This window comes from Acinetobacter lanii (genome assembly GCF_011578285.1).
Classification (GTDB): Bacteria; Pseudomonadota; Gammaproteobacteria; order Pseudomonadales; family Moraxellaceae; genus Acinetobacter; species Acinetobacter lanii.
In genome coordinates, this window is the sequence record NZ_CP049916.1 from 1 (window position 1) to 57,671 (window position 57,671).

At 41.8% G+C, this 57,671-nt stretch carries 42 protein-coding genes, 2 tRNA genes and 3 rRNA genes (1 of these 47 running past the window's edge); 31 read left to right on the forward strand and 16 right to left on the reverse strand.

All coding sequences use genetic code 11. The features are described from left to right. Window positions 1-100 precede the first annotated feature (100 nt). From dnaA to erpA, 8 genes are all read left to right on the forward strand, one after another. Window positions 101-1,492: a chromosomal replication initiator protein DnaA gene (gene dnaA / locus G8D99_RS00005; protein ID WP_166321421.1), complete on the forward strand. Its 1,392-nt coding sequence runs from the start codon at window positions 101-103 to the stop codon at window positions 1,490-1,492. Between the two features lie 106 nt (window positions 1,493-1,598). Further along, window positions 1,599-2,747: a DNA polymerase III subunit beta gene (dnaN, locus tag G8D99_RS00010; protein ID WP_166321423.1), complete on the forward strand. Its 1,149-nt coding sequence runs from the start codon at window positions 1,599-1,601 to the stop codon at window positions 2,745-2,747. Between the two features lie 24 nt (window positions 2,748-2,771). Beyond that, the gene (recF, locus tag G8D99_RS00015) at window positions 2,772-3,854 is read left to right on the forward strand and encodes a DNA replication/repair protein RecF (protein WP_166321425.1); all 1,083 of its coding nucleotides are present in this window, start codon (window positions 2,772-2,774) and stop codon (window positions 3,852-3,854) included. A 51-nt stretch (window positions 3,855-3,905) separates the two neighbouring features. Continuing rightward, the gene (gene gyrB / locus G8D99_RS00020; RefSeq protein ID WP_166321427.1) at window positions 3,906-6,374 is read left to right on the forward strand and encodes a DNA topoisomerase (ATP-hydrolyzing) subunit B; all 2,469 of its coding nucleotides are present in this window, start codon (window positions 3,906-3,908) and stop codon (window positions 6,372-6,374) included. A 283-nt stretch (window positions 6,375-6,657) separates the two neighbouring features. Beyond that, window positions 6,658-7,626: a putative solute-binding protein gene (locus G8D99_RS00025; protein WP_166327412.1), complete on the forward strand. Its 969-nt coding sequence runs from the start codon at window positions 6,658-6,660 to the stop codon at window positions 7,624-7,626. A gap of 169 nt (window positions 7,627-7,795) precedes the next feature. Beyond that, complete coding sequence (locus tag G8D99_RS00030; RefSeq protein WP_166321429.1) at window positions 7,796-8,800, forward strand: putative solute-binding protein; 1,005 nt, start codon at window positions 7,796-7,798, stop codon at window positions 8,798-8,800. Between the two features lie 353 nt (window positions 8,801-9,153). After that, the gene (locus G8D99_RS00035; RefSeq protein WP_166321431.1) at window positions 9,154-10,158 is read left to right on the forward strand and encodes a putative solute-binding protein; all 1,005 of its coding nucleotides are present in this window, start codon (window positions 9,154-9,156) and stop codon (window positions 10,156-10,158) included. Between the two features lie 143 nt (window positions 10,159-10,301). Continuing rightward, window positions 10,302-10,637, forward strand: coding sequence for an iron-sulfur cluster insertion protein ErpA (erpA, locus tag G8D99_RS00040; RefSeq protein WP_166012813.1), 336 nt, complete (start codon window positions 10,302-10,304; stop codon window positions 10,635-10,637). Between the two features lie 110 nt (window positions 10,638-10,747). Here erpA and G8D99_RS00045 read toward each other — a convergent pair whose 3' ends face one another. Further along, window positions 10,748-11,611 (reverse strand): alpha/beta fold hydrolase, encoded by an 864-nt coding sequence (locus G8D99_RS00045; protein ID WP_166321433.1) that lies wholly within the window; start codon window positions 11,609-11,611, stop codon window positions 10,748-10,750. 782 nt (window positions 11,612-12,393) lie between these two features. Further along, window positions 12,394-13,521 carry an anhydro-N-acetylmuramic acid kinase gene (locus G8D99_RS00050; RefSeq protein ID WP_166321435.1) on the reverse strand — a complete coding sequence of 376 codons (1,128 nt, stop codon included), beginning with the start codon at window positions 13,519-13,521 and terminating at the stop codon, window positions 12,394-12,396. 81 nt (window positions 13,522-13,602) lie between these two features. Between G8D99_RS00050 and tyrS the strand changes: the two genes are divergently transcribed. Further along, on the forward strand, window positions 13,603-14,817 hold the full coding sequence (gene tyrS / locus G8D99_RS00055; RefSeq protein WP_166321437.1) for a tyrosine--tRNA ligase: 1,215 nt from the start codon (window positions 13,603-13,605) through the stop codon (window positions 14,815-14,817). Between the two features lie 164 nt (window positions 14,818-14,981). Beyond that, a complete protein-coding gene (locus G8D99_RS00060; RefSeq protein WP_166321439.1) occupies window positions 14,982-16,919 on the forward strand; it encodes an ATP-binding cassette domain-containing protein in 1,938 nt (645 codons plus the stop codon). Between the two features lie 47 nt (window positions 16,920-16,966). On the opposite strand, the gene G8D99_RS00065 is transcribed toward G8D99_RS00060, so the two are convergent. The 3 genes from G8D99_RS00065 to grpE all read right to left on the reverse strand — a co-directional run bounded on the left by G8D99_RS00065 (window position 16,967) and on the right by grpE (window position 20,157). Continuing rightward, window positions 16,967-17,386 (reverse strand): hypothetical protein, encoded by a 420-nt coding sequence (locus G8D99_RS00065; RefSeq protein WP_166321441.1) that lies wholly within the window; start codon window positions 17,384-17,386, stop codon window positions 16,967-16,969. Window positions 17,387-17,499: 113 nt separating this feature from the next. Further along, a complete protein-coding gene (gene dnaK / locus G8D99_RS00070) occupies window positions 17,500-19,443 on the reverse strand; it encodes a molecular chaperone DnaK (RefSeq protein WP_166321443.1) in 1,944 nt (647 codons plus the stop codon). 165 nt (window positions 19,444-19,608) lie between these two features. Beyond that, a complete protein-coding gene (gene grpE / locus G8D99_RS00075; protein ID WP_166321445.1) occupies window positions 19,609-20,157 on the reverse strand; it encodes a nucleotide exchange factor GrpE in 549 nt (182 codons plus the stop codon). 798 nt (window positions 20,158-20,955) lie between these two features. Here grpE and G8D99_RS00080 point away from each other — a divergent pair. Further along, a complete protein-coding gene (locus G8D99_RS00080; protein ID WP_166321447.1) occupies window positions 20,956-21,213 on the forward strand; it encodes a putative periplasmic lipoprotein in 258 nt (85 codons plus the stop codon). Window positions 21,214-21,557: 344 nt separating this feature from the next. Here G8D99_RS00080 and G8D99_RS00085 read toward each other — a convergent pair whose 3' ends face one another. Beyond that, window positions 21,558-22,079 (reverse strand): hypothetical protein, encoded by a 522-nt coding sequence (locus G8D99_RS00085; protein ID WP_166321449.1) that lies wholly within the window; start codon window positions 22,077-22,079, stop codon window positions 21,558-21,560. 200 nt (window positions 22,080-22,279) lie between these two features. On the opposite strand from G8D99_RS00085, the gene G8D99_RS00090 reads away from it, so the two are divergent. The 7 genes from G8D99_RS00090 (at window position 22,280) to rrf (ending at window position 30,079) form a co-directional block, all read left to right on the forward strand. Next, the gene (locus G8D99_RS00090; RefSeq protein WP_166321451.1) at window positions 22,280-23,350 is read left to right on the forward strand and encodes an alpha/beta hydrolase; all 1,071 of its coding nucleotides are present in this window, start codon (window positions 22,280-22,282) and stop codon (window positions 23,348-23,350) included. A 319-nt stretch (window positions 23,351-23,669) separates the two neighbouring features. After that, the gene (locus tag G8D99_RS00095) at window positions 23,670-24,182 is read left to right on the forward strand and encodes a peptidylprolyl isomerase (protein ID WP_406741526.1); all 513 of its coding nucleotides are present in this window, start codon (window positions 23,670-23,672) and stop codon (window positions 24,180-24,182) included. Between the two features lie 425 nt (window positions 24,183-24,607). Further along, window positions 24,608-26,145 (forward strand): 16S ribosomal RNA (locus G8D99_RS00100). A 61-nt stretch (window positions 26,146-26,206) separates the two neighbouring features. Then, window positions 26,207-26,283: transfer RNA gene (locus G8D99_RS00105), tRNA-Ile, on the forward strand. 74 nt (window positions 26,284-26,357) lie between these two features. Next, a tRNA-Ala gene (locus G8D99_RS00110) sits at window positions 26,358-26,433 on the forward strand. A 439-nt stretch (window positions 26,434-26,872) separates the two neighbouring features. Beyond that, window positions 26,873-29,766: ribosomal RNA gene (locus G8D99_RS00115) — 23S ribosomal RNA — on the forward strand. Window positions 29,767-29,964: 198 nt separating this feature from the next. Beyond that, window positions 29,965-30,079 (forward strand): 5S ribosomal RNA (gene rrf, locus G8D99_RS00120). Together the 16S, 23S and 5S rRNA genes with 2 tRNA genes alongside form the textbook arrangement of a ribosomal RNA operon. 357 nt (window positions 30,080-30,436) lie before the next feature. On the opposite strand, the gene G8D99_RS00125 is transcribed toward rrf, so the two are convergent. Genes G8D99_RS00125 through tssH form a run of 6 tightly spaced genes read right to left on the reverse strand, consistent with a single transcriptional unit; the run spans window position 30,437 to window position 38,198 of the window. Next, window positions 30,437-31,357, reverse strand: coding sequence for a M15 family metallopeptidase (locus G8D99_RS00125; protein ID WP_196782905.1), 921 nt, complete (start codon window positions 31,355-31,357; stop codon window positions 30,437-30,439). 58 nt (window positions 31,358-31,415) lie between these two features. Continuing rightward, window positions 31,416-32,150 carry a hypothetical protein gene (locus G8D99_RS00130; protein ID WP_166321457.1) on the reverse strand — a complete coding sequence of 245 codons (735 nt, stop codon included), beginning with the start codon at window positions 32,148-32,150 and terminating at the stop codon, window positions 31,416-31,418. A gap of 11 nt (window positions 32,151-32,161) precedes the next feature. Then, entirely contained in the window at window positions 32,162-32,965 is an 804-nt protein-coding gene (icmH, locus tag G8D99_RS00135) for a type IVB secretion system protein IcmH/DotU (protein WP_166321459.1), read from the reverse strand. Window positions 32,966-32,979: 14 nt separating this feature from the next. Beyond that, complete coding sequence (gene tssK, locus G8D99_RS00140) at window positions 32,980-34,344, reverse strand: type VI secretion system baseplate subunit TssK (protein ID WP_166321461.1); 1,365 nt, start codon at window positions 34,342-34,344, stop codon at window positions 32,980-32,982. Window positions 34,345-34,350: 6 nt separating this feature from the next. Further along, entirely contained in the window at window positions 34,351-35,478 is a 1,128-nt protein-coding gene (gene tssA, locus G8D99_RS00145) for a type VI secretion system protein TssA (RefSeq protein WP_166321463.1), read from the reverse strand. Between the two features lie 38 nt (window positions 35,479-35,516). Continuing rightward, on the reverse strand, window positions 35,517-38,198 hold the full coding sequence (gene tssH / locus G8D99_RS00150; protein WP_166321466.1) for a type VI secretion system ATPase TssH: 2,682 nt from the start codon (window positions 38,196-38,198) through the stop codon (window positions 35,517-35,519). Window positions 38,199-38,625: 427 nt separating this feature from the next. Between tssH and G8D99_RS00155 the strand changes: the two genes are divergently transcribed. The 13 genes from G8D99_RS00155 to G8D99_RS00215 all read left to right on the forward strand — a co-directional run bounded on the left by G8D99_RS00155 (window position 38,626) and on the right by G8D99_RS00215 (window position 53,221). Next, window positions 38,626-39,291 carry a hypothetical protein gene (locus tag G8D99_RS00155; RefSeq protein ID WP_166321468.1) on the forward strand — a complete coding sequence of 222 codons (666 nt, stop codon included), beginning with the start codon at window positions 38,626-38,628 and terminating at the stop codon, window positions 39,289-39,291. Window positions 39,292-39,315: 24 nt separating this feature from the next. Then, window positions 39,316-39,828, forward strand: a complete 513-nt coding sequence (tssB, locus tag G8D99_RS00160; RefSeq protein ID WP_166321470.1) for a type VI secretion system contractile sheath small subunit — start codon at window positions 39,316-39,318, stop codon at window positions 39,826-39,828. Further along, window positions 39,821-41,302, forward strand: a complete 1,482-nt coding sequence (gene tssC / locus G8D99_RS00165) for a type VI secretion system contractile sheath large subunit (RefSeq protein ID WP_166321472.1) — start codon at window positions 39,821-39,823, stop codon at window positions 41,300-41,302. Before tssB ends, tssC begins: the two co-directional genes overlap by 8 nt. A 46-nt stretch (window positions 41,303-41,348) precedes the next feature. Further along, window positions 41,349-41,852: an Hcp family type VI secretion system effector gene (locus G8D99_RS00170; protein WP_166321474.1), complete on the forward strand. Its 504-nt coding sequence runs from the start codon at window positions 41,349-41,351 to the stop codon at window positions 41,850-41,852. A gap of 174 nt (window positions 41,853-42,026) precedes the next feature. Further along, window positions 42,027-42,500 (forward strand): type VI secretion system baseplate subunit TssE, encoded by a 474-nt coding sequence (gene tssE / locus G8D99_RS00175; protein WP_166321476.1) that lies wholly within the window; start codon window positions 42,027-42,029, stop codon window positions 42,498-42,500. Window positions 42,501-42,515: 15 nt separating this feature from the next. Further along, a complete protein-coding gene (gene tssF, locus G8D99_RS00180) occupies window positions 42,516-44,324 on the forward strand; it encodes a type VI secretion system baseplate subunit TssF (protein WP_166321477.1) in 1,809 nt (602 codons plus the stop codon). Further along, window positions 44,288-45,283, forward strand: a complete 996-nt coding sequence (gene tssG, locus G8D99_RS00185) for a type VI secretion system baseplate subunit TssG (protein WP_166321479.1) — start codon at window positions 44,288-44,290, stop codon at window positions 45,281-45,283. The genes tssF and tssG overlap by 37 nt, the downstream gene beginning before the upstream one ends. Further along, window positions 45,280-46,713, forward strand: coding sequence for a hypothetical protein (locus tag G8D99_RS00190; protein WP_166321481.1), 1,434 nt, complete (start codon window positions 45,280-45,282; stop codon window positions 46,711-46,713). Before tssG ends, G8D99_RS00190 begins: the two co-directional genes overlap by 4 nt. Window positions 46,714-46,752: 39 nt before the next feature. Continuing rightward, a complete protein-coding gene (tssM, locus tag G8D99_RS00195; RefSeq protein WP_166321483.1) occupies window positions 46,753-50,598 on the forward strand; it encodes a type VI secretion system membrane subunit TssM in 3,846 nt (1,281 codons plus the stop codon). 35 nt (window positions 50,599-50,633) lie between these two features. Next, on the forward strand, window positions 50,634-51,593 hold the full coding sequence (tagF, locus tag G8D99_RS00200; RefSeq protein ID WP_166321485.1) for a type VI secretion system-associated protein TagF: 960 nt from the start codon (window positions 50,634-50,636) through the stop codon (window positions 51,591-51,593). A gap of 47 nt (window positions 51,594-51,640) precedes the next feature. Then, entirely contained in the window at window positions 51,641-52,363 is a 723-nt protein-coding gene (locus G8D99_RS00205) for an OmpA family protein (protein ID WP_227554269.1), read from the forward strand. 31 nt (window positions 52,364-52,394) lie between these two features. Then, window positions 52,395-52,661: a PAAR domain-containing protein gene (locus G8D99_RS00210; protein WP_166321487.1), complete on the forward strand. Its 267-nt coding sequence runs from the start codon at window positions 52,395-52,397 to the stop codon at window positions 52,659-52,661. Between the two features lie 86 nt (window positions 52,662-52,747). Next, a complete protein-coding gene (locus G8D99_RS00215) occupies window positions 52,748-53,221 on the forward strand; it encodes an NF045616 family extracytoplasmic (lipo)protein (RefSeq protein ID WP_166321489.1) in 474 nt (157 codons plus the stop codon). Window positions 53,222-53,473: 252 nt separating this feature from the next. On the opposite strand, the gene G8D99_RS00220 is transcribed toward G8D99_RS00215, so the two are convergent. The 4 genes from G8D99_RS00220 to ileS all read right to left on the reverse strand — a co-directional run. After that, complete coding sequence (locus tag G8D99_RS00220) at window positions 53,474-54,016, reverse strand: NADPH-dependent FMN reductase (protein ID WP_166321491.1); 543 nt, start codon at window positions 54,014-54,016, stop codon at window positions 53,474-53,476. Window positions 54,017-54,216: 200 nt separating this feature from the next. Continuing rightward, complete coding sequence (locus tag G8D99_RS00225; RefSeq protein ID WP_166321493.1) at window positions 54,217-54,699, reverse strand: FKBP-type peptidyl-prolyl cis-trans isomerase; 483 nt, start codon at window positions 54,697-54,699, stop codon at window positions 54,217-54,219. Further along, a complete protein-coding gene (gene lspA / locus G8D99_RS00230; RefSeq protein WP_166321494.1) occupies window positions 54,692-55,231 on the reverse strand; it encodes a signal peptidase II in 540 nt (179 codons plus the stop codon). The genes G8D99_RS00225 and lspA overlap by 8 nt, the downstream gene beginning before the upstream one ends. After that, window positions 55,224-57,671 carry the 3' portion of an isoleucine--tRNA ligase gene (gene ileS, locus G8D99_RS00235; protein ID WP_166321496.1) on the reverse strand. The gene runs 399 nt beyond the window's last position, so 2,448 of the gene's 2,847 nt are visible here — the last part of the coding sequence; its start codon lies off the right edge, out of view — the gene reads right to left on this strand; the stop codon is at window positions 55,224-55,226. Before ileS ends, lspA begins: the two co-directional genes overlap by 8 nt.

The following is a 57,671-nucleotide window of genomic DNA, read 5'->3' on the forward strand; positions in this document are numbered from 1 at the left end:
AAATTATCATGACAGATGTGGATAACTTGGTTATGATGGCGACCCCCAAGATGAGTGGGGTGACTGGTTTAAATTTAAAATATGGAATAAGGGGTTTCACATGCTGTGGACGGAATGCTTAACTCGCTTGCGACAAGAGCTATCTGATAATGTCTTTGCGATGTGGATTCGTCCTTTGGTCGCGGAAGAGGTTGATGGCGTTTTAAAGCTGTATGCGCCTAATCCGTATTGGACTCGTTATATACAAGAACATCATCTCGAATTAATCACCATTTTGGCTGAACAGTTGTCCGAAGGTCGGGTTCGTAAAGTTGAAATTTTAGTGGACTCACGTCCAGGTGCGATTTTATCGGCGTCAGAACAACCGGCAACCACAACCGCTGCTTTAGAATCCAATCATTACGTTGCACCGCAGCACAAAGTTAAAAAAGACAAAGAACAAGAATTGGTCGCACCAAAAAATGCGAAAAAACGTTTACTCAATCCACTGTTTAATTTTGCATTATTTGTGGAAGGTCGTTCTAACCAAATGGCGGCAGAAACCTGTCGCAAAGTACTGACCCAATTGGGTGAATCACAGCATAATCCGCTGTTTTTGTATGGTCCTACAGGTTTAGGTAAAACCCATTTAATGCAAGCTGTAGGTAATGCATTATTGCAAGCTAAACCCAATGCTCGTGTCATGTACATGACTGCTGAGAGTTTTGTACAGGACTTTGTCAGTTCTTTGCAAAAGGGCAAAGTTGAAGAATTTAAGAAGAATTGTCGTTCACTCGATTTATTATTGGTTGATGACATTCATTTGCTAGCGGGTAAAGAAGCGAGCTTGGTCGAGTTTTTCTATACGTTTAATGCGTTATTGGATGAATCAAAACAGATCATTTTGACTTCTGACCGTTACCCAAAAGAATTGACTGAGCTTGATCCACGTCTAGTGTCTCGTTTTTCATGGGGCTTGTCGGTTGGTGTTGAGCCGCCTGATATTGAAACTCGTATTGAGATTTTGCTGAAAAAAGCGGAAAGCAATGGTATCGATTTACCACGCAACTGTGCGTTGTTTATTGCGCAACAAGTGGTGGCCAATGTTCGGGAATTGGAAGGTGCACTGAACAAAGTCGTGGCGATTTCGCGTTTTAAAGGCACCCCGATTGACTTGGAAGTGGTACGTGAGTCCCTCAAAGATGTCTTGGCCATTCGTGCACGAACCATCAGTACCGAAAATATTCAGCGTGTGGTGAGTGAATATTTCCGTATTCCACTGAAAGAATTGGTAGGTCCAAAACGTACCCGAATTTTTGCACGCCCGCGTCAAATGGCGATGGGTCTAGCCCGTGAACTCACTGGTGATAGCTTCCCAGAAATTGGCATGGCATTCGGTGGACGTGACCACAGTACCGTCATGCATGCTTGTGAAAAAGTACAAAGTTTAAGAGCTGAAGATCCGATTTTTAATGAAGATTACAAGAACTTAATGCGTCTGTTACAAAGCTAAATTTTGATTAAAATCTGGTCTTGCAATGCGGCATAATCTGCCGCATAGTACATGGCTAAACATTATTTTTACCCCTTGTGTTGTTCAGTTTTAGAGGAAATCCACTGTGCGTTTGAAAATCGCGAAAGAAAGCTTAGTTAATGTTTTATCTCATGTTGTGGGGGCTGTAGAGCGTCGCCATACATTAAACATTCTTTCAAACGTTAAAATTCAAGTGACCGAGCAAGCCTTGACCATTACCGGTTCAGACTTGGAAGTTGAATTGGTGGCAAGTACCACATTGGCTGAAGGGGCATGTCTACAGGCAGGAGAAACTACGGTTCCTGCGCGTAAGTTGGTCGATATCTGTAAATCTTTACCGAATGCAGCGTTGATTGATTTACAAATTACTGAAGATCAACGTTGTATTTTAAAATCTGGCAATAGCCGTTTTGTATTAGGCACATTACCTGCTGAAGATTATCCGCTGTTGACCACTGACAGCAGCCAAGGTACGCAAGTTCAAGTCACTGAACGTGAATTAAAACGCTTATTCGAAAAAACCTCTTTTGCGATGGCGGTTCAAGATGTGCGTTTCTATTTGACCGGCACATTGCTTGAAATTGATCAAACTCAACTTCGTGCTGTGACGACAGATGGTCACCGTTTGGCATTGTGTGAAACATTGGCATCTTCAACAGCAACCCAATTGGTTCAAGCGATTGTGCCACGTAAAGCTGTGGGTGAATTACAACGTCTACTCAGCATTGAAGACAAAGCGTTAACTTTGCTCATTGGTCGTGAATTATTAAATGTCACGCTTCAAACTGAAAGCCGTGACAAAGAACAGGGCAATATTACGGTGCGTATTACCACCAAATTGATTGATGGCAAGTTCCCAGATTACCGCCGTGTGATTCCACGTGGTGGCGACAAAATGGTCACGATTGCGCATGATGTATTTAAACAATCATTGCAACGTGTGGCGATTTTAAGTAATGAGAAATTGCGTGGGGTATTCTTAAATTTCAATGAGGATTCTTTGCAACTGCGTGCCAACAACCCTGAACAAGATGAAGCGGTTGAAGATATTGCAATTCAATACAGCAATACCCCAATGGAAATGTCATTCAATGCACAATACATTTTAGAAGTCTTGGGTGTATTGGATGGTGATGATGTATTGATGACGATGACTGAAGCCAATCAATCGGTATTGGTACAAGATCCAGCGCATCAAGATCAAACCTATGTTGTGATGCCAATGCGTGTTTAAGCATGTGTTCACACTAGATTCGCTATGCATATTTCACGTTTAAATATTCAGCGGGTTCGAAATTTAAAAACGGTTGCACTCCATGAGTTGCAGCCGTTTAACGTTTTTTATGGTCAAAATGGTTCAGGTAAAACTTCAATTTTAGAAGCCATTCATGTGCTTGCCACAGGGCGCTCTTTCCGCACCCATATGCCCAAACATTATATTCAAAATGAATGTAATGATGCTGTGGTGTTCGCTCAGTCGGCTACTGAAAAAATCGGGATGCAAAAGCTGATTTCGGGTGAGCAGTTGATTAAGGTCAATGGCGACAGTGTCGCGACGCAAGGTCAGTTGGCTAAGATCTTACCCTTACAACTGATTGATCCACTGAGTACCGATATTATTGATCATGGGGCTAAGCCTAGACGACAATTATTAGATTGGCTCATGTTTCACGTGGAACCCGAGTTTTATCATGCATGGCAGTATTATTCTCGTGCTTTAAGGCAACGCAATAGCCTGCTCAAAACGCAGCGTCATTTAAGCCTGTCAGATTTAGAACCGTGGAACAAAATGCTCAGTCAATATGGTGAGATTTTACATTCTCAGCGGGTCGAAATTGTGGAACAGTGGAAAATCTTTTTGTATGAGCTTCTGCAACAATTGCTGCCTGATCTGAAGATTGAATTGGACTATGTCGCTGGCTTTCATACTGAACAAGGATTAGCTCAGGATCTAATTCAATACCACCAAAAAGATGTGGATCGGCGTTATACCGAGTATGGCCCACACCGCGCAGATTTGCGTTTAAAGACCCCGACAGGGGATGCTGATGTGGTGTTGTCTCGAGGTCAAAAAAAATTACTGATCATGGCGTTAAAACTGTCACAGATTGCGATGCTGCATTCTTGTAATAAGGAAACTGTGGTATTATTAGATGATGTGACAGCAGAATTAGATTTAACTGCACAACGACGTTTAATTGAGCGATTGAGCCAACTTGGTAGTCAAGTTTTTATTACCACACTAGACCATGAATCTGTACAAAAGCATTTGCATGAATTGTCTATTTCCTACCAATTATTCAATGTTGAAAACGGGCAAGTTCAAGTCGTTGCGCAATGATTTTAGATTATTACCCATCTTTGGATAAACCTTTTTCACTAGGGAGAAACCATGAGTTCAGAAGATCAAGCTGCTTCTCAAACAGAACAAACCAATGAAAATACTTATGACTCCTCTAGTATCAAAGTATTACGTGGCTTAGATGCGGTTCGTAAACGCCCAGGCATGTACATTGGGGATACGGACGATGGTTCAGGTCTTCATCACATGGTGTTTGAGGTGGTCGATAACGCAATCGATGAAGCGCTTGCAGGACACTGTGATGAAATCTGTGTGACCATTCATGAAGATGAATCGGTGAGTGTTTCTGACAATGGTCGTGGTATTCCAACCGACATTCACCCTGAAGAAGGTGTGTCAGCAGCAGAAGTAATTTTAACCATTCTGCATGCCGGCGGTAAATTCGATGACAACAGCTACAAAGTGTCAGGTGGTCTACACGGTGTAGGTGTATCGGTTGTTAACGCATTATCTAAAAAATTAGAACTGACCATTCAACGTGCGGGTCATATTCACCAACAAGAATATAAACATGGTGATCCGGTTTATCCGTTGAAAGTGGTCGGTGATACAGACACCACTGGTACAACGGTTCGTTTCTGGCCAAGTGAACTGACTTTCTCGCAAACGATTTTCAATGTCGATATTTTGGCACGTCGTTTACGTGAGCTGTCATTCTTGAATGCAGGTGTTCGTATTGTATTACGTGATGAGCGTATTGCAGCAGAACACGTCTTTGACTATGAAGGCGGTTTGTCTGAGTTCGTCAAATATATTAACCAAGGCAAAACCCATCTGAATGACATTTTCCATTTTACGGTACAAGCCGACAATGGCATTGGCGTTGAAGTGGCGTTGCAGTGGAATGATACTTATCAAGAAAATGTTCGTTGCTTTACCAACAACATTCCTCAAAAAGATGGGGGTACGCATTTAGCCGGTTTCCGTGCAGCCCTAACCCGTGGTTTAAACAACTACATGGACAGCGAAAACTTGCTCAAAAAAGAGAAAGTAGCTGTTTCGGGTGATGACGCACGTGAAGGTTTAACCGCGATTGTTTCGGTAAAAGTGCCTGATCCAAAATTCTCTTCGCAAACCAAAGAAAAATTGGTCTCAAGTGAAGTGAAACCTGCGGTTGAGCAGGCGATGAATAAGTCATTCTCAGAGTACTTATTGGAAAATCCACAAGCAGCAAAATCGATTGCCGGCAAAATTATTGATGCAGCGCGTGCGCGTGATGCAGCACGTAAAGCACGTGAATTGACCCGTCGTAAAAGTGTTTTAGACATTGCAGGTCTGCCAGGTAAATTGGCAGATTGCCAAGAAAAAGATCCAGCATTGTCAGAATTATACTTAGTCGAAGGTGACTCTGCGGGCGGTTCTGCAAAACAGGGTCGTAACCGTAAGATGCAAGCGATTCTTCCATTGAAAGGTAAAATTCTGAATGTGGAACGCGCACGCTTTGACAAAATGATTTCGTCGCAAGAAGTCGGCACGCTGATTACTGCACTCGGTTGTGGTATTGGTCGTGAAGAATATAATCCAGACAAATTGCGTTATCACAAAATCATCATCATGACCGATGCCGACGTCGATGGTTCGCACATTCGTACGCTACTGTTGACGTTCTTCTTCCGTCAAATGCCTGAACTTGTGGAACGTGGTTATATTTATATCGCGCAACCACCGTTGTATAAATTGAAAAAAGGTAAACAAGAGCAGTATTTGAAAGATAATGATGCGCTTGAAACTTACCTGATTTCTAATGCGATTGATGATCTTTCATTACATGTCAGCACACATGCGCCTGCGATTCGTGGTGAATCTTTGGCAAAAGTGATTGCAGATTACCAAGTATCACAAAAGAGTTTGCATCGTTTAACCGTTCGTTATCCTGCAAGTTTGTTGGATGGTTTATTGGGTCTTGAAGCATTCAAACTTGATCAAAATCATGATGAAGCATATGTAGCAGATTGGGCAGAAAAACTTCGTTTATCGATTGCGAAATATCAACCAAGTCTACGTCCTGAAATTCACCTAGAATCGTTTGACAAAGAACATGCAGACGGCACAGTAGTGAAGCATTTCTGGCCTCGCGTGACGGTGTATGTGCATAACTTGCCGCATCAGTATTTACTTGATCAAGGTTTATTGGCTTCGGGCGAATACAAGCGTTTATTGCAAAACTCGAAGAGCTGGTTCACTTTGCTTGAAGAAGGCGCTTACCTACAAAAAGGCGATAAACGTATTAATGTGGTGACTTTTCATGACGCATGGCAACATATTTTGGCCGACTCACGTCGCGGTATGATGATCCAACGTTATAAAGGTTTGGGTGAGATGAATGCGGATCAACTTTGGGAAACCACCATGGATCCTGAAAACCGCAACATGCTCCAAGTGACCATTGATGATGCGATTGAAGCGGATCGTATGTTTGCATGCTTGATGGGCGATGATGTTGAACCACGTCGTGCCTTCATTGAAGAAAATGCGCTGAATGCGGATATCGATGCTTAAGCTGTAAAGCATTTCGATAACGACTCAAAAAAGCATCCTTCGGGATGCTTTCTTTGTCTGTATCACGCTTAAAAAATAGATGCTGAATATTAAATGAAATTAATCACTGAATGAATGTGAACTAAAGAGATTGAAAAACATTCAAAATATGTAAGAATGGGGCATAACTAAAAAACAAATAAAATATGGATTACATGCAATGATTGCACCCTTAGAAAAACCAACCAGCACTTGTTTAAATCAGAAAAAAATTAAACCCCTCATTTTTGCCAGTCTGAGCACTATGCTGTTCTCCACCTCGGTACAGGCGCAACAAAACGTCTGTATTTTTGATTTATTAGGTCGTGCAGGTGAGTCCTATAAACTGATGGAAGAATGGGCTTTGGCGGCCAAAAATTGGGGTGGTGATATTAAATTAATCGCCTATCAAAAAGAGGAACAAGCCGACAAAGATTTTAAAAATGGCAAATGTGACGCCGTCGCCATGACCACCATGCGTTCACGTGAATACAATAAATTTGCAGGTTCAATCGATGCATTGGGCGGTGTTCCAAGCAATGATATTTCCAAACGTGCCATCAGTTATGTGCTGGATGAACGTAATGCCAAACGCATGGTCAGCAGCATTAAAGGTGAAAAATATGAAGTCGCGGCGATCAGTCCTTTAGGCATCGCTTATATTTTTGTGCGTGACAAAAATATGAATACCATTGAAAAAGGCATCGGCAAAAAATTCGCTTATCTGCATTATGACATTGCACAAAAAATGGCAGTGGAACGTGTCGGTGCCGTGGGCGTTCCCTCTGATATCTCAAGCTTTGTGCGTAAATTTAACAATGGTGAAGTCGACTCCATTGCTGCGCCGGGCTATGCCTTTAAACCTTTAGAGATTTATAAAGGCTTGGGTAACAATGGTGCGATGTTTACCTTTCCGGTGGTCAATGTCACGGGGGATCTCATTATTCTTCAAGACAAATTCCCGCCTGATTTTGGTAAAAATTCGCGTGCATGGTCACTCAAACAATTGCCCAAGACCTTTAATGTCATTAAACGCATTGAAGCTGAAATTCCAGCCAAATATAAACTCAATGTCTCAGCTGAAGACAAAATTCGCTATCAAAAACTGCTGCGTGATGGACGAATTGAACTGACGCAACGGGGGATTTACGACCCCGCTATGATGCGTGTATTGAAAAAAGCCCGCTGTACGGTGGAGCGCACCAATTTTGAATGTTCACTCGATGGAGAATAAGATCATCTGTATTTAAGATTTGATAAGTCTGTAATAGGTGATTTAATAAAAGGTTTTTTTGAAACAAAAAAAATAGAGTAATAGCTCTATTTTTTTACAAATATTGTGATTAAAATGATTAAATGGACAACCGAACAATCCATAAAAAAATTGATAAAAGGATTTCGAAATGAAAAAAATGACCCTTGCGCTTATGACAGCCACTGTTGGCTTAGCCACTTCAGCACAAGCAAAAATTGATGTATGCGTATTCGATTTATTGGGTAAATCGGGTGAATCTTTCCAAATGGCGCAAGAATGGGCCTTGGCTGCAAAAGGATGGGGGGCTGATGTCAATTTGGTACCACGTCAAGATGAAGCCGTTGCGGATAATGACTTTAAAGCTGGAAAGTGTGATGCGGTGTTCATGACAGCGATGCGTGCCCGTCAATACAATAAGTTTGTGGGTTCAATTGACTCACTCGGTGGTGCACCAAGCAACGCCATTGCACAAAAAGCCATTACCTTTGCGCTAGATCCACGTAATGCAGCCAAAATGACCTCAAATTTGGGCGGCAAAAAATATGAAATCGGTGGGATTGCACCACTTGGTTCAGCATTTATTTTTGTACGTGATAAAAAAATCGATTCAATTGAAAAAGCAGCGGGTAAAAAGTTTGCTGTACTGAGCTATGACGCTGCGCAAAAAATCATGGTGCAACGCGTTGGTGCGCAAGCCGTACCTTCAGATATTTCAAACTTCGTAGCTAAGTTTAACAATGGTCAGGTGGATATGGTCGGTGCGCCTGCTTATGCCTATAAACCCTTAGAGATTTACAAAGGTTTAGGCACAAACGGTGCAATGTTCAACTTCCCGGTACTGCAAATCACAGCAGATCTAGTTGTACGTCCTGAGAAATTTCCAGCAGGCTTTGGTCAAAAATCTCGTGATTGGTTTGTGAAAAATTTGCCAAAAAGCTTTAGCATGATTGCACGTTTGGAGGGCGGTATTCCTGCCAAGTACAAACTCAATTTAACCCCTGAAGACAAATTGAAATATCAAAAATTATTACGTGAAGGGCGTATGGATCTGACCAAGCAAGGTATCTATGATCCAGCGATGATGTCCGTGTTGAAAAAAGCGCGTTGCTCTGTCGATAAGTCCAATTTTGAGTGTTCGTTGGGCGGTGAATAAGATTGATTTAGTTAAAAAAATCCTAGATTTATTCTAGGATTTTTTTTTGTTTTTTGATGTCAGATATGCCATTGTAGAAGCATAGAAAAAACGTATTCTTAATAAGAAATAAAGAATAAGATTGGCTCAAGTAAATCCTACGATTGGTTAAATTTTAAGATTTGAATCAGGCTACTTAAAAGGCTTGATCACAGTTAAGAATTTTAAAATCTGAACATGAATATACTCGATCTTATTCAATCAACAAAAAATAAAGGATTATGACGGTTGCCACCGAGTATCCGTGATTCTGACTATTGAACCTTTCAATAATTAGAAACCAACAAAACAACAATAGGTAAAAGGAAAGCACAATGAATTGGTCAAAAACACTGTTAATGTCTGCAGGCTTAATGACAGCGGTTTCTGCTGCGCAAGCCAAGCAAGTGATGTGTGTCTTCGATTTGGTCGGTAAAAACGGCGACGTTTACGCCTTAATGAAAGATTATCAGTTGGCTGCAAAACAATGGGGTGCAGATATTGAACTGAAAGTCGGTCAGAACGAAAGCGTGATTGCGGAAGACTTTAAAGCAGGCAAATGTGATGCGGTGAGTATTACCGGTATGCGTGGTCGTCAGTTTAATAACTTCACCGGTTCACTCGATGCGATTGGTGCGATCAGTAACTTAAATCTTGCAGTAAAAGTCATGCAAGGTTTAGCCAGCCCCACCTTTGCCAAATATATGAAAAATGGCAATTACGAAGTGGTGGGTGTGGTACCCGTAGGTGATGCATACTTAATGGTACGCGACCGTAATATTAATACCGTCGCTAAAGCTGCAGGGAAAAAAATTGCTGTTTTAGACTATGACCAAGCACAAAAAATTATGGTTCAGCAAATTGGTGCGCAAGCGGTGAGTGCTGATGTGACCAATTTTGGCAGTAAGTTTAACAATGGTCAGGTGGACATTATTGGTGCGCCGGCTGCGGTTTTCCGTCCTTTAGAATTGCATAAAGGATTGGGCACCACAGGTGCGATTGTGAATTATCCTATTCTACAAGTAACTGGGAATTTGATTATTCGTCCTGATAAATTCCCTGCGGGCTATGGTCAAAAATCACGTGATTGGATCAAAACCCAGTTACCCCGTGCCAATAACATTTTAGGCAAAATGAAAGCCGACATTCCGGCAAAATATTGGATGAACGTGCCTGCGGCAGACAGACCGGGTTATCAAAAGTTAATGCGTGAATCTCGCATTGCCTTGACCAAACAGGGGGTCTACAACAAGCAAATGATGAAATTATTGTGGCAATTCCGCTGTAAAAATGAACCAAGCAACTTCGAATGTAGCTTACAGGACGAGAACTATAAGTAAGTTTTTGAGTGGAAACTGTTGAATTCTGATTAAAACACTCAGAATAAACTTTAAAGTTCGAGTTATGACCATATATTGAGTATGTTATACTTCATATATGGTCTTTTTACTTTGAAGCCAATCTTATTTTTGAGGAATCCATCATGACTGCGCAAGCACTTGAGCTGACTGACAACGCTGCGAATAAAGTTCGCCAACTTCGTGATAGCGAAGGCAATCAGGATCTTATGTTACGTGTTTATGTGACAGGTGGCGGCTGTTCAGGATTTTCATACGGGTTCAACTTTGCAGAAAGCCAAAATGAAGACGATGCTGAGTTCGTAAACGGCGACGTAAAAATGCTAGTCGACTCATTGAGCTATCAATATCTTGTAGGTTCAGTCGTTGATTATGTTGAAGGTTTAGAAGGTTCACGTTTCATCGTGCAAAACCCAAATGCAACCACGACTTGTGGTTGTGGCTCTTCATTCTCAATCTAAACCAGTAATCTAGGTTGATTTGGTACCTTAAGCATCGTGATAGAACGCGTTAATAAGTTATATAATAAGAAGCCCTCATTTGAATGAGGGCTTTTTTATGTCTTCAGCATTTATGCTTTGGTTTGAATATCTTGAATAATGAGTTCAGACAATGCTTTGGCATTTTGGGCCGGAATCCAATGCGTTGCATCAAGATGAATCTCGGTATAAGGCGCATCGACATAGCTATGATTCAATGCGACACTTTTTTGCCCCACGGCTGAATCATGCTTGCCCCAAATAAATAGCGTGGGTACTTTGACTTTTTTAGTTAAATCTCTGTTGCCACTAAAGGGCAGACCACGATACCAGTTTAATGCAGTGCTTATCCGTTTGGCATCGACAATGTCTTTTTGAAAATCATGTAACTGCTGATCGGTCATGCCTGTCGATTTAAGTAGTGATAAACCCAGTTTCGGCAACTTTTCAAAGAGCATTTCTGGAATTATAGGCAGTTGAAAAAGACCCATATAATAAGATTTGAGTAATTGGTTACTGCTCAACATTGATTTTAAGAAAGCGGCTTTATGCGGAACAGAAACCGCGGTGAGATGTTTAATTTTGTCAGGATATTGAATCGCGATATCCCATGCCACGACCGCACCCCAATCATGCCCGATCAGATAGACGGGCTGTTGGATTAGATCCAATAATGCATTGACGTCTGCCACCAGCTCACTGCTTTTGTAGGCTGAACGTGCTGTGGGCTGTGCGCCTAGACTATAGCCGCGTTGATTGATGGCATAGGTTCGATAACCATGTTGATTTAAATATCGTGATGTTTCATCCCAACTGTCGGCTGTTTCTGGAAAGCCATGCAGCAATACCATCGGTTGACCCTCAAGTGGTCCTGAATCAATCACATCAAAATGAAAACCTTGGCGTTGAAATTGCGTTATACGCTGTGTCGTGAATCCTTGGACTTGGCTATTCATTGTTATATTGACCTTAATGTTGAAAACATGGCTTTTGTAAAGTTGGAATATGTTTTTATCTTAAGCTAATCGTATTCAATGAACACAGCATTACAGGTCAGACATCGATGAAATAAGGTCGTAAATTGTTAGACATGAGCGAGGAACAACAAAGCAACGCTTTGTCCGAGCGCAAGGCGAAGCAGGAATGCTGAGCAAAGAGGAACAACAAAGCAACGCTTTGTCCGAGCGCAAGGCGAAGCAGGAATGCTGAGCAAAGAGGAAAAACAAAGCAACGCTTTGTCCGAGCGCAAGGCGAAGCAGAAATGCTGAGCAAAGAGGAACAACAAAGCAACGCTTTGTCCGAGCGCAAGGCGAAGCAAGGATGCTGAGCAAAGAGGAAAAGATAAAACAACGTTTTATCCCGAGCGCAAGGCGAAGCAGGAATGCTGAGTAAAGAGGAACAACAAAGCAACGCTTTGTCCGAGCGCAAGGCGAAGCAGGAATGCTGAGTAAAGAGGAACAACAAAACAAGGTTTTGCCTAAGCGTTGGATAAAAGTGGATAATCTAATTAAAGACTGTTGAAAAGCGCTTAATTGAGTAATTTAATAATGTATGTTATTGTTTTTAAAAATAAAATTATATTGATTTATGTCTTGTATTGACTATTTATTAAACAATAATTTGAGTGTATTTTGATCTAAAATGTCGAAAGTGGATTATAAACGTGATTTATCAACAAAAATAAAAAAGTTATCCACAGCCGACCAAAGAAGAATGAGCGGCTGTATGAAATTTAAGCTTAAACTGCTGTAATTGTGCCAAGAATGCGATGACCTTGTGCACCTGTCACCTCAGGCAAATTACCACTGAGTTGCTCAACAAACCGCATCGCCAGCCATGCAAAAGCAGTACCTTCCACCCATGTTGGATCGAGTCCGAGAGCAGTCGTGGTTTGCACCGACCAGTTGTGTTTGCGTAAACGCCAACGCAATTGTTCAAGCAAATAAGAATTATAGGCACCTCCACCACAGACATAGACTTCGCCTGTATCCATCTCTGAACGATAAATCGCTTTTTTAATGGCACGTGTGGTCAGTTTAAGTAGCGTGGCTTGGACATTTTCAGGGCTGTCCTCAAGCTCATCATATTCTAAATCATTACGCCAATCCGAAATTTGCTCATCCAACCATTCGAGATTGAAGTCTTCACGACCGGTACTTTTGGGTGGTTCTTTCGAGAAAAAGTCATGCTCTTGTAGGCGTTCAAGTAAGGCACGAATCGGTTGACCATAGGCAGCCCAATTACCATTTTCATCATAAGGCTGACCGGTATAACGGTGACACCATGCATCCATTAAAATATTAGCAGGACCAGTATCGAAACCATAGACCCCTTGTGGGTTACCCGCAGGGAGCATGCTGACATTGGCAATACCACCGAGGTTGAGAATCACACGATGAATCGAATCATGTTGGAACAGTGCTTGATGGAAGGCTGGAACAAGTGGTGCACCTTGTCCGCCTGCTGCCATATCACGACGGCGGAAATCAGAGACCACTGGAATTTGTGTGATTTCAGTGATGATGTTCGGATCACCAATTTGTAGTGTGAAGCCATGCTCAGGTCGATGGCGAATGGTTTGACCATGTGAGCCAATCGCACGGATTTGTGCTTTATCTAATCCATTTTCAGCAATCAGTTGATTTATCCCATGACCAATCATTTGTGCCAAAGCCACATCGGCTTTGCCCATGCGATCAATTTCATTGTCATCCGGTAAGGTCAATGCCATGAGTTCATCGCGTAGATCAGGATCAAAAGGAAGACTTAAGGTGGCATGTATTTTTAGTGGATCAAATGAAGCAGCAACAAAATCGACGCCGTCCATGCTGGTTCCAGTCATTACGCCAATATAGATTGTTGTCATGTGAGATAGTTCGCCTGCAATCTGCTGAAAAAATGTTAGTATATCGCACAAATTGAATAACTGACGTATTTGGGTTTTGTGATGTCAAATTTCCTGCCAGCTGAAGAACAACTTGCCCTCATTAAACGAGGCACTCATGAAATTATTTCTGAGGAAGATCTGCTCAAAAAACTGAAAAAAGATCGTCCTTTGAAAATTAAAGCCGGTTTTGACCCGACTGCACCTGACTTGCATTTAGGTCACACGGTTTTGATCAATAAGCTAAAAGTGTTCCAAGACTTAGGTCATGAGGTTTATTTCTTGATTGGTGACTACACCGCAATGATCGGTGACCCAACAGGGAAGAGTGCAACACGTCCACCATTGTCTCGTGAACAAGTATTGGAAAATGCCAAAACTTATCAAGAACAAGTATTCAAAATTTTGGATCCAAACAAAACCAAAGTGGTGTTTAACTCTGAATGGTTTGCACAAAAAACTGCGGCAGATTTGATTCAGTTGGCATCACAGCAAACGGTTGCACGTATGCTCGAGCGTGATGACTTCACCAAGCGTTATAACAACCAACAACCGATTGCGATTCACGAATTTTTATACCCATTGGTACAAGGTTATGACTCTGTTGCGTTAGAAGCCGATGTTGAGTTGGGTGGTACAGACCAAACTTTCAACTTGTTGATGGGTCGTACTTTGCAAGGTCGTTATGATCAAGAAGCGCAAGTGTGTATTACCGTGCCGATTCTTGAAGGTTTAGATGGCGTCAATAAAATGTCTAAATCGTTAGGTAACTACATTGGTGTATTTGATGCTCCGGGTGCGATGTACCAAAAAGTGCTTTCAATGCCAGACAGCTTGATTGAACGTTATTTTGATTTGCTCAGCTTTAAATCAATTGAAGAAATTCAACAATTGTTGAAAGAAATCGAAGAAGGTCGTAACCCACAGGAAGTGAAGAAGATTCTTGCACTTGAGTTGGTTGAACGTTTCCATGGTGCGGAAGCTGCTGCGAATGCACATAAAGGTGCAGGGAACATTATCACTGAAGGTGAGTTGCCTGAAGGTACCCCTGAAGTGACCATTTCACGTGCCGAGTTTGGTGGTGAAATGTTTATTGCGTCAATCGTACGTGCTGCGGGCTTAACTAAAAATGCCGCACAAGCGAAAGATGCTGTTTCACGTGGAGCCGTTAAAGTGGATTGGCAAGTGGTGGATGCATCATTCTCTATCAATGAAAATAAAACGGTAATTGTGCAAGCCGGTAAAAAAGCCATTGCGCAAGTGACGTTCACTGACTAATAGCGCCTGATCCAAATTAGGTTCGAAAAAGCCATCCTTAGCGGATGGCTTTTTTTATTGCGCAAAGTGACATTGATGATTTTTTAATATCTTTGATTATTTTTGGTTGTTGTCATCAGAATCATTTAAAATGCGCCATCCAAGACGCAAACAGTTAAATATTCATGATTCAGTTAGACCAACTTACGATTCGACGCAGTGGACGTATTTTATTTGAAAAAGCATCTATGCAATTGCATCCAGGTTGGAAAATTGGTCTAACCGGGGTCAATGGTGCCGGTAAATCCACACTGTTTTCTGCGCTACTCGGTGGCATGGAATCTGATGGTGGTTCATTGACACGTCCTGCTGTCTGGACTGTGGCACACATGGCGCAAGAAATCAAAGCGCTGGATATGAAAGCGATTGATTTCGTTTTGTCGGGTGATGAAGAGTATTGGGATATTCAGCATAAACTGGATCATCCTGATCAATTGTCGAATGATGAATTAGCACATTTGTATGGTCGTTTTGATGAAATTAATGGCTATTCAGCGGCATCCAAAGCATCACAATTGATGGCCGGTTTGGGTTTCTTTGAGCATCAGTCTGAACTGAGTGTTTCAAGTTTCTCAGGGGGTTGGCGTATGCGTCTGAACTTGGCGCGTACCTTGATGAGCCGTTCAGATCTATTACTCCTCGACGAACCGACCAACCATTTAGACTTAGATGCAATTCTATGGTTAGAAGATTGGCTCAAAGCCTATGAAGGGACATTAGTTCTAATTTCACATGACCGTGATTTCTTAGATGCAATTACCGATCATATTCTCCATATTGAAAATCGTGAATTGACCTTATATACAGGCAACTATTCGACTTTTGAACGCACCCGTAGTGAACGTTTAGCACAGCAACAACAAGCCTATGAAAAGCAATTAGAAACCCGTGCGCATCTACAAAAATATATCGACCGATTCAAAGCACAAGCAACCAAAGCCAAACAAGCACAAAGCCGTATTAAACAGCTTGAGCGTATGCAGGAATTATCTGCTGCACATGTCGATACGCCGTTTACCTTTAGTTTCCGTGAACCAACGAAGATGAGTTCACCATTGCTACAGCTTGAACATGCTGATATTGGCTATGGCGACAAACTGATTGTGACCAATGTAAACCTACAAATTACCCCGACCAGCCGTATTGGTTTACTCGGGATGAATGGTGCAGGTAAATCGACACTGATTAAATCATTGGTGGGTGATTTGGAATTGCTTAAAGGTCAACGCAAAGATTCTGAACTGTTAAATATCGGTTACTTTGCACAGCATCAAATGGATGCTTTGGACGGCAATGCCAGCCCGATGTTGCAGTTAGCCCGTATCGCCGATAAGAAAATCAGTGAAGCAAGTTTACGTTCATTCTTAGGTAGTTTTGGTTTTTCTGGCGAACGTATGGATACCCCAAGTGAGAGCTTCTCAGGTGGTGAACGTGCACGTTTAGCTTTGGCTTTAATCGTATGGCAACGTCCAAACGTTTTGATTCTAGATGAGCCGACCAACCATTTAGACTTGGATATGCGTCATGCACTCACGATGGCCCTTCAAGACTATGAAGGCGCAGTGGTGTTGGTATCGCATGAGCGTCAATTGGTGGCGAGTGTCTGTGATGAATTGATCTTAGTGCATGGTGGTGTGAGCCGTGAGTTTGAAGGTGACTTGGTTGCCTATGCAGACTGGTTACGCCAAGCCCGTATTGAAATGATGAAAAATGGTCAAAAGCCTGCAGCTCCTGTGAGGTCTCAAGTGGTGGATAAACCTGTCGCTTCAAAAGGGGATAAAGAAGCACAGCGTAAAGAAGCTGCACGTCGCCGTGAACTCAGCCGTCCTGTACGTAAGAATATTGAAAAATTGGAAGCTGAAATTTCTAAGATTCAACCTCGCTTAGCGCAGATCGAAGAAGCGTTGGCAGACACAGCTTTATACGATGCTTCACGTAAAGATGATTTGTTGAAACTCATGAATGAACAAACTGAGCTAAAAGGCAAGTTAGAGCAAGCAGAAGAAAAAATGCTTGAACTGATGATGGAACTCGAAGAGTTAGAAAGTTCGTTTGATGAGTAATGAGTGATAAAAAAGTCCAATTTAGATTGGGCTTTTTTTATGCTTTATTATTTTTGATCATTAAACAGCGGTTTATACAATTGAGGCATGATTAAAATCATCAATAACATACCAGAACAGATATAAGCGAGATCATTAAAGAGCGCCGCAGAACTGGTCATATAGAACCACTGCATATAAGGCATAAAATATATAAGAAAAGAGGGAATAATCGTAAAGAGATAAGCTTTTCTTGCCCATTCTTTTCGCAGAAGAAGTCCTATGACAATAATCAAAAGAATCATTCCAACAATCAGCATCACTGATATTTCCCACATCTGCGGTTCAATATAGAGGGTTTCATCAAGCAGTTTTAATTCAGGATGATTGCTCAGCATATCGATGCCACCAGCAATGAAAGGTAAGATAAATTGCAAGATAATCAACGCATAATAAATCGATAAGGGAATAGTGGTTTTGTTATTCATGAGGATGTATTTCTTATCATTCTAAAATACAGATTATAAGATTTTAAGCAAAAAAAACCGCGCTTTCGCGCGGTCTTTTTGTTAACTCTTTTGAGTTGAATTAAAGTGACAAATTATTTTTTGTCATCTTTAACTTCAGTGAACTCAGCATCTACAACGCCATCATCCGCTTTCTTCGCTTGACCCGCATCGCCACCTTGGAATGCATTTGGATCAAAACCTTCAGCACCACCTTGACCTTGAGCAGCTTCGTAAGCACGTTGGCTGATCGGCATGATGATATTTTGAAGCGCTTCAGTTTTCGCTTTGATTGCATCTACATCATTCTCTTTTGTAGAAGCTTCAAGTTCAGAAACTGCAGTTTCAATCGCAGATTTTTCATCAGCAGTCACTTGCTCGCCAAGATCTTTCACTGCTTTATTTGCAGAAGCAACTAAAGCATCCGCTTCGTTACGTGCTTTTGCAAGCTCTTCAAACTTACGATCTTCTTCAGCATTCGCTTCAGCATCTTTAATCATCGCTTCAATTTCAGCATCGCTCAAACCAGAGTTTGCTTTAATTTGAATTGATTGCTCTTTACCCGTGCTCTTGTCTTTTGCAGATACTTTCAAGATACCATCAGCGTTGATGTCGAAAGACACTTCAATTTGTGGCACACCACGTGGAGCAGGTGGGATATCGCCCAATTGGAAGTTACCGAGCAATTTGTTTTGCTGTGCCATTTTACGTTCACCTTGGAACACAGAAATGTCTACAGCAGGTTGGTTGTCCGCAGCAGTTGAGAACACTTGAGATTTCTTCGCAGGAATCGTGGTGTTTTTCTCAATGATTGCTGTTAACACGCCACCCATAGTTTCGATACCAAGAGTAAGCGGAGTAACGTCAAGAAGAAGTACGTCAGTTTTGTCACCTGAAAGTACCGCACCTTGAATCGCAGCACCCATTGCTACAGCTTCGTCTGGGTTCACGTCTTTACGTGGCTCACGACCGAAGAACTCTTGTACTTTTTGTTGTACAAGTGGCATACGAGACTGACCACCCACAAGAATTACGTCAGAGATGTCAGAAGTCGAAAGACCTGCATCTTTAAGTGCAATCTTACATGGCTCAATCGTACGCGCAACCAAGTCAGCAACCAAACCTTCAAGTTTAGAGCGAGTTACGTTGATCACTAAGTGTTTAGGACCAGTCGCATCTGCTGTGATATATGGCAGGTTGATTTCAGTTGCGTTTGAAGAAGAAAGCTCGATTTTTGCTTTTTCAGCCGCTTCTTTTAAACGTTGTAACGCAAGTGGATCTTGTTTCAAGTTTACGCTTTGCTCTTTCTTGAATTCTTCAACTAAGTATTCAATTAAAGCGTTATCGAAGTCTTCACCACCTAGGAATGTATCACCGTTGGTAGACAATACTTCGATTTGTTGGTCGCCATCAAGGTCAGCGATTTCGATGATTGATACGTCGAACGTACCACCACCCAAGTCGTATACAGCAACTTTACGGTCGCCTTCTTTTTTGTCCATACCGAACGCAAGCGCAGCAGCAGTTGGTTCGTTGATGATACGTTTAACTTCTAAACCTGCGATTTTACCCGCATCTTTCGTTGCTTGACGTTGCGCATCGTTGAAGTAAGCAGGAACAGTAATAACAGCTTCTGTTACTGTTTCACCTAAGTAGTCTTCTGCAGTTTTCTTCATCTTTTTCAAGATTTCAGCAGAGATTTGTTGTGGCGCAAGTTTTTTATCGTTTACATCAACCCAAGCATCGCCATTGTCTGCTTTGATGATTTTGTATGGGACAAGACCGATATCTTTTTGAACGGCTTGATCTTGGTACTTACGACCGATCAAACGTTTGATCGCGAACAATGTGTTTTTAGGATTGGTTACTGCTTGACGTTTAGCAGATTGACCCACAAGGATCTCGCCATCTTTGTACGCAATAATAGACGGCGTTGTACGCGCGCCTTCAGCGTTGTCGATTACTTTAACTTTGTCGCCTTCAAGTACTGCTACACAAGAGTTTGTAGTACCTAAGTCAATACCAATGATTTTAGCCATTTGGATGTTTCCTCAAAAATATTTTTGCAATTGTTTATGCTTGTTATCCGATATGAGAGCCAATGATTTTTTTTCAAGTAAAATATTTAAAAAAATTTCACAAACTCTCGAAATACTTACATTTTGAGCCAATTCAGCGCGATTGAATCGCACTCAAACTTTAAATTATTGACCAACCATCACCATGGCAGGGCGGAGTAAACGACCTGCAAGGGTATAACCTTTTTGCAACACCACACCAATTTCACCCGCTTTCGCATCTGGAGAAATACCCACAGCTTGATGAAGGTCTGCGTTAAAACCATTTGCAGTATCGACTGCCACCACACCAAATTTTTCTAAAGTGGTCAGCAATGATTTAAGCGTCAGTTCTACACCTTCAGACAATGGTGTTTTCTCTTCGCCTGCCGCTTGTAGTGCACGTTCCAAATTATCGACAGAATCGAGTAATTCTTTGGCAAATTTCTCTAAAGCAAATTTTTTCGCAGTATCTGCTTCACGTTCTAAACGTTCTTTGGTTTTTTCAGCTTCGTATTTTGCATTGGCAGCAACGGCTTTTTCATATTTAAGACTTTCAGACAAATTCACGATTTGCGCCTGAAGATCTTCAACTGTCACTTCAGCTTGTTCTGTTTCAGCTTGCGCATTTTCGACTTGTGCTTCAGCTTGTTCAGATTGAAGGTCTTGAGTTTGTTCGTTCTGATCATTTGTCATGGAAGATCTCCGTTTAAATGGGTTTTTAAACATGTACAGTCCTTGGGGCGTCAGGGTTAACCGCGTTAATACTGAACTGCCATGAGTGTTTAATTTGTCAATACACAAGAAATGTGGGCGAGCAGAGAAAATTCAAGCTTAAAATCAGTTTATTTCGTCAATTTTAATGAGCTTTTATAAAGCGATACAAAATGACATAAACCAGAGCAACTGTTTTAGTTACATAAAAAAACATAAGGAGTAGAAAAGTGAACGGCATGAAAGTGTGAATTGGTTCTCAAATTGTGGCATAATTACCCTAAGTTATAGATATTTATATAAAAAAAATATTAAATCATATAAATGAAATCTTTCAGTATTATTTTTATCCGCTGTATTATCTTTAACCAGATACTCACGCTGTAGTTTCTATTTATTTTTTAGCTTATGCTTTTTCATAGCTCGTCCAACCTCCTTGGATGAGCTTTTTTTTGTCTTTTTTTCAGTCTAAAGACTCATTTTACATTGTAAATTTATAGTCCATAAATATTACCAATGTTATTTTTAAAGCCATATTTTAACTAAGATATGGCTTGAATTTTCTGATATTTTAAATAAAAAAACCCATAAAAATATAGCCTTAATTTTAAATTTTTAAAAAATATCAGCTTCGAGATCAGTTTTACTAGGTTTTTCAGAACTACAACCTGAACACGTTAAAACCCTAACCAACGACATACGTAGAATTTTAAAAATTTAGGAATGATAGTCACACGAAGTTAAATCTGATTTCGTTATTTCAAATAAAGGAATACCTCTATGAAAAAATTAGGTCTGTTATCACTTATTTTAGCTGGTGCAAGTTTAACAATGGTGGGTTGTGAGTCGACCAAGTCAACTGAGACTGCACAAAGTTCACAACAAGTGGGTCAAGAAAGTGCGATCGCACAATCTGCGACAGTAGATGCCGATGTGCAATCAGGGGCAGCTGTGCAAGCTGATCCAACTTTACAACAAGCAGAACCCGTTCAAGTCAGCCCAGTGACTGATGCACCATCGGCTGAAGCACCTCAATAAGATTTGGTTTTGATCCATTGAATTGAAGATTAAAGAGAGTCGTCTGCTGAGTTGAATACAGTAGTCTCTTAGTACAGAGACATCTCAGAATAGTCAGAATAGACAGTAGCTTGGATGCCGCTACTGTCTATTTTTTTAGATGTACGATGATTTGGTTGTTCAGCGCTCAATCTGCAAACCTCATGCTGACATATACTCGTTTATATTCAGTATGTCAGTCAAAGGTAGATCAATCTGTCATATAGAAGCTATTTTATAGATGTAGTTAAATTATAAAAGTTAAATGCATTAAAAAAGCCTAGACATCGGGCTAGGCTTTTATACTCGACAGAGGAGTGATCGAATTAATCTTTTTTATGATCTCGGTTATCTTTACGACGGTTATCATTTTTTCGATCTTTGTTTTGCTCAAAACGTTTTTGATCACGATTTTCATGCGGTTGCGCACGGTCGCCGTTGTTGTGAATACGGTTGCGGTTTTGATCTTGGCGTTTTTGCAATTCTTGTTTACGACGTTCCAATTGCTGACGTTGATTCTGCGAATGATTGGCTTGATTACGACGAATTTCTTGTAAGCGTCGCTCTTGATCACGACGCGCATCATTCTGACGTTCCGCACGCTGACGGTTTAAGTCACGTTGACGACGTTCATTTTCAAGACGCTGTTGTTGTAAACGTTGTGCACGTTCACGTTCCCAACGCTGACGTTCGTATTGATTGTTACGGTCATAGCGGCGATCATAACGATCATCATAGCCACCATAATAACCACCATTGTTGTAGTAGCCACCATCTTCAGGGAAAGCAACACATCCGACGGCTAAAAATGCGGTTGCCAAGGAGACAAAAATAACTTTAATGGACATAGCGCTCACCTTTCCGATTCGATGATCATCAATTACAAAAAAAATGCTGAGAAATACCTAAATAGTCAATGACAAGACTGCTAGAGTCAGATTAGCGTATCTAAGTTTTGTATTTGTATATCGATTACTAGACTTGTTTAACAATATGGTCAGTCTAAACCTTGATCATGTAGAGAATATGAAGACTGAGGTAGGGAAGCATGGGTGTATTGAATCAAAAGCTACAACAATTATCAGAAAATGGGCAGGGTTCTGCTGGACGTGCATTGGATCGATTGCCGAACTTGGTACAGAATTCATTGGCCAAAGCTTTAGGCTATCCGTATGACTATCCAGCATTGGACAGCTTCACCAAATGTTTAATGGCAGCTCAACTGAAACAAGGCAAATCTGGCTTTATCGGTGCCGATGTAGAACGGTCTCGTCAAGCCTTTGAAACTCAGATTCGATCAATCACACATAAGTCTACCCATGTGCAGCGGGTTGAAGATATTCGACTACCGTTACAAAGTGGCAGTATCTTGGCAAGACATTACCATCCAGCACCTCATAAAAAGTTACCGATGATCGTGTTCTATCATGGTGGCGGCTTTGTGGTGGGCAGTATTGATACCCATGACGAAGTCTGTCGTTTGATTGCGGTGCATGCTAAAGCTCAAGTCATCAGCGTCGAATATCCCTTAGCACCAGAAGTGGCACCACAACAACTGATTCAATCTTGTGAAGATGCCTTGGCATGGGTCTATCAGAACCGTCGCCAATTTAAAATCTTAAAAAATCGAATTGCCGTAGCCGGGGACAGTGCAGGCGGCAATATCAGTGCGGTACTTGCCCAACGTACAGCCAATGCCAATTATGCACCTCAAGCACAATGGTTGATTTATCCTGCTGTAGATTTCAAAAGTCGTCATCCATCTTTCTTTGCCTATAAAGAGGGTTTAGTACTGACCTCAAGCGATATCGATCATGTTACTGACTATTATGTTACCCGCCATCAAATGGCGTTGGATGATCCCTTGATTTCACCGATCAATGGACAGTTTAAAAAACTGGCTCCAGCTTATGTGATTACCGCAGGGCATGATGTATTGCATGATGAAGGTAAAATCTATGCCAACAAATTGCGTCAGCATGGCTCAAAAGTCTATTACCAAGACTATGAAGACCAAACCCATGGGTTTATCAATCTGACTTTGGTATCGAGCAAAGCTAAAAAGAATGTGATTGAAATGAGCAAATCTTTCCGAAAATTTTGGGATAAAGTCAGTTAATCTTTTAATAAGCCAAAGCCAGTATCGATGCTGGCTTTTTTATTGGATTGAAGAAAACACTTTTATACTGATAGAGCGTGTCTTTATATCAGTATAAAAAGCATCAGGATCAACCTAAGCTCGATCAAGAAGATCGACATAAACATCACGAATTAGCTTAATTTCTACATCTATTCAACAGAGTGATCTTTTAAGATCAATACATCTCAATACAATATTGTACTTTGAGTTCCTAAATACTCAATTTCACTGACTTAGGATATAGACAATGAAACACTATGCACTTGGACTGGTTCTCACAGTCGCGGCGGCAAATGTGATGGCAGCCAATACGCAAATGCAGATTCAAACTACTATGGGCAACATCGATATTGAATTGTTTGATGACAAAGCACCGGTATCGGCTAAAAACTTTAAAAGCTATGTCAAAGACAACTTCTATAATGGCACCATCTTTCATCGCGTGATTCCAGGTTTCATGGTTCAAGGCGGTGGCATGGATAGCCGAATGATTGAGAAGCAGACTAAAGCACCTATTATTAATGAAGCCAGCAATGGTTTGAAAAATGATATCGGTACTTTGGCTATGGCACGCACCAATGATCCAAACTCTGCAAGCAGTCAGTTCTTTATTAATGTGGCGAACAATGACTTTTTAAATAAAGCACCGGGTAATCCGGGTTATGCTGTGTTTGGGAAGGTCACAAAAGGTATGGATATCGTGAATAAGATCGTGAAAGTTCCAACAGGAAACTATGGTATGCATCAAAATGTGCCGAATCAGCCGATCAAAATCACCAAAGTGATGATTAAACCAACAACAGCAAAATAAAACTAAGAAATAAAGCAGAAATATTTTATTCATATTTCTGCTTTAATATTATAGGTTTAAGTGAAAAATAACACTAAAATGACCCATTTTGGTGCGCAAAAATAGAACACTCATAAAAACAATCAGTTAAAAGCACTTGCGTCTGTACGAAATTGCCCTATAATGAGCTCATCCCGACGCGATACAGCAAACGAACTTAGCTGAACAGGTTAAGTTGTTAGATGTTTTGCGTTGAACTTGTCTCTGACGAAGAGCAAGAAGATCATTAAGAGATTATGAAGAACAACTTGTGTGGATTTTTACTGGTTGATTGATCGAAATTATTTTCATTGATTGATGGTAGAAATTACTCGAAGTTTATTTGAGAAATATTTGTCAGAAAATTGATGAGCCAAGATTGGTGTCCTTTAGGCACTACTGATTTTAAACTGAAGAGTTTGATCATGGCTCAGATTGAACGCTGGCGGCAGGCTTAACACATGCAAGTCGAGCGGATGAAAGTAGCTTGCTACTGGATTCAGCGGCGGACGGGTGAGTAATGCTTAGGAATCTGCCCATTAATGGGGGACAACAGTTGGAAACGACTGCTAATACCGCATACGCCCTACGGGGGAAAGCAGGGGATCTTCGGACCTTGCGTTAATGGATGAGCCTAAGTCGGATTAGCTAGTTGGTGGGGTAAAGGCCTACCAAGGCGACGATCTGTAGCGGGTCTGAGAGGATGATCCGCCACACTGGGACTGAGACACGGCCCAGACTCCTACGGGAGGCAGCAGTGGGGAATATTGGACAATGGGGGCAACCCTGATCCAGCCATGCCGCGTGTGTGAAGAAGGCCTTTTGGTTGTAAAGCACTTTAAGCGAGGAGGAGGCTACTTTGGTTAATACCCAGAGATAGTGGACGTTACTCGCAGAATAAGCACCGGCTAACTCTGTGCCAGCAGCCGCGGTAATACAGAGGGTGCGAGCGTTAATCGGATTTACTGGGCGTAAAGCGTGCGTAGGTGGCCAATTAAGTCAAATGTGAAATCCCCGAGCTTAACTTGGGAATTGCATTCGATACTGGTTGGCTAGAGTATGGGAGAGGATGGTAGAATTCCAGGTGTAGCGGTGAAATGCGTAGAGATCTGGAGGAATACCGATGGCGAAGGCAGCCATCTGGCCTAATACTGACACTGAGGTACGAAAGCATGGGGAGCAAACAGGATTAGATACCCTGGTAGTCCATGCCGTAAACGATGTCTACTAGCCGTTGGGGTCTTTGAGACTTTAGTGGCGCAGCTAACGCGATAAGTAGACCGCCTGGGGAGTACGGTCGCAAGACTAAAACTCAAATGAATTGACGGGGGCCCGCACAAGCGGTGGAGCATGTGGTTTAATTCGATGCAACGCGAAGAACCTTACCTGGTCTTGACATACAGAGAACTTTCCAGAGATGGATTGGTGCCTTCGGGAACTCTGATACAGGTGCTGCATGGCTGTCGTCAGCTCGTGTCGTGAGATGTTGGGTTAAGTCCCGCAACGAGCGCAACCCTTTTCCTTATTTGCCAGCGGGTTAAGCCGGGAACTTTAAGGATACTGCCAGTGACAAACTGGAGGAAGGCGGGGACGACGTCAAGTCATCATGGCCCTTACGACCAGGGCTACACACGTGCTACAATGGTCGGTACAAAGGGTTGCTACCTAGCGATAGGATGCTAATCTCAAAAAGCCGATCGTAGTCCGGATTGGAGTCTGCAACTCGACTCCATGAAGTCGGAATCGCTAGTAATCGCGGATCAGAATGCCGCGGTGAATACGTTCCCGGGCCTTGTACACACCGCCCGTCACACCATGGGAGTTTGTTGCACCAGAAGTAGGTAGTCTAACCGCAAGGAGGACGCTTACCACGGTGTGGCCGATGACTGGGGTGAAGTCGTAACAAGGTAGCCGTAGGGGAACCTGCGGCTGGATCACCTCCTTAACGAAAGATTGACGATCGGTAAGAATCCACAACAAGTTGTTCTTCATGAAGATGTATCTGAGGGTCTGTAGCTCAGTTGGTTAGAGCACACGCTTGATAAGCGTGGGGTCACAAGTTCAAGTCTTGTCAGACCCACCACTATCTGACTAACGCAGTATGAAAATACTGAAGCGAACAGAACGTAAAGATATATCGAATCTATATGATAAGCTGGGGACTTAGCTTAGTTGGTAGAGCGCCTGCTTTGCACGCAGGAGGTCAGGAGTTCGACTCTCCTAGTCTCCACCAAATTTTAAGATCAGAAAAGCACTGCTTTTCCTTAAAATTTAAGCGAGAAGTTATACTTCGAGCACTGAGTAAGCGATCAGTTGGTTAGATTATAGAAATTAGTAAGAAACTGCGTATAATGCGCGTCTTGTTAACTTCTGTGATTTATCACAGTTGCTACGCTCCGATGAGGACGTAGACAATCATTAACAGAATATATTTGAGTTGAAATTAATTGTTTAACTTATTCCAAAAGCGGAAACAAGAAATCGTAAGATTGATTGTTGAAGTGATTGAAATGAGAACTAGCGAAATTAACTGAATCAAGCGTTTTGGTATATGAATCTAATTGAAGCTGTACAGTGCTTAAATGCACAGACGCCAACTGTATGAGCGTGTTGAAAGACATGTTCTGTTGCTAACCCCGCTTGTAAGGGTTAACGACTGTTTGGGGTTGTATAGTCAAGTAATTAAGTGCATGTGGTGGATGCCTTGGCAGTCAGAGGCGATGAAAGACGTAATAGCCTGCGATAAGCTCCGGGGAGGCGGCAAATATCCTGTGATCCGGAGATTTCTGAATGGGGAAACCCACTTACCATAAGGTAGGTATTGCAACATGAATACATAGTGTTGCAAGGCGAACGAGGGGAAGTGAAACATCTCAGTACCCTTAGGAAAAGAAATCAATTGAGATTCCCTTAGTAGCGGCGAGCGAACGGGGAAAAGCCCATTAAGTCATATCAGTTTTAGTGGAATGCTCTGGGAAGTGCAACCATAGTGGGTGATAGTCCTGTACACGAAAGGGCTGATATGATGATGTCGAGTAGGGCGAGGCACGTGAAACCTTGTCTGAATATGGGGGGACCATCCTCCAAGGCTAAATACTCCTGACTGACCGATAGTGAACCAGTACCGTGAGGGAAAGGCGAAAAGAACCCCTGTGAGGGGAGTGAAATAGATCCTGAAACCGCATGCATACAAGCAGTGGGAGCCGACTTGTTCGGTGACTGCGTACCTTTTGTATAATGGGTCAGCGACTTACATTCAGTAGCAAGGTTAACCGCATAGGGGAGCCGTAGAGAAATCGAGTCTTAATAGGGCGTTTAGTTGCTGGGTGTAGACCCGAAACCAGGCGATCTATCCATGAGCAGGTTGAAGGTTGGGTAACACTAACTGGAGGACCGAACCCACTGTCGTTGAAAAGCCAGGGGATGACTTGTGGATAGGGGTGAAAGGCTAATCAAGCCTGGTGATAGCTGGTTCTCCCCGAAAGCTATTTAGGTAGCGCCTCGGACGAATACCATTGGGGGTAGAGCACTGTTTCGGCTAGGGGGTCATCCCGACTTACCAAACCGATGCAAACTCCGAATACCAATGAGTACTATCCGGGAGACAGACTGCGGGTGCTAACGTCCGTAGTCAAGAGGAAAACAATCCAGACCGCCAGCTAAGGCCCCAAAATTGTAGTTAAGTGGGAAACGATGTGGGAAGGCATAGACAGCTAGGAGGTTGGCTTAGAAGCAGCCACCCTTTAAAGAAAGCGTAATAGCTCACTAGTCGAGTCGGCCTGCGCGGAAGATGTAACGGGGCTAAAACTACATGCCGAAGCTGCGGATTTGCAATTTATTGCAAGTGGTAGGGGAGCGTTCTGTAAGCCGATGAAGGTGGATTGAGAAGTCTGCTGGAGGTATCAGAAGTGCGAATGCTGACGTGAGTAACGACAAAACGAGTGAAAAACTCGTTCGCTGAAAGACCAAGGGTTCCAGTCCAACGTTAATCGGGGCTGGGTGAGTCGACCCCTAAGGCGAGGCCGAAAGGCGTAGTCGATGGGAAATTGGTTAATATTCCAATACTTCTGTGTAATGCGATGAGAGGACGGAGAAGGTTAAGTCAGCCTGGCGTTGGTTGTCCAGGTGAAAGACAGTAGGCATGCATCTTAGGCAAATCCGGGGTGCTCTATGCTGAGAGTTGATAGCAAGCTGTACTTGTACAGCGAAGTGGCTGATACCATACTTCCAGGAAAAGTCTCTAAGCTTCAGTTACACAGGAATCGTACCCGAAACCGACACAGGTGGTCAGGTCGAGTAGACCAAAGCGCTTGAGAGAACTCTGCTGAAGGAACTAGGCAAAATGGTACCGTAACTTCGGGAGAAGGTACGCTGTCGACGGTGATGGAACTTGCTTCCTGAGCTATTGACAGCCACAGAAACCAGGCCCCTGCAACTGTTTATTAAAAACATAGCACTCTGCAAACACGAAAGTGGACGTATAGGGTGTGATGCCTGCCCGGTGCTGGAAGGTTAATTGATGGGGTTAGCGTAAGCGAAGCTCTTGATCGAAGCCCCAGTAAACGGCGGCCGTAACTATAACGGTCCTAAGGTAGCGAAATTCCTTGTCGGGTAAGTTCCGACCTGCACGAATGGCATAATGATGGGGGCGCTGTCTCCAGCAGAGACTCAGTGAAATCGAATTCGCCGTGAAGATGCGGTGTACCCGCGGCTAGACGGAAAGACCCCGTGAACCTTTACTGCAGCTTGACATTGAACTTTGATCTTACTTGTGTAGGATAGGTGGGAGGCTTTGAAACTAGGACGCCAGTTCTAGTGGAGCCAATCTTGAAATACCACCCTGGTAATATTGAGGTTCTAACTCTGCTCCATGATCTGGAGCGAGGACCATGTCTGGTGGGTAGTTTGACTGGGGCGGTCTCCTCCTAAAGAGTAACGGAGGAGTACGAAGGTGCGCTCAGCGTGGTCGGAAATCACGCGTAGAGTATAAAGGCAAAAGCGCGCTTAACTGCGAGACCCACAAGTCGAGCAGGTACGAAAGTAGGTCTTAGTGATCCGGTGGTTCTGTATGGAAGGGCCATCGCTCAACGGATAAAAGGTACTCTGGGGATAACAGGCTGATACCGCCCAAGAGTTCATATCGACGGCGGTGTTTGGCACCTCGATGTCGGCTCATCTCATCCTGGGGCTGAAGCAGGTCCCAAGGGTATGGCTGTTCGCCATTTAAAGAGGTACGCGAGCTGGGTTTAGAACGTCGTGAGACAGTTCGGTCCCTATCTACCGTGGGCGTTGGAAATTTGAGAGGATCTGCTCCTAGTACGAGAGGACCAGAGTGGACGAACCTCTGGTGTACCGGTTGTGACGCCAGTCGCATCGCCGGGTAGCTATGTTCGGAAGGGATAACCGCTGAAAGCATCTAAGCGGGAAGCCTACCTCAAGATTAGATTTCCCTAGGACTATATGTCCTCTAAAGAGCCGTTGAAGACTACAACGTTGATAGGTTGGATGTGGAAGCATAGTGATATGTGAAGCTGACCAATACTAATTACTCGTGAGGCTTGACTATACAACACCCAAACAGTTGTTGTATAAAGCATCAATTGATTCGATATTCTACAAAACACCTTGATTTAGTGATCAAGCTAGTTAAACTAAGCAAACTTAATTCAACTCAAGTACTTCTGTTAATAACTCATTTGGTACAAAGTACGGCAAACACTGCAAAGCAGTTAAATAAGACCCGAACAAGTCCATAAACAGTTGTGCTGGCGACAATAGCAAGAGTGAACCACCTGATCCCTTCCCGAACTCAGAAGTGAAACCTCTTAGCGCTGATGGTAGTGTGGGGTTACCCATGTGAGAGTAAGTCATCGCCAGCTCATTATTCCTAAAAACACCCTAATCAAGCATCAGGGTGTTTTTTTATGCTCGAAAGAAAGCTATAAAAGCTAAAGTTCAGTACATATCCCAGTACAAACCACCAAATATATAGAATACAGTCATTAAAAAAGCCCCAACGTCCTGTTGGGGCTTTTTTATATGGGTTGTTTAGATCTGATTCCTGTCCGATCTCACGTCCTGATGCACAAACTTATGATTGTTGTTTTAGGTTTGGGAAACATCCTGTCTCCTGATAAAGATAGAATAGGGTAATCGCTGAGCATTAAAAAGTCGAAAAAAACGTTGATTGATGTAGGTGAGAGCGTACAAAAATCGCTAACTCTTTGATTTATTCCTTATGGGTTTGCAATATTATTGGCCATTAAGCCTTGACCTTGTGCCTCTGCAATCAAGCGTTCAGCTGATTCTTTATTTTTTCTAAGCCCTGGCATACGGAATTCTGTGTGTCCATAGTCATGAATGCGTGTCCAACGCCCCCCCCAAGTGAGTCCTACTTGTTCTGCGGTTTCTCCATAGAGCTGATAGCCTTTCCATGCCCAAGGATCACGTTCTGAAATCACCACTTTACCATTGCGTTTAAAAGCAACATCAGCGGCTAAACCAAATTGATGGTAACTTTGATAAGCCTTGGCTAAGGTGGTAGCGGTATTGCCAGATAAACGGTTTTGACGCTCAGGACTACGGTAACCCTCTAACAATACCATTTCATAGCCATGACGCTCTTTCATCAGTTTAAACACCATCAATAGACGTTGCTTATAACTTGGATGCATCTTGTCCCATTTACGGTCAATTTGCACCGTTTCATAAGCATGGCTAGAGGTATCATTTTCCTCACCATCATAGGTTTTAGGAATCGGCATACTATTAATGGTAGGTGTTTGATTTACTGCGATTTGCTCTGCCAAAATGGCTTCTTCCACCAATGCTTCTTCCACAGGAGGAGGAGGAGATAAGATATCTCCATTCAATAAATTATAAATTTGAGGATCATTGGCTTTTAAGTAAGCTGCTTCAACTCGAGTAGGTGCTACAGCTTTGGTAAAGGCGAATAACATGATGCTCGACAACAGACAAATGCCGGCAATTAAAATCCACCATTGTTGCAAATGCCAATGGGTTTGAGTCTGTTCATTGGATGCCGCATGATTCATTTGTTGTGCAAAGTGACGTGCAGACATCAGTTGTTTTTTACTACGAGGCGCTAAGCTTTTTAGAAAGAAACGCGTTTTTTCTCTGAGTTCATAGGACATCATCAGTGCTAAAGCAGTAATGAGTAAGATAAAACTCAGAACAATAAAAAAAATCACAAGCTTATTCTTTTACAGAGCGAGTAACTGAAATTTGTACCGTTCCTTTAGGGGTTTCCACCTCCACTTCTTTTTCTTTCGGTTGTGCTTTCTCTGTAGCAGGTTGAGGTTGAGCCTTTGCCGTTTCTACTTTATTTGCATCTTGATTCACCTTTGTTGTTGCTGCATCGACACTTTTTGATGCTTGAGCCTTAAGCACAGAGTTTGTTATTGGCTTTTGAGCTATAACCGTTGCTTTATTAATAGAGTTGTTCGGTTTGGTGATTGCTGCAACAGTTGGTTTTTCTACTTTTGCCTGACTTGAAAGCGCACCAAAAGGATTGTCATTTGATGCTACTTGAGTTTCAGGTTTAACTTGTTCGACTTTTTTATGGGTAAAAATACCATTAATTTCATTGGCTTTAGGTTGCGGAATATTAAAGCCATCATGGGCATTGTTATCGTCATTCTCGTCTAGATTTAAATCTGATTCATTCGCTTGCTGTTGCACACGATCTGCTGAAACTGAATCATTTCTTTGATTATTTTGTACATTTTCAACATGCTTTTGATTCGGTTGCTGCTCTGCAGTTTGCGAAATTTCCACCTTAGCGTCTTGACCGAGTACAGAGAACAGAAGCACTGAGGTAAGTGCAATCCCCAATGTCGCACCTGCGATTCCATAGTAAATCGGTGAAACTTTTTTTGTTTTTTTCGTGGGGGTTAATACCCGAATCACTTTTTGTTTTTCTTGATTCATTTTTTTTATCTTTAAGGTAAATGAATGGTGATGTGGGCTTGTTCAGCAGGTGCACTGATCACATTTTGATATTTGGCCATTGCTGCTTGATCATGTTTATTCAACATATAACGTAAGCCGCTAAAGGCCAACACAGAAAATAATAATAAAAATAAAAGAATCCAAGTAAAGGGAAGTTCACGATGAATAATATTTTTAATTTGATCCGGCAATGCTGAAAAAGGCGAAAATGCGGCTTTTTTACCTTTTAAATAATCAATTTCATCGCCTACACGCGCCACCAAATGATTCAAGCTTTCAATCGATTCAATACGATATTTACCCTGAAAGCCAAGCAGTAAACAGTAATGAAACACTTCTAATGCTGCCAAGCGATCTTTACCGCGGGCGCGAATATGTTCCAAGGTATCAAAGAAACGATAACCGGCAAGTTGGGAACCAAATAAGGTCAACTGCAAAGGGCTAATCAGCCAAGAATTTTGTAAATTAAAATAGCTCGGATCTTGTTGAGTGACAATGGTTTCATCGAGCAATGCACAATAGGCATACTTGGCATCATGGATATCTTCAGCAGAATATTGTAATTTCTTTGCTTGCTGTTCAAACCGATTCAGTTGATCCATGATTTTATTGCGGAATTGTTCAACATTTTCCGGCACATATTGGTTTCTAATTAAAAAGACAATATAGAAACCATCATGCATTAAATCGACTAGATTGGTGGCTTGACTGATTTTAGACTGATGTTGCGGGGTTGAACCCACGCCAATTTGACCATCATCAAACAGGGAAGGAGCACCGTTTGGAATATTCATGACTGTTCTCCTGATTAACCGTTCATGACCGCAATGAGTTCAATGGTGATGTCTTGGAAACCTGCCGGTACATAAATACAAATGGTTTCAGAATCGAGCATCCGTTGATAAAGCTCATGATGCGGTTCGACTTCAAAATAACTCACCCCTGAACGTACAGGGATGGCAGTCGGTACTTGCATCAGATGATGGATTGGAATCGCAGGAAGTGCTGAAACCACACGTTGTTCAACATCCACCGTCGTACCGACTTTAAAGCGTAATGGCACGATTTGAACCAATTCATGCGTTTGCATCATGCTGCTTGAAACTGCGATATACAGTCGAGATTCACGGGTAATTTTGTCCGATTCAAGGCTACCCACCCAATAGGATGGTCGAATTTCTTTCAAACCAATATTGATATAACGACTTGAAATAATTGTATCCAGCAGTTCACGTAAAATCAGATCAAGTTGTGAAAAGCTTTCTTGCAAATTGTTGTGTTTATATTGGGGTAAATGATCCACTTCATAAGCCGTGGAAAAGGTCAGCAATGAACCTGTTAAGCGGAGCAATTCAAAGAACAAACGTTCGGGATGAATCTGCGGATTGAGCAGTAAATGACTCAAAGTGGCATGCGCGGTATTGAGGGCATTCACTAACCAGAAAGACACGATATCGCCAGAACGGAACTCGATCAGTTTTTGTTCATTCTCGCGATTATTGGTTTGAATGGTTTTAATTTTAGCTTTGATGACATTCAAAGTGCGTTTCAGATTCCCGATCAAGGAGTCACAAGCTTCAATGTGTAAAATCGGGGGAATAAATTTAAAATCGAGCTCAAAAGAGCCTGAACTTTGTCGTTTGATTTTGCCAATCGGTAAATATAAAAAACCATCCAAATCATGATTGGGATCAATTTCAGATTCAAGTAGCTTTAGTTCAGCACGACGACGTACAAGGGTAATTTCCGCAGGGGTCGCATCGGTATACAAATCATGCGTTTCGCTTAAATAAGAATGATAGCGACTCGGTTGGGTGGCTTGTTCATAAGCCACGTTTTTCTTATTCGGTTGTAAAATAGAAAGTGCCAAATAAATGGTCATTTCACCCCGAAAATTGAGATCATCAAGTTGTACCGGTTCAGGCAATAAATCGCGAGAAGGCGCTGTATAAATTTCACCATCTTGCCAAATCATTTCCACCTGTTCTAAAGCCAATACATGGGTACTTAATTGGGTTTCATCAAAACGAATTGATTGCACCCCATAGGCAAAAGGAATGGTGGAACGAATGCTGTGGTTCAGACGTTGCTCATGATAAGTATCTTGGATTTGAAAGTGTTGCGGTCGTAAAAATAACCCTTCACCCCAAAGTATTTTTTCCGCTTTAAACATTACCTATTACCATTCATTAGATTCATTGTTATTTTTAACGCCAAGCAGTTCTTGCACTGACTCGAGCGGATTATCATTTTTAATCACTTGTGCTAACCATTCATGCAGTGGCATTTGGCTCCATTTAATGGTTTTTTGCAGCATATAACTCACGGGACTATGTGGTTCATTGGCTTGGAAATAATCGGCAATGTCCTGCAAAACACGCATGGCTTGATCACGATTTTGCAGATGACTCTGGGGTTGTGGCTGAAAAGATTGCTGATGTTGAAGCGGTGATTGCAGCAAGGATGAGCCCGGCTGATAATCTGTCGTTGATTCATGGCTGTGTTCAGCGGAAGATTGTTCAGTGTTTTGCGCAGTATTGATATTTCCCGCATCAAAAGCATCCGCTTTATAAATCTTGCGCAGTGTTTTATGAATGCTGTCAAGTTGCGAATCGATATTGGCGAAACTCGGCGCATCCAATTCCATCAATTGATCCAGCACTTGTTTTAAACTATTCCAATGCGTCAAAATCTCATTGAAGTGCTGATAGTTTTGAAATTGGAAGCTTTTAGAGGTATTAAATAAGGCCTGTTCAAATTGTTCGAGTTCTGAAGAGTCCGGGCTTGCACCCGATTCATCATTATTTTTTAAACGATTATTTTGTTGATGAAGAATCTTCTCATAATCAAATAACGAGTAATAGGGCTGAGTGTTTAACAACGGCACTTGCTTAATTAAGCTAGGCAATTGAGTGGTTAAGCCTTGCAAGAGACCTAAACGTTGATCGAGATCATCATCTTCAATTTCAGGGTGAATATGCAGCCAAAACTCTTCCAACATGCGGTGCGAGAGTTCAAGGCTTTTGGCAATGCCTTCAAAACCATGTAAATGTCCCCATGCTTCACTGAGCCAAGTCAGTAAACGGATGTCCTTGGTTTTATGCATCAACAAATCTGTCGATTTTGCTGCAACAAAAGGCCAATCAGCTTGTTTCGGTTCAGCGACCCAATCGCCAAGATCCAATAAAGGATCATCCTGCGTTTTGGCTTTTTTGATTTCATGAAACTCGTTGGAGAATGAAAGATCATCTCCACACAGTTCATCTGCCGAGATTGGCGCCAATAAAGGTTCGAGTTCTAAGCTCATAATAATTCTTATCTCTTTAAACTGATGCAATCAATCGATTAGGCTTCAGTTTCTTTGGTTTTTTTCGCTGTGCGTTTTTTTGTGGGTTTAGCAACAGGATCTAAAATATACTCAATTTCATTGTCCTTGCTATCAATTTTAATCACTTTTGGTAATTTTTGATCAGCAAGCGCCATCAGAATGTGTGTGGCTAATTCAGGCAGTACCGATGAATTCAGAATGTTATCGACATTACGCGCACCACTATCCACTTCAGTGCATCGACTCAATAACAGCTCGACCAAATCATCAGTGTATTCCACTTGCGTGTCATATTGTTTGGCAATACGTGCTGTGATTTTGCCAATTTTGTGATGAATAATGCGAACCAATAAATCATCATGCAATGGATAATACGGCACAATCCGCATACGACCCAAAAATGCCGGTTTAAATTGTTTATATAAACTTGGTTTTAACTGTTCAATCAATTCTTCAGCACTTGGCCATTCTTCGACAGGATGCGGTAAACATGCCTGCATAATGGCACTTGAGCCGGCATTTGAGGTCAGCAAAATGGTGGTATTTTTAAAGTCGATTAGGCGACCTTCGCCATCTTCCAACATACCTTTATCAAATACTTGGTAAAACAACTCTTGTACGTCTGAATGCGCTTTTTCAATCTCATCAAGCAACACCACACTGTAGGGATTACGACGCACCGCTTCGGTCAATACTCCCCCTTGGCCATAGCCCACATAACCCGGAGGCGCACCTTTTAAAGATGAAACGGTATGCGCTTCTTGGTATTCAGACATATTGATGGTGATCAAATGGGATTCGCCGCCATACAACTCATTGGCCAAAGCCAAAGCCGTTTCTGTTTTACCGACCCCACTTGGTCCCACCAACATAAAGACGCCTTGCGGTTTATTGGGATCTTCAAGTTTGGCTTTAGATGTTTTAATGCCTTGAACGAGCTGATGCAAAGCATAGTCTTGGCCCATGACACGTTGCTCAAGTTTGTCTTCCAGACTTAAAATCTGCTTAATTTCATCATTGACCATTTTCCCAACGGGAATACCGGTCCAATCTGAAATAATTTCATTGATGATTTGCGCGTTGACTCGTTCAAACACTAACGGTGATTGACCTTGGAAGGTAGTCAGTTCATCCCGAACTTTAGCAATCGCATTCTGTTCAATGCTTTCACCATTTTCAGCTTGTGCTTCCAGGGTTTTGAGTTGCTGCACCAATTGAAGCTCATGTTGCCAGCGCGCTTCAGTGGTTTCTATTTCTTTGTTTAAACTCGCAATATTTTCTTTTAAGTTGGCTAAACGATCGTGATGGATCGGGAAATGTTGATGTTCATTTTCCAAAATTTGCAGTTCTAAATTTAAATTATGTTGCTGTGCTTTGAGTTGATCCAATTTCACAGGCTGGGCATTTTGCGTCAGTGCCACACGTGCAGCAGCCGTGTCGAGGACGCTGATGGCTTTATCCGGCAGTTGACGGCCGGTAATATAACGATGTGATGAATGCACCGCAGTCACGATCGCTTCATCGTCAATTTTTAAATTGAAGTGATTCGCCATTACAGGAATCATGGCGCGGAGCATATCAATTGCCACTTCTTCAGTCGGCTCTTCCACTTTGACCACTTGGAAACGACGGCTGAGGGCTGCATCTTTTTCAAAATATTGTTTATATTCCGCCCATGTGGTGGCTGCAATGGTCCTTAACTCACCCCGTGCTAGAGCAGGTTTGAGCAAATTCGCGGCATCATTTTGACCGGCTTGACCACCTGCACCAATCAGCGTATGTGCTTCATCAATAAAGATAATGATCGGGTGGGCTGAACTTTGCACTTCCTTAATCACTTGTTTTAAGCGGTTTTCGAACTCACCTTTGACACTTGCACCGGCTTGCAATAAACCCATATCCAGCACATGCAAATGTACATTTTTCAGTGCATCAGGCACTTCATTATTGGCAATTTTTAAAGCTAAACCTTCAACCACTGCGGTTTTACCGACACCCGGTTCTCCGGTTAAAATCGGATTGTTTTGACGACGACGCATTAAAATATCGAGCATCAAACGAATTTCAAATTCACGACCAATTACCGGGTCAATACCACCTTTTAAGGCTTTTTCCGTTAAATTAATAGTGTATTGATCTAGCGCAGGTGTTTTCGGATTGATGTTTTCTGAAGCAGACTTTTGTTCTGGTGGAGCGTTGCTGTCTTGATCATTTGGTTCAGCTTGCTGTTCAGCACTGTTGACACAGATATCGAGAAATTTGTGTTTCATGGTGTCGATCGGGAACAGGTCAAACAAACTCGAAGCACGTACCGCAATTTGATACAAATCTGGTGCAGTGAGCAATGCCACCAATAAATGACCGCTACGAATCAGCGGTTTTTGTTCAGCTGAGGCCAATAACCAAGCTTGTTCTAATAAACGCACAATCGATTTTGCAAAAATCGGGGTACGGGCATTGCCTTTGGGAAGTTGTGCAATGGTTTCTTTTAAATCGTCAATTAAACCCGCTTTAGAAATTTTGTATTTTTCTAAAAGAAGCATTAGGTCATTTTTGGCATCCTGATGCAGTAATTCATAAAACAAGTGTTCAATTTCAATTTCATAGTTTTGTTGGTTAATACAAAAATTGGCAGATTTTTCTAAAGCTGTTCTTGTTGTTGTAGATAGTTTTGTAATTAAAATTTTCAAATTATTCATTTGATCTCTCGATAATAGGACTTAATTTTTAAGTTTTTTTAACGGACAATACAACAAAGTACTGAAATAATTTTTCTTAAATTTTTATATTAAATATATAAAATACAATGATTTTTTAAAATATATTTAAGGCTACTATCAATTATTCTACAGAATAAAGCAGAATAAAAAAACCATATTTAAGTATCAAACTATAACGAAACGAGATTGTTTTGTAACTAAAAAATGTTAAATCGATCACGAAAATGACACAAATTGCCTTGACTATACAGGCTGTTTTCTAGTTAAATTTTAAACAATTCATACAAAAGTTATAAATATATAAGAATAATCAGCGCATTTTATCTTTGATTGGGTGTCTTTTACATGAATTACTACGTTTACGTTTCATCAAATTCAAAAATTTGATAAAAAAATGAGGTTTATTTTGAACAAAACTATCCTATTCACAACACTTCTAGTCGGTTCAGTGTTTACATCAACAGCTTTTGCAGATGAGTTAAAAAAGAGCTGTGTAAAAGACCATCCGCTTGTGGCGGGTGAATCTGACCCAACCTTAATCCAAATTTATTCGCAAGTCTGTGATAAAAAAAATAAAGACAATAATAATGGTTATTTGGCACAAGCCGCACAGCGTTTTCAACAATTGGGTCGCAATTACAAAGCATTGCAATTGGTCAATGAACTGAATGCCAAACAAGTTCAGCACTCATCATTAACCGATGTAAAATTTTTAGCCAGCGTGGCATTGGCCAATGATGCTTTGACACAAATGCGTGATAAAGAAGTGCGTTATTTATCCGATGATGCCTATACCCCTGCAATTGCATTTTCAGATGCTGTGCGCCGTGCCAAACCTTTGTCGGTAATTGAAACCAAAGTTGAAGAAACGCCAAAACGAACCTATGAACCGAAGCGTTCATATGAAACCAAATCATCTAAACCACGTTCACAGAGCAAAGCTTCTTCGACTAAAACTTCAAAAACAGCAACCAAAACAGTGGCAAAGACTACAAAAACGACAACCCAGAAAACCGCTGCTCCAAGCACTCCAGCGAAGACGCCAGCAAAGAACCCATTTGGAAATTTATAATTAAATACGAGTTAGGATAAGAATATGGCTAAGCGTGAAAGTGTACAAAAAAAATTACAACGCATCCGACCACCCCGTGTGCAGTTGACTTATGACGTTGAAGTTGGGGACGGTAAAGAGATTAAAGAATTACCCTTTGTTGTGGGTGTTTTAGGGGACTTCTCTGCAGCATCTGAACTTGAAAAAACCAAATTAAAAGACAAAAAATTCATCAATGTCGATTTAGAAAATATTGATGAAGTGATGGAATCTCTATCACCACGTGCTGCGTTTCAGGTGGAAAATACCTTAACTGAAGAGGGCGGTCGTATGGCAGTCGATTTAACGTTTAAGTCGATGGAAGATTTCCGCCCTGAAAATGTAGTGCAACAAGTCGATCCGCTACGTAAATTGGTTGAGGCGCGTGAGCGTCTTTCAGATTTGCGTAATAAAATTTCTAACAGTGAACGTCTAGAAGATTTACTCGATGACGTCCTTAAAAATACCGACCAAATTCGCAAAATGAGTGCTGAAGCAGGAGCAGATGATCATGAGTAATCTATACGCTGCAGAAGCAAACCATTTAGCCACTGAAGAAGTCAGTCTACTCGATTCAATCGTAGAACAGAGTCGTATTGCCCGTAATGATGATGAGCATGTTCGTGCAAAAAGTTTGATTGGTGAGTTGGCCAAAGAAGTTATGGCAGGAACCATTACCGTTTCTGAAAACATGACAGTATCGATTGATAAGCGTATTGCTGAAATAGACGCTTTGATTTCTGCTCAATTGAGCAAAATTATGCACAATGAAAATTTTCAAAAAATTGAGTCGACTTGGCGTGGTCTTTACTATTTCTGTCAAGAAACACCGTCTAATCCACTGATTAAAATTCGTATGCTGAATACCACCAAAAAAGAATTGGTGAAAGATTTCCAAGGTGCAACTGACTTTGACCAAAGCACCTTATTTAAAAAAGTCTATGAAGAAGAATATGGTTCATTTGGTGGAGCACCGTATGCAACCCTGATTGGTGACTTTGAATTTGACCGTACCCCATCGGACATGTATCTGCTTGAGCAGATTTCTCATGTGGCAGCGGCTTCTCATGCACCCTTTATTTCCGCAGCAAGTCCATCGATTTTAGGTCTTGAATCGTTTACCGATATCGACCGTCCACGTGATGTTTCGAAAATCTTTGAAACTGCTGAATACGTGCAATGGCGTTCATTCCGTGAAAGTGATGATTCACGCTATGTTGCTTTAACTATGCCACGTGTCTTGGGGCGTTTGCCATATGATCCGAAAGAGGGCTGGGCGACCGATGGTTTTAATTTTGTCGAAGATGTCACCGGTGAAGACCATGACCAATATCTTTGGATGAATGCCGCGTATGGTTTTGGGACACGTTTGACCAATGCCTTTGATATGCATGGTTGGTGTGCTGCGATTCGTGGTGTTGAAGGGGGCGGTTTGGTTGAAGGCTTACCGGTGCATACCTTTAAAACCAATGATGGTGAAGTGGTGTTTAAATGCCCGACTGAAGTGGCCATCACAGATCGCCGTGAAAAAGAGCTGAGTGATTTGGGCTTTATCCCACTAGTGCATTGTAAAAATACAGACTATGCCGCTTTCTTCGGTGCGCAATCGACGCAAAAACCGAAGAAATATGACAGCGATACTGCCAATGCCAATTCAGCATTGTCGAGTCAGATCCAATACATCATGGCGGTATCCCGTATTGCCCATTATTTGAAAGCGATGATGCGTGACAAGGTCGGTAGTTTTGCTTCAGCAGGCAATGTGGAAACTTTCTTAAATGAATGGTTATCACAATATGTATTACTAGATGATGGAGCTTCACAAGAAGCGAAAGCGCAATATCCGCTTCGTGAAGCATCGGTAAAAGTTGTAGAAGATCCTGCTCAACCAGGTCACTACAAGTCGGTCGTTTTTTTAAGACCACACTTCCAGTTGGATGAGTTGTCTGTTTCTCTGCGACTTGTCACTGAGCTACCTCAGTCCTCTACTTAAAATAGGGCAACTTTATAATAATGTTAAATAAAATAGGAAATCTTCAATGAAAGATATATATGTTCAATTTCGAGGAAAATACAAAGTAGACGGCGAATCTCGTGACACTGAGCACAAAGATTGGCTTGAAGTAAATTCTTGGGCGCACAATATCCGTCAGCCTAAGTCTGCAACGTCTTCTAGCGTAGGTGGTCATACCGCTGAACGTGTTGAACATTCTGACATGATTTTCGTGAAAGATTTGGATGCAACCAGTCCAAAACTTTGGGAAGCATGTTCAGCAGGTTACACATTTGATGAAGTGCAGATCGATTACTACCGTGCAAATGGTGATAAACGTATCAAGTACTTACAAATCAAATTGAAACACGTTTTGGTTTCAAGCGTAACACCGACTGTAAATGAAGAGGGTGTTCCAACTGAATCATTCGGTCTTAAATACGCTGCTGTAGAGTGGACCTATAACCAACAAGACATTAACGGTACACAAAAAGGTGCTGTTACTAAGAAATGGTCATTGTCTAACAATACAGCGTCTTACGCTGCATAAGTTTAGATCGTGTCTAAAAGTAGGGGCTAACATCAGTTGGCCTCTATTTCTCATCATTTAATTTAAATACAACAGATTATATAGAACAGCAATCATCATAAAACGCTATGTATGCACCGAATGACATACATCAACAGAGATACATTAACCTTATAAATCGTGCCTAATAATAAAATGAATTTAGATCATTTATATCCATTTGGTTTTCGATCTACCTTGTTTGATCGATTGATTCCAGAACAAGAAGAACAACTCAAAGGTTTATCAATTCAAGAGTTGCGGGAATCTGTGGCTCACGATTTAGAAGACTTACTCAATAGCCGTATGGCGAAATTGGAACAGATTGATGATTTTCCATTGGTGAAAAAATCGATTTTACAGTTTGGGATTATTGATTTTGTTGGGCTATCGACCGCCAATCCGACTGATCGAGACAAAATTTGTCAATCGATTGAGCGTTCAATTGCCGCACATGAACCACGACTGACACAGATTAAAGTCGAGATGTTACTCGATGGACACAACATGGGTTCACTGTGTTTAAGCATACAAGCTTACTTAAATATTCATCCTTTATATGAACCCGTCGTATTCGATGCGCTCCTTAAACCGACGACACAACAATACGTGATATCTGCACGATCTTAAAAAATTGGGGAAACAGTGATAGAAGAACTCTTACCGTATTATGAGAAACAATTACAAGAATTTGGTCAGCAGTCTCGAGAGTTTGCTCAGAAATACCCGAAAATTGCGCAACGTCTGTCTTTAAATCAAGAGCAGATTGATGACCCTCATATTGAACGGTTGATCCAAGCCTTTTCACTGATCGCTGCACGGGTCGATAAAAAACTTGCCGACAGTTATGACGTGTTTACTCGTGCCTTATTTGAGGTGATGTTTCCGCAATACTTGCGTCATTTTCCAAGCTGTACCGTGGTGAGTTTTGAGGACATCAATAAAGTTAAACAACTGACCGATGTGCATCTGATTCCCAAAAACACCAGTTTAAAATCACGTAGTTTTAAGGGCGTGCAATGTGAGTTCACCACCAGTCAAGATGTGCGACTGCTTCCTATTGCCTTAAATAAACTGGAATTTAAAACCAACCCTAGTGCGCATATGCATCTCAATCAAAATGCGACCTTGGTTTTAGGGTTTGAGCTGTTTAATCAGGCGCAGACGTGGTTGGTCAATGAAACAATACCGATTTACCTCGATGCGATTTCTAATTTTCCATTGCAAGTACTCGACAGCATTTTCAAATCAAGTACCGGTTTTTCCATCAAGATCGGTAATCGCAGCCATGAAATTAAAAATCCATTTCAAGTGATGGGTTTTGATGAAAATGAGAGTTTATTGCCGCTCGATCAGCACACCCATCATGCCTATCGCTTATTGATGGAATATTTCTGCTTTCCTGAAAAATATAATTTTTTAAAACTCAATCTCGATGTGCTCAAAGGCAGAATTCAAGAACACAATAGCTTTGAAATACAGATTCATTTTAAGTTGAATTTAAATGACCAAGCGGTGATTCGCAATTATTCAGAACTGAATATTGCCAACTTTAAACTGTTTAGTACACCTGCGGTGAATCTGTTTGAAAAGAGTGCTGAACCGCAAAAGATTAATCATAAAAATTTAGAATATCCTTTACTGACCGATGCACATCATCCTGAGTTTTATCAGGTCTACTCGATTCTCAAGATGAATATGGTGCGTGAAAAGAATAATCAGGATCAAGTATTTCATCCGATTTTACCGTTCTTCGCCATGAGTCATTATCATGATGAACAAGTGCAGTTTTATTACGCTTTGAATTCGGCACAACTACATAATAAATATGTTGAAACAGGCTATTCGATCATCTCGAAAAAATTGATGCCTTATGACACCAAATCGGATTTTATCAGTACGCAATTGTTGTGTTCGAATCGCAATTTACCGCATGAAGCCCTCAGTCAGTCCAACAATATTCTCAATTTAAATGACAGTAGCTTGGCACGCCGTGCCTTGGTGTTAAAGCGTCCGAGTCTGCCACATCAGTTTCAACAAAATCAAAAAGAGCAGTGGCGAATTATTTCCCACTTATCACTCAACACTTTGGCGTTGATGAAAGGGGATGCGGTGAGTCATGTTAAAGAGTTGCTTGAACTGTATAACCTGCCTCGCACCAAAGAAAACCATTTGCTGATTGATGCGATTAAGCAGGTGGAGTTCAGTCTGAGCAATAAATTGGTCGAAGCCAAACCGTTCCCGATGTTTGTGCGTGGTGTAAAAGTCAAACTCCAAATCGATGAGCAGGTATTCCGTGGGCACAGTTTATTTATTTTTAGTCAGTTGCTGAGTCACGTATTTAATTTAAAAGTTCAAATGAACAGTTTTGTTGATGTGGCTATTTATGATGTCAATTCACAACAGGAGTTATACCAATGCGTACAGAACGTTGGTGGCAAGAAGCTTCTGTAGTCGATGAACTGTTTAAAGTTCCGACCGCCTTTGAATTTGTGCAGAGTACACGTTTGTTACGTCATGCACCGTATCAACAAAATTTAAAATATTGGGCAGATGACTTTCAATTTGACGCCTCGATTGAACTGAATTTCCCGAAAAGTGAAATTGAACATTTGCAATTGGACGATGAAAAAGTTCAATTGACCAATCTGATGGTTGGACTGACCGGTATGCAGGGTGCATTGCCCTATACCTATACCAATAAAGTCAAACAGGCGCCACGCAAACAGCGTCATGAAACGATTAAGTTTTTAGGATTGTTTAACCATAAACTTACTGCGCAATATGTCGATGCCTGCCTCAGCTATAACTTGCCTGTGCGTTATGAAATTGAGCAAGAAAACGATTATTTAAAAATTTTACATGCTTTAAATGGTTATATCAGTGAGCAACATCAGCAAATTGAGTTGGATGATTATTTTGCTGAATTTGCAGGACTGATGCAGGGGCAAAACAATACAGCACATGCATTGAAAACCATGCTCAGCAGTATTTTCAAAAATGATGTGCATATCGAAGAATTTATTGAAGAAAAATTTACATTGGCCCCTGAACAACGCACCACATTGGGTGGCACTGTGCCGAGTTTATTGGGCGTGAATACCTTTTGTGGCGAAACCATTAAGCAAATCGACGGCAAAATTGAGATTCAAATCGGTCCTTTAGACCGTAAAACCTATCTTGAGTTTTTACCCAATAAAAAACGCAGTCAGAAATTAAAAAGTTTAATTCAAAGTTGGTGCAGTCCAACGCTGTTGGTCGATGTGCGCTTGATTCTAGATAAAAAAGAAGTTCAGCCGATCTGTTTAAGTTCGGCTCAAACCATGGGTTTAAGTCAGGGCGCATTTTTAATGCCGAATGCACCTGAACATAACCCTGAAACCTGTTATGCATTACTTGGGGTGGCATCATGATCAAGGTGATTTTAGGGGTATTGATCAGTGTCTTTGTCATTGTTTCAACCATTGTGGTGCTGTATTGGCGCGATAGCAACCATGATCCGTCGACCTCAGACTTTCTGATCTTTTTTGGACTGATTCCTGTGGCCATTTCGATGGTGATTGTGATGCCATTTCTGTTAAAAAAATGGATCAAGGACAGCCAAGACAAGAAAAAAATGGAGCAAGAAAAAGCAGAACATCAACAGCTGGTCGAAGAAATTCCGCCGCATCAAATTGAATGGGTCAACTTAAATGTGTTTTCTAGTTCAACTTTAAGTGCACTGGGTGAAAATCAAGCCATTTGGGAAGCGATGCTCGAACATAAAAGCCCTGAGTTGGATGAAAAATTGTTGAATGGGTATGGGCTCCCAATTTTAAGTTATCGTATCGCTGAGGTGGATGAGATGCTCCAGCAAGATTTAGAACAAGATCAGCTACACGATGAATATGTGAATAGCAGTCAACGCCAACAACGTATTGAAGCTTTAATTCAACAGCAACTTGAACAAAATACTGAAACGCTATGGGCAATCGCTGCCCATTTAAAACAATCGGCATTGTTTTATGAAGGTCAGTTGGCACATGAATATCGTATGCATCCGGCTTGGATTAATCCCCATGTAGAAGTTGAGGATGAAGCGCTTTCCCCACACGGTATTGAACAGGTGGCGCGTTTGAATCTGCTGAATATTCATCTGATTTTAGCGGAAGATTTACTCCACCTGTGGGATGAGCAAGCTACTCAAGACAAAATCAGTACTTTCCTTAATGCGCTCGGGATCATTCCGCAGAAGTTTCACGTGGAACTGCATTATTGGGGTAAAGAAACGGCTTATAAAGAGTGGATGAACTTACTGCAACAGATTCAAAAGGAAGAAGATACAGTGAGTTTTGTCATGGCGGTGGATTCAGAAATTGATCAAGAAACCATTGATGAGAAAACTTGGGTTTCAGAGCATTATTTGCCATCTGAATTTATCGGAAGTTGTTGTATTGCAAAACCATCAGTGGTCATCAATGAATTGTCGCCACAAAAAATAATAAAAATAGCTTTGAATGAAACCAAATTATTCAATACTTTAGAACAATTAAAAAGTCATACATTGGCCCAATTCGAACAAGAACAGCCTTTTGTGGTACAGCTCGATGACATCACCGACATTAGAGTGGTGAAACGTTTGGAGAAAAACTTTGCACAAACGCCGATTGAACAACACCATTATTTATATATGAAGCCGAGTGTGGGGCAGACCGAGCATATTGCTAAAATCTTTGGATTTATGCTGGCCTTACAAGCGCCTGAAGACCTTTTAGCAATGGTGTATTGCTGTGATTTACCGCAAACACAGAGCTTGATCCAAGATTATTCAATACCCGAAGATTTAGAACAAGAAACTGTTTAATTCACGAATTTTAAAGTTTAAGAAAAGAATGAGAACATAATGTATATAATTCTAGGCTACTTGTGGCAGTACGTGACCAACCCAAAGGCAATTATTGCATTGTCTTTATTTGTTGCGTTGGTGTCTGCCTATAGCACCATTCCAAAACAATATTTTTGGCCCCTTGCTGCAGCCTATGTGCTCGGCTTGATCGGCTATGGGATCTATTGGTTGATTCAGCGTAAGCGCCATGCTCAGCAAGGGGAAGAGCTGGCAGAAGCAATTGAAAAAGATACGCAAGCTGAATATGGTAAACAAAAAGACAAAGATGAACTTCAGCTTGTTAATCAACAGATGAAAGAATCGATTCAGTTGATTCGTAAGTCAAAACTGGGCGATAAAAAGGGCAATGCTGCACTGTATGAGTTGCCTTGGTATATGGTAATTGGTAACCCTGCGGCAGGTAAAAGTTCCGCGATTTACAATTCAGGGCTGAAATTTCCTTTTGAAGAAACTCATCAAACCGCCGTGTCTTCAGGTTTAAGTGGAACACGTAACTGTGATTGGTTCTTTTCCACCGAAGGGGTGTTACTGGATACCGCTGGGCGTTATTCGGTGTATTCAGAAGATCATTCTGAATGGATTGGCTTCTTAAACCTACTGAAAAAAAATCGTTCTAAAGCGCCGATTAATGGCTTGATCGTGACAGTCAGTATTGCGGAATTGGTGAGTCAAAGTCCTGAAAAATCACTGAAATTGGCCAAAAACTTACGGGCAAGGATTCAAGACTTAACTGAACGTTTAGAAATTTTCGCGCCAGTGTATTTAGTCTTCTCGAAAATGGACTTGATTGCGGGCTTTACCGAGTTCTTTGATTGCTATGATCAAGACGAATTTGATCAGGTCTGGGGTGCGACTTTACCCTATGATCCAGACTCCTCCAATAATGCCGTTGAGCTGTTCGAACAGCACTACAATATTTTGTACGATGGCTTAAAAAGTGTCAGTACCACGCATTTGAGTCGTCGTCATGCTCAGAATATTTCGCCAAGCGTGATGACCTTCCCCTTGGAATTTAAAACCCTGAAACCGGCTTTGAAAACCTTTATTGGCACGCTGTTTGAAGAAAATCCTTATCAGTTTAAACCGGTCTTCCGAGGGTTCTATTTCACCAGTGCATTGCAAGAGGGCACCATTGAAAGCCCAATGACTGAGCAAATTGCCCAAGAATTCAGACTGACCAAAATTCCCAACAGTGAACATGGTATTCCAAAAAATTCAGTTTCACAGAACCATGGTTATTTCTTAAAAGGCCTGTTTTCCGATGTGATTCTCAAAGATAAGAACTTGGTCAAACAGCACATCAATACCGCTAAAAAACGCCAACGTTATTTGAGTTTTATTGCGGCACTTTTGGGGGTGTCGGTCATTTTAGGGCTATGGGTGTGGTCGTATCGCAATAACCAACAATTGATTGCCGATGTTCAAGCGGATTTGAATAAAGTGGTGCAGATGGAGCAAGCCTCTGGGCAGCAACTTTCGACGCAACTCGATTCATTATTGGTGCTGCAACAACGCTTACAACAATTGGACGATTTCAATGAACATCGGCCACTGAAGTTTGGGTTTGGTTTATATCAAGGCAATCAACTGCGTGAAAAGCTCAAAACTGAATATTTACAAGGCGTGAAGCAGATTGTACTTGAGCCATCGCAACAAAATATGGCGCAGTATCTGCAACGTGTCAAAGCCAATGAAGCGACTTTGAGAAGTAATCATGTCAATGTCGAAATTGCGCAAGCCGCTGCACGACCGCAACAAAATTTAACCGAGCCATCGGAAACCAATCCGCAAGATGCTTACAATGCCTTGAAAGCCTATTTGATGATGAGCAATCCAAAGTATATGGAAGCGGGACATTTAAGTGATCAAGTGACTCGTTTCTGGCGTTCGTGGTTAGATTCAAATCGTGGGCAAATGCCACGTGGTGAAATGATTCAAAAAGCGGAACAAGTGCTGAGTTATAGCATGACCTTAGCCAATGATCAGAAGTTCCCCGTGCTCAATTCAGACTCGCAATTGGTCGATCAAAGTCGTCAAGTGTTGTTATCTGTGATGAAAGGCATGGCGGCACGTGACCGGGTTTATAACGAAATCAAAATGCGAGGCGCTGTGCGTTTCCCTGCTTTAACCACAGCACAAATTGTGGGTGAAGCAAATCGTTCAGTGGTATTAGGTTCTTATGCTTTACCGGGCATTTTTACCGAGAAAGCATGGTCTGAATATGTTGAAAAAGCCATTGATACCGCAGCCAACAGTCCGACTGAAACTCGTGACTGGGTACTCAATGCCAATCAATCGGATGATCTGACCTTTAGTGGCAGTCCGGATCAAATTCGTAAACAACTTACTGACCTATATAAAAAAGAATATATCGCGGAATGGCGTAAGTTCTTGGGCAGCATTTACTATGCAAAAAACAATGCCTTTGCACAGCAACGTAAATCCATTGATTTATTGGGTGAACCACAGAATTCACCGATTCGTATTTTGATGGAACGAACAGCCAAAGAAACCAGTTGGGACAATCCTGTGGTACAAGCAGAGTTGGCTGCGCCTAAAACCGGATTTGTGGCATGGTTTAAACGCAAAGTGCTCAGACAAGATGCCGACAATGCAGCCGAGCGTGCTGCAACGCAAGCACAAGGACCGATTTCGAAAGAATTTAATGTGTTCTATCAGTTGGTGCGTAAACGTGATGATCAACAAAACAAATCACTATTAGATGAATACTTGGACAGTCTGGCTCAAGTGCGAAGTAAGTTTAATGACTTAAACAATGCCGGTGATGTGGGTCCAAATGCAATGGCATTGGTGAAACAAACCATCAATGAGCAAACGTCTGTGTTTAACACCACACAGAAATTGGTCGATGAAAAATTGTCTGTTGGGCTGAATGAAGCAGACAACAAGATGGTACAAAAAATGTTGATCAGTCCACTGACGCAAGCCTTTGAAAGTTTGATTATCCCAACACAGGATGAAATCAATAAGCTCTGGACCATGCAGGCCTATCAACCTTTTACCCAGACTTTGGCGCAAAAAGTACCATTTAATACTTCAGCGTCGATTCAAGCCACCAGTGCTGAAATTGGTCAGATTTTTGGAGAGGGCGGTAGTATTGCTAGTTTCGTTAAAGAAACACTTGATCCTTTTGTGATTCGTCGTGGCTATACCTTAACGTCTAAAACGTGGAAAGACCAAGGCATTATTTTAAACCCGCAATTTGTGATGAATTTCCAACGCTATGTGACGCCGTTAAATGGGACGGCGACGGGTAATTTAGCGGGTGGTGCAGCGCCTGTACCGGCGGCCAATCAATCTAATTTCCAGTTCTATCCATTACCGAATCCACAATTGTTGTCGTATACCATCGATATCGATGGTCAGCGTTTGGTATTTGAAAATGGCATTCAGCAATGGGTCAATTTCGTTTGGCCGAATGCAGGCGCTATTCCGGGTGCACGCATTACAGCGGTAGATTTAGAAGGCAAAACCCATACCATTTTTGATGCACCGGGTGAGTACGGGATTAACCGTCTGATCGATTCATCACAGCGCCGTGAGCAAAATGGCGTAGTGGAAATGACCTGGGCAAGCGCGCAGCAACCATCCGTTGCTGTAAAAGTCAATTTCCGTTTAATCAGTGGTAATTCAGGACAAGGGGGTAATCCAAGCGTGGGTTCAAACCGAGATCTGAATGGTGTGCAGTTGGTGGATAAAGTCACCACCAATAAAGCCACGGTACGTGTTGTTTCAGCACAACAAGCCCCTGCATCGGCAGCTGTCGCAAATCCTGCAACAGCCAATGCCTTACAACAAGCATCTCGAGGAGCAACACCATGATCAGTCAAGGATATGACCTACAGGGAGTCGTCTAGATGCAGCTGATTAAAACCACACCGCTGTATTACGGCAAAAGCCCTGCGCGCGGTGATTTTCTCAAGACCAAGGGGCAATATGCATTGATTCAAGTGATTGACCAGTGGATTACCGAAGCGCTCGAGCATGCCATGAAGCATGCTGATTTTAGCGAAAGTTATCGGACATTGCCGTCTTTGGATTTCTTTATTGCTAATCCCAAAGAAAATATGTTCTTGACCGCAAACCTGATCACCAGTCAAGACAGTTCAGGTCGTCAGTTTCCGATGGTGTTGAGTCATTTGATCGAGGTGGAGTCACCTTTTCAGAATTTACTCTTTGCACCCTATAGTTACAAACCCGTATTGATCGATTTATTTCAAAAAAATCGCGTGATTCGGACGGTCGGCGATCCGGATATTTTGTTGGATAAACTGGCAAAACTCTCCAATGAAATTCAGATTTTAGATCCTGCTGAGACCAGTGGTTTCTTTGAAAATCACACTATGCATTCCTTTGCACAATTGATGAAAATCAGTGTCTATGAACTTGCACAAAGCATGATTGGCTTAGGTTTGCTGTTACAGCCAGTATTGCAACATGGCACGGCAAAGTTGAATAAGGTGCTGATTTTGCCGATCAATAACCCAAGTTACTGTTACGAAATTGCCGCGTTCTGGGTCAGCTTAATTAGTCGGTTTTTGTCGAAGCACAATACTGAAGTATTGATTGGGATTTTACACCATGACAATCCGGTGCTTCTGTTTGGTTTTCAAGGGGCAGACATTGAAGCTTTAAGTGATATTTTCACCCAAAACATGAGCAGTGAACATTGGGTGTCTTTGGTTCAAGCACAGTGGATTGATCCCTATTTAGAGCAAAATGCCGGTTTAGCAGCACTCGAGCAAGGGCTGTGCGAGCGCCAATTAAGTTTGAATCAAGGAATGAAAATCTTCCGACAAACCTTTATAGAAGAATAATGATGATAAAACATAAATTATTGAATCCGGTTAAACTGAGTCTGTTGATGATCGGGCTAGGATTCAGCGGATTAAGCTTTGCCAAAGACATTATTGTCGAAGGCGTGGTCCCGAATGAAACCTCAAAACAAGCCATTCTTGCGAAAACCCGGTTGGTCTATCCACAAGATCAAGTGATCGATAAAATTCAAGTACGTCCAGTCTCAGCACCCAATGGCTGGAGTGATTCAGTCACCAAAGTGATTACCTCAGACTTAAAGAAAGTCACGCAAGGCAAATTAAGCGTTAAGGGAACGCAGGTGGATTTAAGCGGTAAGATTTTGAATCAAGCCGAGATTCAACCGATCACCGATAGTTTTCAGACCTTAATTCAAGCGCCATATCGGTTTAGCTCACAGCTTTCCGTCAATCAAGCCGAACAAGCTGTGGTGGATAATGCCTTAAAGAATCGTATTATCGAGTTTGAATCAGGTAGTGACGTATTGACCCCAGTAGGTACGCAAATTTTAGATGAAATGGTGGTTGCGCTGAATCGAGTTCAGGGTAAAAATGTAAAAATCATTGGGCACACCGATAGCCAAGGGGATCCTACCAAGAATCAACCTTTAAGCTTGCGACGTGCGGATGCGGTAAAAAATTATCTGATTGCCAAAGGCATCGCAGCCACCCGTTTAACGGTCGAAGGGAAAGGGTCTCAAGTGCCTGTCGCTGATAATGCAACGCCTGAAGGACGTAAGAAAAATCGTCGTATTGAGTTTGAAGTTTTATAAAATTCGATCATAAAAGAATAAGGACAAGACTATGGCATTTCCCTACATTACCATTGGCTCACCGACCACCGGTGGCGGCAAAGTGATTTCAGCAAATACTTCATTTTTAATTGAAGGCAAAGCAGTGGCTTGTGTAGGGGATAAAGCCACTTGTCCGAAACACAATACAGTCACCACCATTGTGGCAGGGGACAATAAAATGTTGGTAATGGGCAAAGCTGCCGCACAGCATAATTCGCCTTTGGCCTGCGGCTGTAAATGTATAGGCGATCAAAATCTAACGGTAGGGCAGAATTAAGCTAGCTTTCTCATTATCAAAGTGTATTTTACGTGTGCCTTTTGATGTAACCGATTTAGAAATATGCTGCGTGTTTGAGTGAGCCTATGACTAAAAAATTATTAAGCTTTTTACTCATATTAATTACTCAACAGGCAACCGCACAATCCTTTCTACCCTTATATTTGTCTATTAAAGAAAACATGATTTGTGTCTATACCCATAGCGATGCCAGAAAAAGTATGAATAACGACATATTGGTCTATATGGGAAAAATAGAAAAAACTGCGGCTTTTAAAACCTCATATTCGAAAATCTATAAAAACATACATCATCCAAATAATGAACAAGATTGTTTAAAGATTCCAATTCGTTATTTTCAAATAAATAAGCCTTATGAAGTATGGGTTGAAGCTGACACGGTCTATAAGCGAAGATTTTGTCTTTCAAATCAGGCAAATAAAATTCAATTCACAGAAATTGTAAATGGGTATTCATGTGGAAGAGATGAATATGACTATTCTGGGAAAAACTTTTTTGAAAATATTTTAATGTGGTTGAAGAAAATTTTGAGTGGATGAATAAATAGACAGCATTAAAAAAGCCCCAACATCCTGTTGGGGCTTTTTTAGATTCGTTGCGAGGTTCAATATCCTATCTCACCTTTTTTATCGCATCCTGCTTTGTCATTTATTTTTATTTTCTGAGACATCCTATCTCTGTATGGTTTAAATATAAGCTAAATAAATTGGATGGACTATCCGCTAAAGGCAGAATCATCTGTACGCCTGAGCGTACAAGCTTGATTGCGCTTTATACATCGATCTTATGCATTAAGCACTCACATATTGAATGATACGATCTATAGCAGTTTTCAGCGCTTTGTCATCAAACTCATTACCTTTGAATGTTTCATCACGATTACGCGCAAAAATATCACGAATCTCAACCGTGGCATTGCTATCGACTAAGCCCAGTTGTGTGCCCACTTGACGGATTTGATCGATGGAACGTGAACCGTTTGACCCACCATAGCTGACATAGGCGGCTGGTTTGCCTTGCCATTCTTTACCGAGGTAATCCAGCGCATTTTTCAGTGCAGGACTATAGCCGTGGTTATATTCAGGACTAATGAAAATAAAAGCATCGCCTTTGGCAATATAATCTGCCCATTCTTGTTGTTTCGGTTGGTCATAAATGCCAGTGAGGGGTGGATTTGCACCTGCAAACATGGGCAGATCCCATTCTTTTAAATCGACCAATTCTGTTTCGACTGTATTAAACCCATAACTTTGAATTGATTTTTCGATCCATTTTGCCACTTTAATGGCGGTACGACCTTCACGAACACTACCCACTACAATATAAATTTTCATGTATTGTCCTTTTATAATCTTATAGATGAATTAAATTTTGATCAGTGCTTGATAGCATAAGTTGCCGCTTAATCTTTGAATATGATCAATTTGTAGTTTTTATTTTTGTAACATGCGTTGTCATGCTAAGCCTTAAAGCTTTGTTCAAGCCAATAAAAAAAGCGCCCGAAGACGCTTTTTAAATCAATGTGAGCAAGCCCTTACATCAATTTAACCCCTTGTTGACCTGCAGGGGTTACTTTGAAGATTTCCACTTCAAAGGTAATGTTTTTACCCGCCAAAGGATGGTTAAAGTCCACTTCAGTGATGTCCTCACCGACAGTTTTTACCACACCGTATAGGCTCTGTTTGGCTTTGTCTTCAAACTCGATCATATGACCCACCACAGGGGCTGGGTCAAATTTTACCGTATCGAATTTTTGGACATTTTCAGGGTTCCATGGGCCGAAAGCATCCTCAGGAGGAAGGCTGACAGTACGGCGGTCACCTGCACGTAAACCAAAAAGCGATTTTTCAAAACCTGGCAATAAGCTACCGTCACCCATGACCAAGCTTACTGGCTCTTCACGGCTACGGGTGTTGTCAATCTCAACACCATCTTCAATGGCAACAGAGAAATGCAGTAAAACTTGTGAACCCGCTTCAATACGGGTTTCTTCGTTTGGATTAATAAAATCAGTCATGTTGCGCTTCCGCACGTTGAACGCGATGTTTTTCTAGGAAAAACGTATCGACTAAAAGCAGAATAGTCCCAAGCGTAATGGCACTGTCTGCAATATTAAAGGCAGGGAAATGATTGTTTTGATAATACACGTGAATAAAATCGACCACATAACCGAGGCTCACGCGGTCGATTAAATTGCCCACTGCACCGCCCAAAATCAAGGCAATAGCAATCGGAAGTACTTTCACGGTTTTCGGCATACGCATCAGCCAAAACACAAAAATCAATGACACCAATCCTGCCAATGAAGTAAAGAAATAACGTTGCCATCCACCGGCATCGGACAAGAAACTAAAGGCAGCGCCGTAGTTATGTAGCAATGTCCAATTTAAAAAGGGCAGCACAGGCACAGGATCTGCATAAGTCAGATGTGTCGATGCAATCCATTTGGTCCATTGATCCAAAATAATGGCAACAATGGCTAAACCCACCCACACCAAATTGTGTGGGTAGAATTGGAATAAGCCCTTTTTATCGTGTGGATTAGGCATATTTTCTCTCTTCGCCTTGACCTGTAGGAAGGTTAATAATACAACGAGAACAAAGACCTGGGTGTTCGTGATGTGTATTTACATCAGGAAGAACGTGCCAGCAACGTACACATTTCTCACCATCAGCCGCCGACACTTTCACGTTTAGACCTTCCAGATCAGACGCCTCACCTTGTGCCGCATCAAAGCTATTCACAATCACTTGAGAGGTGATGAGGACGAAACGAAGTTCATCACTTAATTTATCAAGCACCGCTTTCAGCTCATCATTCGCCCATAGTTCAACTTTGGCAGACAAGTTAGAGCCGACAGTTTTTGCTGTACGTGCTGCTTCAATGAATTTATTCACTGCAGATTTCACCGCAATCAAAGTTTGCCATTCAGCTTCAGACAAAATATTCGCTGTAGACGATACAGGAATGTCATACCATTCAGCAGTGAACACATATTTCTCTGATTGTTCAGGAATCAATGGCCAAGCTTCTTGTGCTGTGAAGCTCAAGATTGGTGACATCCAACGTACAAAGGCTTGTACCAAATGGTACAACGCTGTTTGTGCAGAACGACGTGCTTGAGAATCCGCTTTGGTGGTGTACTGACGGTCTTTGATGATGTCTAAGTAGAAACCACCTAAGTCATTGATACAGAAGTTGGTCAAGGCATTGGTCACGATATGGAAATTCATATCTTCATAGGCTTGTTGAATCGTTTTCTGTACTTCCGCAGCACGTTGTAAGATGTATTGATCAAGTGCGATCAATTGATCGACAGGCAATGCATCCGTTGATGGTTTGAAACCATTCAAGTTGGCAAGCAAGAAACGCAGGGTATTACGGATACGACGGTAACCATCTGATGCACGGCTAAAGATTTCTTTACCTGCGGTCATTTCATAACGGTAATCCGCAGAAGCGATCCAGAAACGTAAGCCATCTGCACCCATGTCTTTAATAATGTCTTGTGGCGTGATCACGTTACCGATCGACTTCGACATCTTACGGCCTTTTTCATCGACCACAAAACCATGTGTTAACAAACCTTTGTACGGTGCACGTTCATTGATTGCGATAGACGTTAATAATGATGATTGGAACCAACCACGGTGTTGATCTGAACCCTCAAGGTACAAATCAGCAGGGTCAGTTAAATCTTCACGGTCACGTAGCACGGCAAAGTGTGTTGTCCCTGAGTCGAACCAAACGTCTAAGGTGTCACGCACTGCATTATATTGTTCAGCATCATCACCGATGAACTCGCGAGCTTCACGGTTATACCAACCATCAATCCCTTCTTGCTCAATCAGTTTGGCCACTTCTTCGATCAGTTCAGGCGTACGTGGGTGCAACTCGTTGGTGTCTTTATGCACAAAGAATGGAATTGGCACGCCCCAAGTACGTTGACGTGAGATACACCAGTCTGGACGACCTTCGATCATCGCCTCAATCCGGTTTTTACCCCAATCTGGTACGAAGCTGATGTCATTTTCAATCGCATTCAATGCTTTTGAACGTAAACCTTTGGCATCCATGCTGATGAACCACTGAGGGGTTGCACGGAAGATAATAGGGGTTTTATGACGCCAGCAATGTGGGTAGCTATGCTTAATCACCACATGCGCCCAAAGCTTATCTGCTTCGGTTAACGCCGCAATAATTTTTGGATTGGCCTTGTAGATGTGTTCGCCCGGGAAGATTGGTGACGTTGGTAAATACACACCATTACCACCGACTGGGTTTTCAACTTTCAAGTTGTACTGTAAGCCCACTTTATAGTCGTCTACACCATGGCCCGGTGCTGTATGTACCGCACCTGTACCGCTTGCATCCGTCACATGCTCACCCAAGATCACAGGCACTTGGCGCTCGGCGATCAGTGGATGTTGCAGCAGTAATTTCTCAAGTTTCGCACCTGCAAATTCTGCAATCACTTCTACGTTACTAAAGCCATAACGTTGAGTCGCTGACTCCACCAATGATTTTGCTAGAATGAAGTTTTGTGCTGCTTTGTCTTCGCCAGTCGCTTTCACCAATTGGTATTCGATATCTGCATGTAGTGCAACTGCTTGGTTGGCAGGCATCGTCCACGGCGTGGTGGTCCAGATCACGATATCTGTGCGATCTTTAACTTCAACGCCTAAACGTGCAGATAAATCTTTTAGATCAACAACAGTAAAACCAACGTCAATCGCATCTGATTTTTTATCTTCATATTCAACTTCAGCTTCAGCCAGTGAAGAACCACAGTCCAAACACCAGTTCACTGGTTTTAGACCTGGCTCGATATGACCGGCTTTGGCAATTTCACCCAAAGCACGCACAATGCCGGCTTCTTGTTTGAAATTCATGGTCAGGTAAGGATTGTCCCAATCCCCGAACACACCCATACGCACAAAGTCTTTCTTTTGAAGTTCGACTTGAGTGTATGCATATTCACGGCAAGC

Coding starts and splice junctions, on each gene's coding strand:
- G8D99_RS00065 (WP_166321441.1), bottom strand. CDS start 17,386: ATGAATAACAAAACCACTATTCCCTTATCGATTTATTATGCGTTGATT.
- G8D99_RS00090 (WP_166321451.1), top strand. CDS start 22,280: ATGGGTGTATTGAATCAAAAGCTACAACAATTATCAGAAAATGGGCAG.
- icmH (WP_166321459.1), bottom strand. CDS start 32,965: ATGAATATTCCAAACGGTGCTCCTTCCCTGTTTGATGATGGTCAAATT.
- dnaA (WP_166321421.1), top strand. CDS start 101: ATGCTGTGGACGGAATGCTTAACTCGCTTGCGACAAGAGCTATCTGAT.
- tssK (WP_166321461.1), bottom strand. CDS start 34,344: ATGTTTAAAGCGGAAAAAATACTTTGGGGTGAAGGGTTATTTTTACGA.
- gyrB (WP_166321427.1), top strand. CDS start 3,906: ATGAGTTCAGAAGATCAAGCTGCTTCTCAAACAGAACAAACCAATGAA.
- tssE (WP_166321476.1), top strand. CDS start 42,027: ATGAATTTAGATCATTTATATCCATTTGGTTTTCGATCTACCTTGTTT.
- grpE (WP_166321445.1), bottom strand. CDS start 20,157: ATGACAAATGATCAGAACGAACAAACTCAAGACCTTCAATCTGAACAA.
- tssM (WP_166321483.1), top strand. CDS start 46,753: ATGTATATAATTCTAGGCTACTTGTGGCAGTACGTGACCAACCCAAAG.
- dnaK (WP_166321443.1), bottom strand. CDS start 19,443: ATGGCTAAAATCATTGGTATTGACTTAGGTACTACAAACTCTTGTGTA.
- G8D99_RS00060 (WP_166321439.1), top strand. CDS start 14,982: ATGATTCAGTTAGACCAACTTACGATTCGACGCAGTGGACGTATTTTA.
- lspA (WP_166321494.1), bottom strand. CDS start 55,231: ATGCCTAATCCACACGATAAAAAGGGCTTATTCCAATTCTACCCACAC.
- tssB (WP_166321470.1), top strand. CDS start 39,316: ATGGCTAAGCGTGAAAGTGTACAAAAAAAATTACAACGCATCCGACCA.
- G8D99_RS00205 (WP_227554269.1), top strand. CDS start 51,641: ATGATCGGGCTAGGATTCAGCGGATTAAGCTTTGCCAAAGACATTATT.
- G8D99_RS00045 (WP_166321433.1), bottom strand. CDS start 11,611: ATGAATAGCCAAGTCCAAGGATTCACGACACAGCGTATAACGCAATTT.
- G8D99_RS00170 (WP_166321474.1), top strand. CDS start 41,349: ATGAAAGATATATATGTTCAATTTCGAGGAAAATACAAAGTAGACGGC.
- G8D99_RS00225 (WP_166321493.1), bottom strand. CDS start 54,699: ATGACTGATTTTATTAATCCAAACGAAGAAACCCGTATTGAAGCGGGT.
- recF (WP_166321425.1), top strand. CDS start 2,772: ATGCATATTTCACGTTTAAATATTCAGCGGGTTCGAAATTTAAAAACG.
- tagF (WP_166321485.1), top strand. CDS start 50,634: ATGCAGCTGATTAAAACCACACCGCTGTATTACGGCAAAAGCCCTGCG.
- G8D99_RS00210 (WP_166321487.1), top strand. CDS start 52,395: ATGGCATTTCCCTACATTACCATTGGCTCACCGACCACCGGTGGCGGC.
- G8D99_RS00130 (WP_166321457.1), bottom strand. CDS start 32,150: ATGAATCAAGAAAAACAAAAAGTGATTCGGGTATTAACCCCCACGAAA.
- G8D99_RS00085 (WP_166321449.1), bottom strand. CDS start 22,079: ATGTCCATTAAAGTTATTTTTGTCTCCTTGGCAACCGCATTTTTAGCC.
- G8D99_RS00025 (WP_166327412.1), top strand. CDS start 6,658: ATGCTGTTCTCCACCTCGGTACAGGCGCAACAAAACGTCTGTATTTTT.
- G8D99_RS00035 (WP_166321431.1), top strand. CDS start 9,154: ATGAATTGGTCAAAAACACTGTTAATGTCTGCAGGCTTAATGACAGCG.
- G8D99_RS00190 (WP_166321481.1), top strand. CDS start 45,280: ATGATCAAGGTGATTTTAGGGGTATTGATCAGTGTCTTTGTCATTGTT.
- erpA (WP_166012813.1), top strand. CDS start 10,302: ATGACTGCGCAAGCACTTGAGCTGACTGACAACGCTGCGAATAAAGTT.
- tssC (WP_166321472.1), top strand. CDS start 39,821: ATGAGTAATCTATACGCTGCAGAAGCAAACCATTTAGCCACTGAAGAA.
- G8D99_RS00220 (WP_166321491.1), bottom strand. CDS start 54,016: ATGAAAATTTATATTGTAGTGGGTAGTGTTCGTGAAGGTCGTACCGCC.
- tssA (WP_166321463.1), bottom strand. CDS start 35,478: ATGAGCTTAGAACTCGAACCTTTATTGGCGCCAATCTCGGCAGATGAA.
- G8D99_RS00030 (WP_166321429.1), top strand. CDS start 7,796: ATGAAAAAAATGACCCTTGCGCTTATGACAGCCACTGTTGGCTTAGCC.
- G8D99_RS00125 (WP_196782905.1), bottom strand. CDS start 31,357: ATGATGTCCTATGAACTCAGAGAAAAAACGCGTTTCTTTCTAAAAAGC.
- G8D99_RS00080 (WP_166321447.1), top strand. CDS start 20,956: ATGAAAAAATTAGGTCTGTTATCACTTATTTTAGCTGGTGCAAGTTTA.
- tyrS (WP_166321437.1), top strand. CDS start 13,603: ATGTCAAATTTCCTGCCAGCTGAAGAACAACTTGCCCTCATTAAACGA.
- G8D99_RS00095 (WP_406741526.1), top strand. CDS start 23,670: ATGGCAGCCAATACGCAAATGCAGATTCAAACTACTATGGGCAACATC.
- tssG (WP_166321479.1), top strand. CDS start 44,288: ATGCGTACAGAACGTTGGTGGCAAGAAGCTTCTGTAGTCGATGAACTG.
- G8D99_RS00215 (WP_166321489.1), top strand. CDS start 52,748: ATGACTAAAAAATTATTAAGCTTTTTACTCATATTAATTACTCAACAG.
- G8D99_RS00050 (WP_166321435.1), bottom strand. CDS start 13,521: ATGACAACAATCTATATTGGCGTAATGACTGGAACCAGCATGGACGGC.
- tssH (WP_166321466.1), bottom strand. CDS start 38,198: ATGAATAATTTGAAAATTTTAATTACAAAACTATCTACAACAACAAGA.